The 57,671-nt window shown below is 70.1% G+C and carries 51 protein-coding genes (2 of these 51 only partly in view); 25 read left to right on the top strand and 26 right to left on the bottom strand.

Going from position 1 to position 57,671, the window contains the following annotated elements; all coding sequences use genetic code 11:
• From ABZ803_RS22895 to ABZ803_RS22855, 9 genes are all read right to left on the bottom strand, one after another.
• Positions 1–403, bottom strand: the start of a protein-coding gene (locus tag ABZ803_RS22895) for an alpha/beta fold hydrolase (RefSeq protein WP_357041582.1). 740 nt of this gene lie to the left of the window's left edge; only the first 403 of its 1,143 coding nucleotides appear in the window; the start codon lies at positions 401–403; the stop codon falls past the left edge of the window.
• 93 nt (positions 404–496) lie between these two features.
• On the bottom strand, positions 497–1,720 hold the full coding sequence (locus ABZ803_RS22890) for an MFS transporter (RefSeq protein WP_357041579.1): 1,224 nt from the start codon (positions 1,718–1,720) through the stop codon (positions 497–499).
• 244 nt (positions 1,721–1,964) lie between these two features.
• Positions 1,965–3,317 carry an LLM class flavin-dependent oxidoreductase gene (locus ABZ803_RS22885; protein ID WP_357041576.1) on the bottom strand — a complete coding sequence of 451 codons (1,353 nt, stop codon included), beginning with the start codon at positions 3,315–3,317 and terminating at the stop codon, positions 1,965–1,967.
• Positions 3,314–4,066: an ABC transporter ATP-binding protein gene (locus tag ABZ803_RS22880; RefSeq protein ID WP_357041573.1), complete on the bottom strand. Its 753-nt coding sequence runs from the start codon at positions 4,064–4,066 to the stop codon at positions 3,314–3,316. The genes ABZ803_RS22885 and ABZ803_RS22880 overlap by 4 nt, the downstream gene beginning before the upstream one ends.
• Positions 4,042–4,902 (bottom strand): ABC transporter permease, encoded by an 861-nt coding sequence (locus tag ABZ803_RS22875; RefSeq protein ID WP_357041570.1) that lies wholly within the window; start codon positions 4,900–4,902, stop codon positions 4,042–4,044. The genes ABZ803_RS22880 and ABZ803_RS22875 overlap by 25 nt, the downstream gene beginning before the upstream one ends.
• Positions 4,902–5,993: an ABC transporter substrate-binding protein gene (locus ABZ803_RS22870; RefSeq protein WP_357041567.1), complete on the bottom strand. Its 1,092-nt coding sequence runs from the start codon at positions 5,991–5,993 to the stop codon at positions 4,902–4,904. The genes ABZ803_RS22875 and ABZ803_RS22870 overlap by 1 nt, the downstream gene beginning before the upstream one ends.
• 63 nt (positions 5,994–6,056) lie before the next feature.
• Entirely contained in the window at positions 6,057–7,220 is a 1,164-nt protein-coding gene (locus tag ABZ803_RS22865; protein WP_357041564.1) for an alpha/beta hydrolase, read from the bottom strand.
• A gap of 355 nt (positions 7,221–7,575) precedes the next feature.
• Entirely contained in the window at positions 7,576–8,250 is a 675-nt protein-coding gene (gene bioD / locus ABZ803_RS22860) for a dethiobiotin synthase (RefSeq protein ID WP_357041561.1), read from the bottom strand.
• Entirely contained in the window at positions 8,247–9,395 is a 1,149-nt protein-coding gene (locus tag ABZ803_RS22855; protein WP_357041558.1) for an 8-amino-7-oxononanoate synthase, read from the bottom strand. The genes bioD and ABZ803_RS22855 overlap by 4 nt, the downstream gene beginning before the upstream one ends.
• A 72-nt stretch (positions 9,396–9,467) precedes the next feature.
• Between ABZ803_RS22855 and ABZ803_RS22850 the strand changes: the two genes are divergently transcribed.
• Entirely contained in the window at positions 9,468–9,842 is a 375-nt protein-coding gene (locus tag ABZ803_RS22850) for a hypothetical protein (RefSeq protein ID WP_357041555.1), read from the top strand.
• Here the strand turns inward: ABZ803_RS22850 and ABZ803_RS22845 are convergent.
• Positions 9,829–10,311 (bottom strand): MarR family winged helix-turn-helix transcriptional regulator, encoded by a 483-nt coding sequence (locus ABZ803_RS22845; protein ID WP_357041552.1) that lies wholly within the window; start codon positions 10,309–10,311, stop codon positions 9,829–9,831. The two genes, ABZ803_RS22850 and ABZ803_RS22845, sit on opposite strands and share 14 nt — an antisense overlap.
• 59 nt (positions 10,312–10,370) lie before the next feature.
• Here ABZ803_RS22845 and ABZ803_RS22840 point away from each other — a divergent pair, with 59 nt between their 5' ends.
• Positions 10,371–10,742, top strand: a complete 372-nt coding sequence (locus ABZ803_RS22840; RefSeq protein ID WP_357041549.1) for a cupin domain-containing protein — start codon at positions 10,371–10,373, stop codon at positions 10,740–10,742.
• Positions 10,743–10,746: 4 nt separating this feature from the next.
• On the opposite strand, the gene ABZ803_RS22835 is transcribed toward ABZ803_RS22840, so the two are convergent.
• Positions 10,747–12,027, bottom strand: a complete 1,281-nt coding sequence (locus ABZ803_RS22835) for an adenosylmethionine--8-amino-7-oxononanoate transaminase (protein ID WP_357041547.1) — start codon at positions 12,025–12,027, stop codon at positions 10,747–10,749.
• A gap of 167 nt (positions 12,028–12,194) precedes the next feature.
• On the opposite strand from ABZ803_RS22835, the gene ABZ803_RS22830 reads away from it, so the two are divergent.
• The 3 genes from ABZ803_RS22830 to treY all read left to right on the top strand — a co-directional run bounded on the left by ABZ803_RS22830 (position 12,195) and on the right by treY (position 17,935).
• A complete protein-coding gene (locus ABZ803_RS22830; RefSeq protein ID WP_357041544.1) occupies positions 12,195–13,121 on the top strand; it encodes a helix-turn-helix domain-containing GNAT family N-acetyltransferase in 927 nt (308 codons plus the stop codon).
• Between the two features lie 249 nt (positions 13,122–13,370).
• Positions 13,371–15,491, top strand: coding sequence for a glycogen debranching protein GlgX (gene glgX, locus ABZ803_RS22825; protein ID WP_357041541.1), 2,121 nt, complete (start codon positions 13,371–13,373; stop codon positions 15,489–15,491).
• 35 nt (positions 15,492–15,526) lie between these two features.
• Entirely contained in the window at positions 15,527–17,935 is a 2,409-nt protein-coding gene (treY, locus tag ABZ803_RS22820; protein ID WP_357042005.1) for a malto-oligosyltrehalose synthase, read from the top strand.
• Here treY and ABZ803_RS22815 read toward each other — a convergent pair.
• Both ABZ803_RS22815 and ABZ803_RS22810 read right to left on the bottom strand, forming a co-directional pair.
• Positions 17,921–19,135, bottom strand: a complete 1,215-nt coding sequence (locus ABZ803_RS22815; protein WP_357041538.1) for a DUF2235 domain-containing protein — start codon at positions 19,133–19,135, stop codon at positions 17,921–17,923. The two genes, treY and ABZ803_RS22815, sit on opposite strands and share 15 nt — an antisense overlap.
• Positions 19,136–19,228: 93 nt before the next feature.
• A complete protein-coding gene (locus ABZ803_RS22810) occupies positions 19,229–19,462 on the bottom strand; it encodes a hypothetical protein (protein ID WP_357041535.1) in 234 nt (77 codons plus the stop codon).
• Positions 19,463–19,549: 87 nt separating this feature from the next.
• On the opposite strand from ABZ803_RS22810, the gene ABZ803_RS22805 reads away from it, so the two are divergent.
• Together ABZ803_RS22805 and ilvA are read left to right on the top strand one after the other, a co-directional pair.
• The gene (locus ABZ803_RS22805; protein ID WP_357041532.1) at positions 19,550–19,984 is read left to right on the top strand and encodes a nitroreductase family deazaflavin-dependent oxidoreductase; all 435 of its coding nucleotides are present in this window, start codon (positions 19,550–19,552) and stop codon (positions 19,982–19,984) included.
• Positions 19,985–20,060: 76 nt separating this feature from the next.
• Positions 20,061–21,416 carry a threonine ammonia-lyase IlvA gene (ilvA, locus tag ABZ803_RS22800; RefSeq protein WP_357041529.1) on the top strand — a complete coding sequence of 452 codons (1,356 nt, stop codon included), beginning with the start codon at positions 20,061–20,063 and terminating at the stop codon, positions 21,414–21,416.
• 403 nt (positions 21,417–21,819) lie between these two features.
• On the opposite strand, the gene ABZ803_RS22795 is transcribed toward ilvA, so the two are convergent.
• Together ABZ803_RS22795 and treZ are read right to left on the bottom strand one after the other, a co-directional pair.
• Positions 21,820–23,070 (bottom strand): serine hydrolase domain-containing protein, encoded by a 1,251-nt coding sequence (locus tag ABZ803_RS22795; protein ID WP_357041526.1) that lies wholly within the window; start codon positions 23,068–23,070, stop codon positions 21,820–21,822.
• A gap of 109 nt (positions 23,071–23,179) precedes the next feature.
• The gene (gene treZ, locus ABZ803_RS22790; RefSeq protein ID WP_357041523.1) at positions 23,180–24,922 is read right to left on the bottom strand and encodes a malto-oligosyltrehalose trehalohydrolase; all 1,743 of its coding nucleotides are present in this window, start codon (positions 24,920–24,922) and stop codon (positions 23,180–23,182) included.
• A 200-nt stretch (positions 24,923–25,122) separates the two neighbouring features.
• Between treZ and ABZ803_RS22785 the strand changes: the two genes are divergently transcribed.
• Complete coding sequence (locus ABZ803_RS22785) at positions 25,123–25,740, top strand: class I SAM-dependent methyltransferase (RefSeq protein WP_040865979.1); 618 nt, start codon at positions 25,123–25,125, stop codon at positions 25,738–25,740.
• 3 nt (positions 25,741–25,743) lie between these two features.
• Here ABZ803_RS22785 and ABZ803_RS22780 read toward each other — a convergent pair whose 3' ends face one another.
• Positions 25,744–26,145, bottom strand: a complete 402-nt coding sequence (locus tag ABZ803_RS22780; RefSeq protein WP_357041519.1) for a hypothetical protein — start codon at positions 26,143–26,145, stop codon at positions 25,744–25,746.
• A 158-nt stretch (positions 26,146–26,303) separates the two neighbouring features.
• Here ABZ803_RS22780 and ABZ803_RS22775 point away from each other — a divergent pair, with 158 nt between their 5' ends.
• Both ABZ803_RS22775 and ABZ803_RS22770 read left to right on the top strand, forming a co-directional pair.
• Complete coding sequence (locus tag ABZ803_RS22775; RefSeq protein WP_357041517.1) at positions 26,304–26,876, top strand: TetR/AcrR family transcriptional regulator; 573 nt, start codon at positions 26,304–26,306, stop codon at positions 26,874–26,876.
• 71 nt (positions 26,877–26,947) lie between these two features.
• A complete protein-coding gene (locus ABZ803_RS22770) occupies positions 26,948–28,147 on the top strand; it encodes a Cmx/CmrA family chloramphenicol efflux MFS transporter (RefSeq protein ID WP_357041514.1) in 1,200 nt (399 codons plus the stop codon).
• 204 nt (positions 28,148–28,351) lie between these two features.
• On the opposite strand, the gene dnaE is transcribed toward ABZ803_RS22770, so the two are convergent.
• Positions 28,352–31,900, bottom strand: a complete 3,549-nt coding sequence (dnaE, locus tag ABZ803_RS22765; RefSeq protein ID WP_357041511.1) for a DNA polymerase III subunit alpha — start codon at positions 31,898–31,900, stop codon at positions 28,352–28,354.
• 318 nt (positions 31,901–32,218) lie between these two features.
• On the opposite strand from dnaE, the gene ABZ803_RS22760 reads away from it, so the two are divergent.
• The 9 genes from ABZ803_RS22760 to ABZ803_RS22720 all read left to right on the top strand — a co-directional run bounded on the left by ABZ803_RS22760 (position 32,219) and on the right by ABZ803_RS22720 (position 42,125).
• Positions 32,219–32,656, top strand: a complete 438-nt coding sequence (locus ABZ803_RS22760; RefSeq protein ID WP_357041508.1) for a hypothetical protein — start codon at positions 32,219–32,221, stop codon at positions 32,654–32,656.
• Between the two features lie 264 nt (positions 32,657–32,920).
• Positions 32,921–34,117, top strand: coding sequence for a histidine kinase (locus ABZ803_RS22755; RefSeq protein ID WP_040865970.1), 1,197 nt, complete (start codon positions 32,921–32,923; stop codon positions 34,115–34,117).
• A 241-nt stretch (positions 34,118–34,358) separates the two neighbouring features.
• Positions 34,359–35,156, top strand: a complete 798-nt coding sequence (locus ABZ803_RS22750; RefSeq protein WP_357041505.1) for a LytTR family DNA-binding domain-containing protein — start codon at positions 34,359–34,361, stop codon at positions 35,154–35,156.
• On the top strand, positions 35,153–35,518 hold the full coding sequence (locus ABZ803_RS22745; protein ID WP_357041502.1) for a hypothetical protein: 366 nt from the start codon (positions 35,153–35,155) through the stop codon (positions 35,516–35,518). Before ABZ803_RS22750 ends, ABZ803_RS22745 begins: the two co-directional genes overlap by 4 nt.
• A 78-nt stretch (positions 35,519–35,596) precedes the next feature.
• Positions 35,597–37,351, top strand: coding sequence for a cation acetate symporter (locus ABZ803_RS22740; RefSeq protein WP_357041500.1), 1,755 nt, complete (start codon positions 35,597–35,599; stop codon positions 37,349–37,351).
• Between the two features lie 158 nt (positions 37,352–37,509).
• Positions 37,510–37,866: a DUF485 domain-containing protein gene (locus ABZ803_RS22735; protein WP_357041497.1), complete on the top strand. Its 357-nt coding sequence runs from the start codon at positions 37,510–37,512 to the stop codon at positions 37,864–37,866.
• The gene (locus ABZ803_RS22730) at positions 37,863–39,500 is read left to right on the top strand and encodes a cation acetate symporter (protein ID WP_357041494.1); all 1,638 of its coding nucleotides are present in this window, start codon (positions 37,863–37,865) and stop codon (positions 39,498–39,500) included. The genes ABZ803_RS22735 and ABZ803_RS22730 overlap by 4 nt, the downstream gene beginning before the upstream one ends.
• A gap of 51 nt (positions 39,501–39,551) precedes the next feature.
• Positions 39,552–41,489: an acetate--CoA ligase gene (gene acs, locus ABZ803_RS22725; protein WP_357041491.1), complete on the top strand. Its 1,938-nt coding sequence runs from the start codon at positions 39,552–39,554 to the stop codon at positions 41,487–41,489.
• Between the two features lie 204 nt (positions 41,490–41,693).
• Positions 41,694–42,125 (top strand): Rieske (2Fe-2S) protein, encoded by a 432-nt coding sequence (locus tag ABZ803_RS22720; RefSeq protein ID WP_357041488.1) that lies wholly within the window; start codon positions 41,694–41,696, stop codon positions 42,123–42,125.
• A 15-nt stretch (positions 42,126–42,140) separates the two neighbouring features.
• On the opposite strand, the gene ABZ803_RS22715 is transcribed toward ABZ803_RS22720, so the two are convergent.
• The 3 genes from ABZ803_RS22715 to ABZ803_RS22705 all read right to left on the bottom strand — a co-directional run bounded on the left by ABZ803_RS22715 (position 42,141) and on the right by ABZ803_RS22705 (position 44,297).
• A complete protein-coding gene (locus tag ABZ803_RS22715; RefSeq protein WP_062977404.1) occupies positions 42,141–42,608 on the bottom strand; it encodes a VOC family protein in 468 nt (155 codons plus the stop codon).
• Positions 42,609–42,690: 82 nt separating this feature from the next.
• Positions 42,691–43,410: a hypothetical protein gene (locus ABZ803_RS22710; RefSeq protein ID WP_357041484.1), complete on the bottom strand. Its 720-nt coding sequence runs from the start codon at positions 43,408–43,410 to the stop codon at positions 42,691–42,693.
• Positions 43,407–44,297: a hypothetical protein gene (locus ABZ803_RS22705; protein ID WP_357042002.1), complete on the bottom strand. Its 891-nt coding sequence runs from the start codon at positions 44,295–44,297 to the stop codon at positions 43,407–43,409. The genes ABZ803_RS22710 and ABZ803_RS22705 overlap by 4 nt, the downstream gene beginning before the upstream one ends.
• A gap of 213 nt (positions 44,298–44,510) precedes the next feature.
• Here ABZ803_RS22705 and lspA point away from each other — a divergent pair, with 213 nt between their 5' ends.
• The 3 genes from lspA to ABZ803_RS22690 are packed head-to-tail and all read left to right on the top strand — an operon-like array spanning position 44,511 to position 46,688.
• The gene (gene lspA, locus ABZ803_RS22700) at positions 44,511–45,107 is read left to right on the top strand and encodes a signal peptidase II (protein WP_245660147.1); all 597 of its coding nucleotides are present in this window, start codon (positions 44,511–44,513) and stop codon (positions 45,105–45,107) included.
• A complete protein-coding gene (locus ABZ803_RS22695; protein WP_040865953.1) occupies positions 45,104–46,030 on the top strand; it encodes an RluA family pseudouridine synthase in 927 nt (308 codons plus the stop codon). The genes lspA and ABZ803_RS22695 overlap by 4 nt, the downstream gene beginning before the upstream one ends.
• Positions 46,023–46,688, top strand: a complete 666-nt coding sequence (locus ABZ803_RS22690; RefSeq protein ID WP_357041480.1) for a hypothetical protein — start codon at positions 46,023–46,025, stop codon at positions 46,686–46,688. Before ABZ803_RS22695 ends, ABZ803_RS22690 begins: the two co-directional genes overlap by 8 nt.
• Positions 46,689–46,700: 12 nt before the next feature.
• On the opposite strand, the gene ABZ803_RS22685 is transcribed toward ABZ803_RS22690, so the two are convergent.
• Together ABZ803_RS22685 and ABZ803_RS22680 are read right to left on the bottom strand one after the other, a co-directional pair.
• Entirely contained in the window at positions 46,701–47,519 is an 819-nt protein-coding gene (locus ABZ803_RS22685) for a PhzF family phenazine biosynthesis protein (protein WP_357041477.1), read from the bottom strand.
• Between the two features lie 81 nt (positions 47,520–47,600).
• Entirely contained in the window at positions 47,601–50,024 is a 2,424-nt protein-coding gene (locus ABZ803_RS22680) for an HAD-IC family P-type ATPase (RefSeq protein WP_357041474.1), read from the bottom strand.
• A gap of 35 nt (positions 50,025–50,059) precedes the next feature.
• Between ABZ803_RS22680 and rarD the strand changes: the two genes are divergently transcribed.
• Both rarD and ABZ803_RS22670 read left to right on the top strand, forming a co-directional pair.
• On the top strand, positions 50,060–50,977 hold the full coding sequence (gene rarD, locus ABZ803_RS22675; protein ID WP_357041471.1) for an EamA family transporter RarD: 918 nt from the start codon (positions 50,060–50,062) through the stop codon (positions 50,975–50,977).
• A 110-nt stretch (positions 50,978–51,087) separates the two neighbouring features.
• Entirely contained in the window at positions 51,088–51,594 is a 507-nt protein-coding gene (locus tag ABZ803_RS22670) for a PaaI family thioesterase (protein WP_357041468.1), read from the top strand.
• Between the two features lie 124 nt (positions 51,595–51,718).
• Here ABZ803_RS22670 and ABZ803_RS22665 read toward each other — a convergent pair whose 3' ends face one another.
• Entirely contained in the window at positions 51,719–52,219 is a 501-nt protein-coding gene (locus ABZ803_RS22665; RefSeq protein WP_040865962.1) for a hypothetical protein, read from the bottom strand.
• Positions 52,220–52,413: 194 nt separating this feature from the next.
• The gene (locus tag ABZ803_RS22660) at positions 52,414–53,814 is read right to left on the bottom strand and encodes a DNA polymerase IV (RefSeq protein WP_357041999.1); all 1,401 of its coding nucleotides are present in this window, start codon (positions 53,812–53,814) and stop codon (positions 52,414–52,416) included.
• A 332-nt stretch (positions 53,815–54,146) separates the two neighbouring features.
• Here ABZ803_RS22660 and ABZ803_RS22655 point away from each other — a divergent pair, with 332 nt between their 5' ends.
• Positions 54,147–55,034 carry a UTP--glucose-1-phosphate uridylyltransferase gene (locus tag ABZ803_RS22655; RefSeq protein WP_357041465.1) on the top strand — a complete coding sequence of 296 codons (888 nt, stop codon included), beginning with the start codon at positions 54,147–54,149 and terminating at the stop codon, positions 55,032–55,034.
• Between the two features lie 119 nt (positions 55,035–55,153).
• On the opposite strand, the gene ABZ803_RS22650 is transcribed toward ABZ803_RS22655, so the two are convergent.
• Entirely contained in the window at positions 55,154–55,774 is a 621-nt protein-coding gene (locus ABZ803_RS22650) for an NlpC/P60 family protein (protein WP_357041996.1), read from the bottom strand.
• Between the two features lie 321 nt (positions 55,775–56,095).
• Positions 56,096–57,671 carry the 3' portion of an isoleucine--tRNA ligase gene (ileS, locus tag ABZ803_RS22645; protein WP_357041462.1) on the bottom strand. Its footprint extends 1,559 nt past the window's final position, so 1,576 of the gene's 3,135 nt are visible here — the last part of the coding sequence; its start codon lies off the right edge, out of view — the gene reads right to left on this strand; it ends in the stop codon at positions 56,096–56,098.

The raw sequence follows: 57,671 nt of genomic DNA, 5'->3' as shown, positions 1-57,671 counted from the left end.
CGGGAGCCAGCACCGCGTACCCGTCGGCCAGAATCCGATCGAAGTAGGCGGAATTCCGCGCGGACTGCGGGCGGCGCGACGGCGCGCAGGCATCGCCGATGCCCGCCGTCCCATGCGCCCACACCACCAGCGGCCACCCGCCCTGCGGCGGCAGTCCCGCGGGCAGATACAGCGCACCGGACGCCTGAGCGGGCATTCCGTGCTGATCGGTCGTGGTGTAGACGACCCCCAACGACACCGCAGCCGCGGCGAACGACCAGGCGGGATCGAGCAGTTCGATGCTGCTCGGCCGCCCGGTTTCGGGACCTTCCGCCGTCGCCGATGGCATCGCGACAGCGGCCGCGACGCAGATGCTCATCGCGGCGGCGGCAAGACCGTTCCGCCGAAGCAACCATGGGGACACGCCGCAGAACCATACCGACGCAGGCCGGGCAGCATCCCGATCGACACTCGCCAGTAGTGACAAATCCGCCGACCGGAGGTCGAAGCCCGCCGGCTAACCCGCCGACCGTCGCGGGCGTGTCGGCGGCCCCGCCGCGCCGGGGAACCAGCGGTGCATCGTGTACGCGCCCGCCGCGGCGGTGACCGCGAGCGCGACGGCCGCCCCGCCGAGGACGGTGAGGGCGCTGATCGCGCCGACCGCCAGCGGACCGGCGAACATGCCGATGTCGTGGGTGAGCCGCCAGGCGCCGAGGAATTCCGCGCGCTGCCCGTCGGGCGCGACGTCGGCGCCGACGGTCATGATCAGCCCGTTGCTCATTCCGTTGCCGAGCCCGAGCAGCACGGCGGCGCCGCCGAGACCCAGGACCGAGGAGGTGAACGGCAGCGCGCCGAAACCGAGGGCGAACAGGATCATCGACGGCACGCCGGTTGCGCGCCTGCCGTAGCGATCCAGCCACACGCCCGCCGGATAGGACATCGCCACGTCCACCGCGCCCGCGACGCCGAACACCAAGCTGGTCGCCGACGCGCTCGAGCCGATATGCGCCGCCCACAGCGGCAGCAGCGCCAGCCGGGCGGCTCGTGCCGCACCGACCAGCAACGCCGCGATGCCCAGTGTGCCGAGGGTTCTGCGGTGCTCGACCACGACCGCTCCCAGCGAATGCCGCGCCCCCGCCCCGCCCGCCGTCTCGGGTGATCGGATCGCCGCCATAGCCGCGCCGGAGATCACCGTGGTCACCAGTTGCAACCACAGCCCGCCGTTCGGGCCGAGCGAGTGCACCACGGCCGCACCGAGGAACGGCCCGCAGAAGAAGCCCAGCCGCATGGAACCGGCGAGTGTCGACATCGCACGCCCGAGGTCGCCCGCGGGCACCACGGCCACGAGGTAGGTCTGACGCGCCAGGCCCCACACCGCGCCCGCCGCGCCGCCCAGCAGCATCCCGAGCGCGAGCACCCCGACGTTCGGCGCGACGATCGCCGCGAAGACCCCGACCGCCCCGAGCACCGACCCCACCGCCAACGCGCCGCGTTCCCCGATCCGGGCGACCACCCGTCCCGCAGGCAGGTCGGTGAGCACCATGCCCAATCCGGACAGCGCGACGATGACCCCCGCCAGTCCGGCCGAAGCACCCAGGTCCAGCGCGCGCAGCGCGTACATCGGTGCCGCCGCGCCGGACCCGACGCCGTACACCACCATCGGCACGAACACGGTCCAGGTCAACGACCGCAACCGCATCGGCACCGCGACCTCGCCGACCAGGACGGACCGCTCACTCATCGCCGTGCCCCCGATCGGCGGGAACCGCCCCGCTGCTGCGAGGCCCCGCGCCGACCGGTCGTATGTCGCTCGCAACCGAACCTCGAAACAAGCCCGCAGCGGGTGCGTGCCGCGGATCGGATACCTTCGGCGAAGTCGACGCCGTCGGCTCGGAGCGTTGCAACACGTCCACCGGACACCCGGTGCAGGGTCACCACGCGACGCACCGATAGCTCAGTGGGACAATACTTTTCGTCCGCGTCGATCACCGCGTGAGCGCGGGCCGGCGGGCGAAGCGGCTGTCGGGGCGGGGCAAGCCGAAGTGGTCGCGCAAGGTGGTGCCGGTGTACTCGGTGCGGAACAGCCCGCGCTCCTGGAGGATCGGCACGACCGTTTCGGCGAAGACTTCCAATCCGCCCGGGTAGTACGGCGGCATCACATTGAAGCCGTCGGCGGCGCCGTTGCGGAACCATTCCTCGATGGTGTCGGCGACCTGTTCGGGGGTTCCGGCGAACACCCGGTGGCCGCGCGCACCGGCGAGGCGGTGCAGCAGGCCGCGCACGGTCGGGCGTTCGCGCTGCACGATGCCCGCGACGACCTGCAACCGGCTCTGGCCGTTGTCGGTCACATCGCCCGCCGCGTCGAACAAGTCGACCGGGATCGGCTCGTCCAGCGGCAGGTGCCGCAGGCTGATCCCGACGATGCCCTCCAGCTGCGCCAACCCGTATTCCGGCACGGTGAGCTCGTTGAACTCCCGTTCCAATCGCTTGGCCGCGGCCTCGGTGTCGGCGATGAACGGGCTGATCCCGGGCAGGACCTTGACGTGCTCGGGATCGCGCCCGAAACCGCGGGCCCGTTCCTTGATGTCGGCGTAGAACGCCTGCGCGTCGCCGAGCCGCTGATGCGCGGTGAAGATCGCCTCGGCGTACTTGCCCGCGAACGCCCGGCCGTCGTTCGACGCGCCCGCCTGCACCAGCACCGGGTAGCCCTGCGGGGTGCGCGGCGCGTTGAACGGCCCGCGCACCCGCAGGTATTCGCCCTCGAAGTCGATCGGATGGATCTTGTCCGGGTCGGCGTACACGCCGGAAGCCCGGTCGTCGACGATGGCGTCGTCCTCCCAGCTGTCCCACAGCGCGACCACAGCGTCCACGAATTCCCGTGCCCGCGCGTACCGTTCGGCGTGGTCGGGATGCTTGTCCAGGCCGAAGTTCGCCGCGGCGAGATCGGTTCCGGTGGTGACGATGTTCCAGCCCGCGCGGCCGCCGGAGATGTGATCCAGCGTGGAGAACAGCCTGGCCAGGTTGTAGGGCTCGTAGTACGTGGTCGAGGCGGTGGCGATGAGGCCGAGATGCGACGTGGCCGTGGCGATCGCGGTGAGCAGGGTGATCGGCTCCAGGCCGGAGGCCGCGTTGTGCCGAACATTGGTGCGCAGCGCGGGGCCGTCGGCGAAGAACACCGCGTCCAGCTTCGCCGCTTCGGCGGTGCGTCCGATCTCTTGGTAGTAGGCGACGTCGTAGATCCGCTCGGGGCTGCTCCACGGATGGCGCCAGGCGGCCTCGTGGTGGCCGGAGGGGTAGATGAAGGCGTTGAGGCTGAGTTGGCGCGGTGCGGTCGTCATGAGGCTTTCTTCTCGTCGGTAGGTGTGTTCGCGACGTCGACGCCCAGGCTGGCCAGCAGCAGGGATCGGTGTCGCAGGAACGCGGGATCGCCGTGGCGGCGTGGACGTTCCAGGTCGATGCGCTGGTCCACCGCGATGCGCCCGTCGTCGAGCACCAGGACGCGGTCGGCGAGCAGCACCGCCTCGTCCACGTCGTGGGTGACCAGCAGGACGGCGGGCCGATGTTTCGCGCACAGGTCTTGCAGCAGCGCGTGCATCTTGATCCGGGTGAGCGCGTCCAGCGCGCCGAACGGCTCGTCCGCCAGCAGGAGTTCGGGTTCGCGCACCAGCGAACGCGCCAGGGCCACGCGCTGTTGCTCGCCGCCGGACAGCTCCTTGGGCCAGGCTCCCTCCCGGCCGGCGAGCCCGACTTCGGCCAGCGCCGCGCGGCCGCGACCGGCCGCGTCCGGACCACCGAGACCGAGGGTCACGTTGTCCAGCACGCGCGCCCAGGGCAGCAACCGGGAGTCCTGGAACACCACGGAACGCTCGGTGGGCACGCTCAGCTCGCCGGATCCCGGCACGTCGTAGTCCAATTCGGCCAGCGCCCGCAGCAGGGTGCTCTTGCCCGACCCGCTGCGGCCGAGCAGTGCGACGAACTCGCCGCGGGCGATGTCGATATCGAGGTCGCGCAGCACCACGCGGTCGCCGAAGCCACGGCGCAGCCGCCGGGCGCGCACGACGTTCAGTCCGCGAGTGTCTGCCGCCATGACAGCGCCTTCCTTTCCGCCGCCCGCACCAGGATGTCGCCGAACAAGCCGAGCAGGCCGTAGATCACCAGGCCGACGACGATGATGTCGATCTGGCCGTAGGTGCGGGCCTGGGTCATCAGATAGCCGATGCCGCTGGTGGCGTTGACCTGTTCCACCACGACCAGCGCCAGCCACGAGATCGTGACGGCCAGCCGCAGGCCGGTGAAGAAGCCGGGCAGCGATCCGGGCAGCGCGATCCGCCGGACGAATCCCCACCGCGACAGCCCCACCGTCTGGGCGAGTTCCACGTACCTGGCGTCGACGCTGCGCAGGTGCGCGTGGGTGTTCAGATAGATCGGGATCGCCACGCTGGTGGTGATAACCACCAGCTTCATCTCCTCGCCGATGCCGAACCACACGATGAACAGCGGGATCAGCGCCAGGGTGGGAATGGCGCGCTTGATCTGGATCGGCCCGTCCACCAACGCTTCACCGACGCGGCTCAGCCCGGCCAGCAGCGCCAGCACCAGGCCGATCGCCACGCCGAGCCCGAGCCCGATCGCGGCGCGCTGCACGGAGGTCAGCAGATTGCTCTGCAGACGGCCGTCGGCGATCAGGTCACCGGCGGTCCCGGCGACCGTCCACGGTGCGGGCAGGGTTTCCGGATCCACTGTGCCCGTGGCGGAACCGGCCACCCACGCGGCGACAAGCAGCGCGGGTCCCACCGCGATACCGAACGGGATCGGGCGGCCCGGCCCTAGGCGCGGCCGGGCCGGTTTGCGTTTCGCCAGTATCGGCTGCGCGGAGCGGCCGAGGCCGATGCGGCGCAGCACCGCGACGTCCAGAGTGGCCATCAGCGCGCCTTCGGTTCGAACGACGCGCCGCTCTCGCTGACCGCCTGGGTGATCGCGGCGTCGAAGCGCAGGTCGAAACCGTCGGCCGCCCGCACCTTCTTGGGCAGTTCGCCCGCCTTGGCGATGGCGTCGATGGTGGACTGCTGGCGGTCGACGAGCTGCTGGTCCAGATGCGGGAAGACATAGGTGCCCAGCGAGTCCACGATGCGCCGGGCGTCGTCGGCGCTCACCTTCTGGTTCTCCACGTAGTACCGGCGCGCCCACTCCTCCGGGTGGGTGTTGGCCCACTGGTAGGCCCGGACGAACGCACCGACCAACGCGCGGGTGGCGGCCGCCTTCGCCGGATCCCGCACGACGGCGCGACGGGCATACAGGTAGGCGAGGCCGCCGTAGATGCCCGCGGTCTCGGAGTCGGGGACCAGCGAGGCGCCCGGTGTGCGCAGGAATCGGGTGACGTTCGGCTCGATCAGTGGCGCGACATCGACCTGGCCGGTGCGCACGGCATCGGGGAACTCGGCCAGCTGCAGCCGGATCAGCTGCACGTCGGAGGTGGTGAGCCCGGCCTTGTCGATGGCGCGCAGCACGGCGGCCTGCTGGGCCGTGCCCTCGGCGTAGGCGATCTTCCTGCCCTTCAGATCGGTGAGCTTCGACACCGACTTGCCCGGCGCCACCGCGAGTTTCAAGGCGGTGGTGCTGGTCTGGTAGGACGCGACGATCGGCACGTCCTGCCCCGCCACCAGTGCGTGGATCGGCGGGACGTCGCCGACCTGCGCGACGTCGGCGGCGCCCGCGCGGAACGCCTCCAGGATGGCGGGGCCGCCGACGAAGTTGGCGAACTCCACCTTGAACGGAAGCTTGTCGAGTTCTCCGGAGATGCGCAGGACGGACTGCAGGCGCTCGGACTGGTCGGCGACCACGAGGGTGGTCCCGGCGGGAATCTCGGTGGGCAGTGGTCCGTCGGCGGTGGGACCGACCGGCTCGTCGTCCTTCGCGCAGCCGGTGAGTCCGAGTGTCGCAACGGTTGCCACGGCGAGCAATGCGGCGGTCGTGCGGCCGCGGCGGCCGGACCGGAACGTACTTGGTCGGAACATAGGCGAATTACAGCAAGGGGAAACCGGCCGGGATACGGTTTGTCTCAGCCTGGTTCGAACCCCTCAGCGCGGCGGCGCGGCCACCATCGTGGACCGGACCTGCTGCTGGTAGCGCTGCAGGAACGGCAGAATCTGCTGCTCGATCACCGTGTTGTATTCCCGCGGGCGCTGCATCGGGTTGGCGTGCCCGGTGTTTCGCGCGAGCACCACCAGCAGCGTGCCGTCCACGCCGCCGGATTGTTCGATCAGCGCCCGGTGGGAGTACTCGACGTCGACCACGCGGTCGGCGCGCGCGTCGCGCGGCCGGATGAAGACGATGGCGGGTCGCGGCTTGTCGGCCACGGGCTGGGCCAGCGTGCGCAAGTCGTCGGTCGCGCCACCGGCCACGATCGCGGTGAACTGGGATTCGATCAGGCCGTTGCTCGCGGCGTCGCGCGAGACGATCTTGTCCCGCATCACTTCCGCCAATACCTCGCCGAGCTTGCCGAACTCGAGCCCGAGCGGCCCGTCACCGCGGTCGAGGAAACGGTCCCGGCGGGCATAGGTCTCGACGGCCAGCCGCAGGGCACGGCTTTCGCGGGCGCCGGGCAACCAGCCCATCCAGCGCAGCATGTCCTCCCCGCGACCGCGGCTCTCCGGACGGACCGCGTTCAAGTCCACCGGCGTGCAGTCCAGGATGACCCCGGCCAGCCTGCGGTCGCTGTCGCGGTGGATGTGCTCGGCGACCTCGAGGGCGATCACGCCACCCATGCTGTGGCCGACGAGCACGACGTTGCGCAGGCCGGACAGTTCGGCGGCGCGCACGATGAGGTCGGCGATCACCTTGGTGTCGATGCCCTGGTTGTCGTAGCGGATCGCCCACACCATGCCCATCCGGCGCAGCGCGGGCAGCGCGGCGGCGGTGTCGGTGGCGTCGAGCCCGCCGAGCCCGACCAGGTCCACCACGACGGTGTCCCAGTTCTGCGAGTCCACCGGCGGGGCGACGGGCAGGATGGCGGGCTCGGTGCGCGCCAGTCGCGCTTGTTCCGGCGCGACATCGTACTTCCAGTACTGCGCGAACACCACGAGTCCGGCCAGCAGCAGTGCGGTCACCCGAAGCAGCGTCACCTTGGTACGGCGCAACGTCTTCCACCCGTGCCCCAGGCTCGTGTCCCGCAGCCGAGCTCGGCGTCGCGCGTCGTCCCAGTCGGAGACGGTGGACGGGTGCCGGGCGTCCATCGGCGACATCCATCCCACTGTAGGCACGGGTGCGGAGGGTCGCCACGAACCCGCTACCGCTCAGCGTGCCACCGCGGGCACGGCCGCCGGTTTGCCCGACGAGACGCACCGACCGGGTCCTTGTCTTCGGGCGTGACGGCTTCCGGCCACTGCGCCGTACGCTGACTTCGACATCGGTGCCGCCCCCGGGGTCGTGCAGCGAGCAGGCGATGGTTTTGCTCAGCGGTCGCCGCAGGGTCGACGGGTTCGCACGAGATGATCTGCCTCACTGTTCCTACGGGACCAGCCGTGCGAACGACCGTGCGCGGTGGTCTTGCCGGTGCCGGCGGGTTCGTCGGAGGTATGTCACAACCGGTCCGGCTCGTCAGCGGAAAGGCGACCAGGCGGGATCGAACCACCCCGCGGCGGCGGCGGTGAATCGCGCGCGCTGCCAGCCGCCCGCGCCTTCGGGCACCGAGCCCACCAGGTCGACGCCGGTGACGCGGGGCAGATCGGTGCGGTTGCACTCGGCGGCGAGGTCCGGTTCGGCGGGCCAGGAGCCGATCACCAGGCCCGCGCACCGCACGCCCGCCGATCGCAGTGCGCGGGTGGTCAGTTCGGTGTGGTTGAGCGTGCCCAGCCCGGCGGCGGTGACCAGCAGGACGGGTGCGCCGAGTTTCTGGGCGAGGTCGAGCAAGGTGAAATCGCCCAGGCGCACCAGCAGTCCGCCCGCGCCCTCGACCAGGACCAGGTCGGCGTCCGCCAGGCAGTCGACGGCGGCGGCGGTGTCGGCGAGCGTCAGCTCCGGCAGCCCGGCGCGGCGGGCGGCGGTATCGGGCGCCAACGGGTCCGGGTAGCGGGCGAGTTCGACCGTCCTGGTGACGCCGGACAGTCGCTCGATCTCCGCGAGGTCACCCGGTTCGCCTGCCGCGACACCGGTCTGGCCCGGCTTGCACACCGCCACCGAACGACCGCTTGCCCGCGCCACGGCGGCGACGGCCGCGGTGACGACGGTCTTGCCGACGTCGGTGGAGGTTCCGGTGATCAGCAGGACGGTCACGCGGGCACCGCCTCACGCGCCTCCGCCAGCACCTCGCCGAGCACCGCCGCGATGGCGTCGAGTTCGGCCGCGGTGAGGTTCGCCCGCGCGGTAAGGCGCAGTCGCGATGTACCTTCCGGAACCGTCGGCGGACGGAAGCAACCCACGTCGAGCCCGCGCGCCCGGCAGGCCTGAGCGGCGTCGAAGGCCACCTGCGCCGGGCCGAGCACGACCGACACCACCGCCGACGGCGGCGTGGGCACCCCGGCGATCCGGGCGATGTCGGCGGCGCGGGCCAGCACCCGATCGGACAGCTCCGGTTCGGAGCGCAGCAGGCGCAGCGCGGCCCGCGCGGCGCCGACGGCGGCGGGCGCCAGACCGGTATCGAAGATGAACGTGCGCGCGGCATCGATGAGGTGGGCGCGCACCCGCGCGCTGGCCAGCACCACACCGCCCTGCGCGGCAAGGGATTTCGACAGCGTGGCGGTGATCACCAGGTCCGGCGCACCGGCCAGCCCGCTCTCGTGCACCAGCCCGCGTCCGCCCGCGCCGCGCACGCCGAGGCCGTGCGCCTCGTCCACCACGAGCACCGCCGCGTTGGCCCTGGTCACCCGGTGCAGTTCGGTCAGTGGCGCGAGATCGCCGTCGGCGCTGAACACCGAATCGGTGAGGACCAGCGCGCGTTCCTCGGTGCGCTCCCTCAGCAGCCGGTCCACCGCCGCGACGTCGCGATGCGGCGCGATCTCCACCCGGGCCCGCGACAGCCTGCACGCGTCCACCAGCGAGGCGTGACTACCGGCGTCGGAGATCACGAGCGAGCCGCGCCCGGCGAGCGCGGTGACCGCGCCCAGGTTGGCCGCGTACCCGGAGGCGAACACGAGTCCCGCTTCGGCGCCGACGAATTCGGCCAGCTCCGTCTCCAGCAGTTCGTGCTCCGCGGTGGTGCCGGTGACCAGGCGCGACCCGGTCGCCCCCGCGCCCCAGCGGCGCACCGCGTCGATGGCGCCTTCGATCACCTCGGGATGGCGGACCAGGCCCAGATAGTCGTTGGAGGCGAGGTCGATCGACGGCGCCTGTGCGGCGCGCGGACGCAGCTCGCGGCGCAGTCCCGCGGCCACGCGCGCGGACTCGCGTTCGTCCAACCAGCTCAGCGGATCGGTAGTCACAGCTCCGCAGCATACTTGAACGCTGTTCAGGACGCCCGCCCACCGCCCGCTGGTACCGTTGAGCCAACGTTGGTGGTTGTCACCGGCCTGCGGTGGCGAAGTTTCACCGGGGAGGAACACGGCCGGATGCCGCGGTGGGCGATAGTCGTCGAGGAAACAACGGGCTCGGGCGAGCAGAAGCGCTGGTCACCCCGGATTCTCACCGAAGTGGTCGGCACGCGCGCGCAGGCATTGGCGAAGCTGGCCGGCGTGCTGCCCACCTACACTCCCGAACATCCCAAACTGCGCGGCCGCCGCATCGTCCTGCGCGACGGCGACACCTACTTGCTGATGGTTCGTGGCTGGTCGGACGATTACCACTGCATCTTCCGGGTGTGGGAGATGGTCTCGGACAGCGATCGTCCGGAGAACCCCGGCACCCCGCACGACCGGCTCACGGACCGGTGAACCAATTCGGCGTATCGAGCCGGAACACTTCGCCGGGCGTCAGCATGCGCAGATCGCGTTCCAACTCGGCCAGCCGGTGCGCGCCGAGCAAGTTCGCCCAGCGGTCGTGGATCCGGTCGAAGGCGCACGCCGATCGGGTCAAGACATCCTCGGCGCGTTCGGTCAGCGTGTAGACCTTGCGGCGCGCGTCGGTCGGATCGTGCCCACGGCGCAGGTAGCCCTGCCGCTCGAGCGTCTCGATGTGCTTGCCGGCGGCTTGTTTCGAGACGCCGAGCGCGCGCCCGAGGTCCGCGGCCGTGCAACCGTAGGGCCCGCCCGCGCGGCCGACCGCCTGGAAGACGAAGCCGTGCATCGGCCGCAACTCGGCGTGCCCGTGCTCGGCCAGTTCGGCGTGCACCTCATCGACCACGGCGCGGAAGCCGAGCAGCATGCGCAGCGGCAACTCGTAGCCACCCGCGTCACTTGACATGATGGACAACCTCGTTGACTATATAGACAACCATGTTGTCTATCTTAGGTGGTAGCCCGATGACCGTCATCCGACACTCCGACACCCGCCGCACCGAAACCCCGGGCGGCGTCATGACCACACTCGCCTCGCCCACCCAGGGCGGCTCCGGGCTCGCGCTGTGGCGGGTCGAGGTACCCGCGGACACGGCCGGACCGCTGCACTTCATCGACGCCGAACAGATCTGGACCGTCCTGGCCGGACGCATCGACATCGCGCTCGACGGCACGGAACTCACTGCCGCCGAGGGCGATACCGTGATCCTCCCGGCGAACGTCCTGCGGCAGGTGCGCACCGGGAACGGCTTCACCGCCATCGTCACCGCACCGGCGGGCGCCCGGGCCGGAACACCGGACGGCGACGGCACGATCGTCCCGCCGTGGATCGCCTGACCGGTCACCGAGCGGTTTGCACGGCCACCGCGGCGCGCATCCCGGCGGTGATCGTCGCGATGTCGCCGGAGGTGCTGATGAACGGCGGCATGGTGTACACCAGGTTGCGGAACGGACGCAGCCACAACCCGGCGGCCACCGCCGCGTCGGTCGCGGCGCGCATGTCCACCGGACGGTCCAGCTCGATCACACCGATCGCGCCGAGCACCCGCGCCTCCACCACACCGGGCAGGCCGCGCACCGGAGCCAGGCCCGCCGCCAGTTCCGCCTCGATCCGGGCCACCTCGCCGCGCCAGTCGCGCGAGCGCAGCAACTCGATCGACGCGACGGCGACCGCGCAGGCCAGCGGGTTGCCCATAAAGGTGGGACCGTGCATGAGCCCGCCGTGCGCCGCGCTGATCGTCTCGGCGATCCGCGTGGTGCACAGCGCGGCGGCGAGGGTGAGATAGCCGCCGGTCAGCGCCTTGCCGACGCACATCACATCCGGGCTCACCCCGGCCACGTCGGCCGCGAACAGCGTGCCGGTGCGGCCGAATCCGGTCGCGATCTCGTCGAAGACCAGCAGCACTCCGTGTTCGTCGCACAGCCTGCGCAGGTCGGTGAGATAGCCGGGGTGATGCCAGCGCATCCCGCCCGCACCCTGGACGAGCGGCTCCACGACGACCGCCGCGAGTTCACCCGCGTGCGCGGCGATCAGGCGCTCCAGTTCCGCCGCGTACTGCGGCCGGTACTCACTCGGTGGCACCGGCGCGAACACCTGGTTCACCAGGACGTCGGTCCACAGCGAGTGCATGCCACCGTCGGGGTCGCACACGCTCATCGGCGTGAACGTGTCGCCGTGGTACCCGCCGCGCCAGGTGAGCAGCCGCCGCTTCTCCGGCTTGCCCAGCGAGCGCCAGTACTGCAGGCACATCTTCACGGCGACCTCGACCGACACCGACCCGGAGTCGCACAGGAACACTTTCTCCAGCCCGGCCGGTGTCGATTCGACCAGCAGTTCGGCCAGCCGGGCCGCGGGCTCGTGGGTGAGCCCGCCGAACATCACGTGGCTCATCCGCCGCGACTGGTCGACCAGCGCGGCGTCGAGCACCGGATGCCGGTAACCGTGGATGGCGGCCCACCAGGAACTCATGCCGTCGACCAGCTCGCGGCCGTCGGCCAAGGTCAGCCTGGTGCCCGCGGCGGCGGTCACCACCAGCGGTTCGGTCGTCGCCGGGAAACCACCGTAGGGATGCCAGACGTGTTCGGCGTCGAGTGCGGTGATCTCGTCGGGGGTCAGTGCCACAGGAATCCTCGCGTCACGGCCCCGGCCGTCCGGGGCGGCTTGAACGCCGTTCAAGTTAGCACCCGAGCTGGTTGGCCCCCTCGGGCAGGTCGGCGGAGTCCGGCCGTTTCCCGACCCCGTGGGCCGCCCCGAGATATTCTTTGACTCAGTCAAAGATTGGAGCAGACGTGACCGCCGCCGACATCGCCGCCGTCCGCGAGTTCAACCGCCACTACACCCGGGTGATCGGCGTACTGGGCGAGGGACTGCACGACAGCCGGTACTCGCTGACCGAGGCGCGAATCCTGTTCGAACTGGCGGCATCCGACGCGACCGAAGTGGTCGCGCTGCGGCGCGCGCTCGACCTCGACGCCGGCTACCTCAGCCGCATCCTGGCCCGGTTCGAACAGTCCGGTCTCGTGCGGCGCAATCGCTCCGGCACCGACGGCCGCCGCCAAGAGGTGCGGCTGACCGACCGGGGCAGGGAGGTCTTCGCGACGCTCGATCAACGCTCCAGCGACGAAGTCGGCGCGCTGCTCGACGGGCAACCGCGAGCCAATCGGGTCCGGCTGATCACGGCGATGCGAACCATCCAGCGGATTCTGGACCGGCCCGCCGCCGCGCCCGCCTTCTCGCTGCGAGCCCCACGCTCCGGCGATTACGGCTGGGTCATCCAGCGCCATGCGGAGCTCTACGCGAACGAATACGGCTGGGACGCGACCTACGAGGAACTGATCGTGCGCATCGTGGCCGATTACCTGGCTTCCCGCGACGAGCGGCGCGAGCGCGCCTGGATAGCGGAAGCGGACGGTCACCCGGTGGGCAGCGTCTTCTGCGTTCGCGAGGACGACAGCACCGCGCGGCTGCGATTACTGCTGGTGGAGCCCACCGCCCGCGGCCTCGGCGTCGGTTCGGCGCTCGTCGGCGAGTGCCTGCGCTTCGCCACCGCGGCCGGCTACCGCGAGATCGTGCTGTGGACCAACGACGTGCTCACGGCGGCGCGGCGCGTCTACCAACGGGCGGGCTTCGAGCTCGTCGACCAGACCCCGCACCACAGCTGGGGTCACGACCTGGTCGGCCAGACCTGGCGGCGGGCGCTCACCCCCGGAGATTGACGCGCCAACACCGCGGGGGCCATACCCTCTCCGCTCGCCCCCTGCCCGACACGCTCGAGGGGCAACCGGGACGGTTACCCGGCCGTGTCCGGCCTTCCCGCGACGGGCCGCACCCGGCGGTGTCGCGCGCGTCGCGGCACTTCTCGGCTACCGCCGCCGCTGGCCGGAAAACGCCTTCGACCTCCCCTGATCCGGTCGGCCGGAACCACCCGCACTGCGAAATGCCCCGCTGGCGCTACTGTCGTTGCCATGGCTCAGCCCGACGCAGCGCCCGGCGACGCGACCCCACTGGGTGTCTGGCCCGGCACCGCCTATCCCCTCGGGGCCACCTACGACGGCGCGGGCACCAATTTCTCGGTGTTCTCGGAGGTTGCCGACGCGGTCGAACTCTGTCTGATCGACGGGGACGGCGCCGAGACGCGGATCGCGCTCGACGAGGTCGACGGCTATGTCTGGCATGCCTACCTTCCCGCGATCGATCCCGGTCAGCGCTACGGATTCCGGGTGCACGGCCCCTACGACCCCGACCGCGGCTTGCGCTGCGACCCGAGCAAGTTGCTGCTCGATCCCTACGGCAAGGCGTTCGACGGCGACTTCGACGATGACCCCTCGCTCTACACCTACGGACTGGACTCGCTCGGCCACACCATGACCGGCGTGGTGATCAACCCGTACTTCGACTGGGGCGCCGACCGCGCGCCCAACCGCCCCTATCACGAGACCGTGATCTACGAGGCGCACGTCAAAGGCATGACGATGACCCATCCCGACGTGCCGGAGGAATTGCGCGGCACCTACTCGGGCATCGCGCACCCCGCGATCGTGGATCACTTGAAGGGGTTGGGCGTCACCGCGATCGAGCTGATGCCGGTGCACCAGTTCCTGCACGACCGTGTGCTGTTGGACCAGGGACTGCGCAATTACTGGGGCTACAACAGCTTCGGCTACCTCGCGCCGCACAACGGGTACGCCGCGATGGACCGCGCCGGGTCGGCGGTCACCGAGTTCAAGGCGATGGTGCGCGCACTGCACGCCGAGGGCATCGAGGTGATCCTCGACGTGGTCTACAACCACACCGCCGAGGGCAACCATCGCGGTCCGACGATCGGCTTCCGCGGCATCGACAACGCCGCCTACTACCGGCTGGTCGACGACGATCCCTCGCACTACATGGATTACACGGGCACCGGCAACAGCCTCAACGTGCGCCACCCGCACACCTTGCAGCTGATCATGGACTCGCTGCGCTACTGGGTCCTGGAGATGCACGTCGACGGCTTCCGCTTCGATCTGGCCGCGACGCTGGCGCGGGAGCTGCACGACGTGGATCGGCTCTCGACGTTCTTCGACCTGGTGCAGCAGGATCCGGTGGTGAGCCAGGTCAAGCTCATCGCCGAACCGTGGGATGTCGGCGAGGGCGGCTACCAGGTCGGCAATTTCCCCGGCCTGTGGACGGAATGGAACGGCAAGTTCCGCGACACCGTGCGCGACTACTGGCGCGGCGAACCGGCGACGCTGGGCGAGTTCGCCTCTCGGCTCACCGGCTCCTCGGACCTCTACGAGGCCACCGGCCGCAGGCCGAGCGCGAGCATCAACTTCGTCACCGCGCACGACGGATTCACGTTGCACGACCTGGTGTCCTACAACGAGAAACACAACGAGGCCAACGGCGAGGACAACCGGGACGGCGAGAGCTGGAACCGTTCGTGGAACTGCGGCGCCGAAGGGCCGACCGACGATCCGGGCATCCTCGCCCTGCGCGCCAGGCAGAGCCGCAACCTGCTCGCTACGCTGATGCTCAGCCAGGGTGTGCCGATGCTCGCGCACGGCGACGAGATGGGCCGCACCCAGCACGGCAACAACAACGTCTACTGCCAGGACTCGCCGCTGGCCTGGATGGACTGGTCGCTGCGGGAGGAGAACGCCGAGCTGCTCGAATTCACCCGCGCGGTGATCGCGTTGCGCACCGAGCACCCGGTCTTCCGGCGCCGCCGCTTCCTGGCGGGCGGCCCGACCCGTTCGGCGGGCGGCGCCCGCGACATCGCCTGGCTCACCCCCTCCGGTGAGGAGATGACCGAAGCGGACTGGGACAGCGGATTCGGCAAATCGCTGGCGGTCTACCTCAACGGCGCGGCGATTCCCGAGCCCGGCCCCCGCGGCGAACGGATCACCGATGACTCGTTCCTGCTGTGTTTCAACGCCCACGACGAGGCTATCGACTTCGTGCTACCCCGCACCGGCGACGGCGGGGAATGGTCGGTGGCATTGGATTGCTCGACGCCGACCGGCCTGGCCGACGCCGGATACCCCGGTGGCGCGACCGTCACCGTCGAAGCTCGCTGTCTCCTCGTCCTCCGCCAGGCCTCCTGACCAGAATGCTGATGAACCCACCCGATTCCACCGAGATGCACGTGACCGACCCGGTATCGCTGCGCCGCAAGCCCGCCCGCCAGACGACGATCCGCAGCGCCTACCGGCTCCAGCTACGACCGGACGCGCTGACCTTCGCCGAAGCGCGCGCCATCGCGGAATACCTCCAGCAGCTGGGCATTTCGCATCTCTACCTCTCACCGATCCTGACCGCCACGCACGGCTCGACGCACGGTTACGACGTCACGGATCCGACCACGGTCTCCGCCGCCCTCGGCGGGCCGACGGGGCTCAAAGCCCTCGCCGACGAAGTGCGCAGCCGGGGGATGGGACTGATCGTGGACCTGGTGCCCAATCACGTCGGAGTGGCCGATCCGCGACAGAACGCCTGGTGGTGGGACGTCCTGCGGAACGGTCAAGAGTCCAGGTTCGCGCCGTACTTCGACATCGACTGGAGTCCCGGCAACGGCGCGGGCGGGCGGCTGGCGCTTCCGGTGTTGCAGAGCGAGAACGATCCGGCCGCGTTGACCGTGGACCGATCCGGCGCCGAACCCATGCTCGCGCTGCACGATCTGCGTTTCCCGATCGCGCCGGGCACCGACGGCGACAACGCCCTGCGCATCCACGACAAGCAGCACTACCGCCTGGTGAGCTGGAAAGCCGGGCTGTGCACCTACCGGCGGTTCTTCGCGGTCAGCAGCCTGGCCGCGATCCGGCAGGAGAACTCGGAAGTCTTCGAGGTCACCCACCGGGAACTCGCCGCGTGGTGCGAGCACGACCTGATCGACGGCGTGCGCATCGACCATCCGGACGGTCTGGCCGATCCGGCAGGCTATCTGACCCGGCTGCGCAGGCTGATCGGCCCGCACCGGTTGCTGCTGGTGGAGAAGATCCTGGCCAACCGCGAACCGTTGGACGCGACGCTGCCGATCGACGGCACCACCGGCTACGAGGCGCTGGCCGATTTCGGCGGCGTGCTGATCGATCCGCGCGGGGAACACGCGCTCACCGAACTCTCGCGCCGGGTCGCCGGGCACGGCAGCGACCGGGCCTGGATCGGCGAGACCGAGCACCGGATCAAGCGAGCGGTCGCGGAAACCATTCTGACGCCGGAGATCCGGCGGCTGGTCGCCGCCATCAAACAGGATGCGAACGCCGAGAGCTTCGACACCATGGCGCTGACCAACGCCACCATCGAAGTGCTGGCGTTCATGCCGGTGTACCGGGCCGACTACGCGCCGCTGGCCGGGATGGCGGGCGCGGTGATCGCCGAGGTGGAGAAGCGCAACAGCGAGCTCACCGCGCCGCTGGCGGTCCTGGTCGCGGCGCTGGCCGCCGACGGGGCCGCGGCGGTGCGCTTCAGCCAGGTCTGCGGCGCGGTGACCGCGAAGGCGGTCGAGGACACCATGTTCTACCAGGCCGCGCGGCTGGTCTCGTTGCAGGAGGTCGGCGGCAATCCGGCGCGTTTCGGTCACTCGCTCAACGAATTCCACCTGTCCAATAGCCAGCGCGCGCAGCTGTGGCCCGCGACCTTGACCACACTGTCCACGCACGACACCAAACGCGGCGAGGACGTGCGCGCCCGTATCGGCGTCCTGTCCCAGGCCGCGGAGACCTGGGCGCGCAATGTCGACTCCTGGCTGGAGACCGCTCCGGCGCCGGACGGCGCGACGGCGCTGTTCCTGCTACAGAACATGTTCGGGGTGTGGCCCGCGGACGGCAGACCCGCCGCCTCGGTGCCCGGCCTGCGCGAACGCCTGCACGCGTTCGCCGAGAAAGCCATCAGGGAGGCGAACACCAAGACCTCCTGGGAGGAGCCGGACGCCGAGTTCGAGTCCGCCGTGCACGCGTGGCTGGACGTGGTGATCGACGGGCCGGTGGGCTCCGAACTCGGTGACCTGGTGCACGAGCTGGCCCCGCACGCCTGGTCGGACTCGCTGTCGCAGAAACTGCTGCAACTGTGCGGGCCGGGCATCCCGGACGTCTACCAGGGCTGTGAGCTGTGGGAGGACTCCCTCGTCGACCCGGACAACCGCAGGCCGGTGGACTTCGCCGCCCGTGCGGGCATGCTCCAGTCGCTCACCGGCACACCGGCGCTGGACACCACCGGCGCGGCGAAGATGTGGATCGTCGCCTACGCGCTGTGGTTGCGCCGCGAACGTCCCGATTGCTTCGTCGGCGGCACGTACCGGCCGCTGTTCGCCACCGGCGACCACGCGGCCAAGGTGGTGTCGTATGCCCGCGGCCGCACCGGCGAGCCGCCCGAGGTCATCGTCGCCGCCACCAGGCACAGCGTGAGCCTGGCCGAGACCGGGTGGGGCGATACGTTCCTCGACCTGCCCGCGGGCAGCTGGACCGACCGGTTGACCGGCCACACCTTCCAGGGCCGGGCCAGGCTGGAGAAGATGTTCGGCAGGCTGCCCGTCGCGCTACTGGTGCGCTGAGAGCTCGAGCGGGGGCGGCGCGTCGGGCACCGCGGGAACCCGCTCGAGTTCCTTCGCGAAATCGCCACGCACCTGCTCGAAGGTCTTCTCCGGGATCACACCGCCCAGCTCTTCGCGCCAGCGCCGCAGATTCGCGGGCTGGTAGTCCAGCGCGTCCTGCGTGCTGACCGACAGCCGGACGCCCTGATCGGTGGGCGTGGCGATCCGCCGCCAGGAATCCCAGTGGAAGCGGCGGCTGCGCGGATTGCGCAGGGTGCGCACCAGATTCAGGACGCGGTAGCCGATGCTCAGCGAATCGTGCAGCCGCATGTGATCGCCCTTGGTGGTGTCGCAGCGCTTGGACAGCGCGTCGAGCCGATCCCGGTCGAAGGCCAGCCCGACCGACTCCGCCTCCCGGACCATCCACTGCAACGTCGCGTCGGACAGGCCGCATTCGGCGTAGCCGCCGCCGATATCGGTGTGCACGCCGGGGAACCACACCTGCTTGACCCGCTCGAAACCGCGCCGGTACTTCACGGTCGGTTCGACCGGCACCTCCCACAGGGACGGCTCGAAGTTGCGCCGCCGTTCATCGATGGCCAGCGCCTGGCGGGCACAGTGCACGTGGCGGGAGAGCTTGACGTCGTGGAAGCGGTGCCGCAGCGAGGTGACGCCGGGGACGCCCAGCGCGCCGACGGTGTCGAACACGCCGAGGAAGTCGATCTTCGCTCTCCTGCAATTCTTCCGGCGGAACTCCTGCCATTCCTCCGGCTCGGCCGGATCCGGGTCCTCGGGCGTCGGCGCGGGCGGGCGCTGCCGATAGATGCGCAAGGCGTCCGGGTACCTGCCCGCGATCATCGCCTCCGGGGTCATGATCCCGATCCGGCTGATCAGACCGGCCAGGCTGCGCGCGGTGAAGGCGCCGCGACTGAAGCCGAAGATGTAGATCTCATCGCCCTTTTCCCAGTTCAGGGCGAGATGCCAGTAGGCGGACGACAGGTTGGCCTCGAGTCCGAGTCCGAAGGCGCCGCCCAGGAGGCGATCGCTGAGGAAGCCGCGGGCGCCCGGGCCGGAGACGTAGGTGACCCACTGCTGGATCGTCTCCCCCGCCGGGCCCGGCGCGTCGAAGCGGATCGTCTGCGCGATCTTGACGATGTTCGACACCGTACTGCTCGATTCGGCCTTCCAGGTGCCGTCGCAACATACAACGAGACGTTTCATGCGCTGATCCTCCCGCTGCTGTCCCACCGAAACCCGCGTATTCCACTACTCGAATTCATCGCGTGGGACGGGAAAGCGTTAATGCGGGGTGCGCTACGGCGTGTCGCCGGGCCGCTCGCCCAGACCCGCGAGCGCCATGCCGATCAGCCACCGCGCCGCCGCGAGCGCTGCCGCCGCCAGCACCGCGATCTGCGGCGAGCCCGTGATCAGGACCAGGACGAGGCAGGTCGCCAGCCCGACGACGAGTGCATCGAGCTTGTAGGCCGGCCACGCGCTACCGGCGATGTCGATCGTGGTGCCGCGCGCCGAAGAGTGAACGACCGCCATCTCCTCAGGGTAGTCGGAACAAGAAGTTCGGGCCAGCGAACTTTTGTCGCAGGGAACACACCGATCGGCCGCGGTGTTGCGGCAGACATGCCACTGACAGGTGAATACGAACCGAGCACATCCGACTGGGCCCGCGAGCAAGCCGAGAAGTACGAGAACTCCGGCGGCACCGAGGGCGCGACCTTGCAGGGCAAGCCCATCATCCTGCTCACCACCAAGGGCGCGAAGAGCGGAAAGCTGCGCAAGACGCCGCTGATGCGAGTCGAGCACAACGGCGAGTACGCCGTGGTCGCCTCCTTGGGCGGCGCGCCGAAGCACCCCGTCTGGTACCACAACATCAAGGCCGAACCGCACGTGGAGTTGCGTGACGGCGCGGTCAACAAGGACTACACCGCGCGCGAGGTCTTCGGCGAAGAGAAGGCGCAGTGGTGGGAGCGCGCGGTCGAGGTGTGGCCGGACTATGCGAACTACCAGACCAAGACCGACCGTCAGATCCCCGTCTTCGTCCTCACGCCCAGGTAGTTTCCTACGCAGGTGACCAGCGTGTCACGGCCACCCGCCGCAGCTCACCGGCGCGACGGGTGGCACCATGATTGGGGTGTCCAATCCGCTTGATGTCCTCGACGCATTGTCCGCTTCTCGCCCCGCGCTCACCGCGGACGAGATCGATGCTGCCGCCAAGCGAATTGCCGACGTCATCGATCCGACCCCCCTCCAGCACAGCGAGCGGCTGTCCAAGCTCACCGGGGCGACCGTCTATCTGAAACGCGAAGACCTCAGCGCGGTTCGCTCCTACAAGCTGCGCGGCGCCTACAACCTGGTGATCCAGCTGACCGAGGCCGAACGCGCCGCGGGCGTGGTCGCGGCCAGCGCGGGCAACCACGCCCAAGGCGTCGCGTTCGCCTGTCAGACGATGGGGATCAAGGGCCGCATCTACGTCCCGACCACGACACCGAAGCAGAAGCGCGACCGCATCCGGGTGCACGGCGGCGAGTTCGTCGAGCTGATCGCGGTCGGCGAGACCTACGACGCCGCCGCCGCGGCCGCCGCGGCCGACGTGGAGCGCACCGGCGCGACCATGGTTCCGCCGTTCGACGACGCGCGCACCGCCGCCGGTCAGGGCACCATCGCAGCGGAGATCCTGGAGCAATTGGACGGAACGCCGGACCTGGTGATCGTGCCGGTGGGTGGCGGCGGCTGCCTGGCCGGTATCGGCACCTATCTGCGGGCGCGTTCCCCGCGCACCGCCATCCTGGGCGTCGAGCCCGCGGGCGCGGCCTCCATGACGGCGGCCCTGGTGGCGGGCGGTCCGGTCACCCTGCCGGAGATCGACCCCTTCGTGGACGGCGCCGCGGTGCGCCGGGTCGGCGCCGTGCCGTATGCCGCGGTGGCCGGATTCGGCGGGCGAGTGGTCTCGCACGCCTCGCTGCCGCTGCTGACCGTCACCGAATCGCCCAGGGGCGCGGGCGCTTTCCAGATGATGCAGGTCGACGAGGGCGCGATCTGCACGACCATGCTCGATCTGTATCAGAACGAGGGCATCATCGCCGAGCCCGCGGGCGCGCTCACCACGACGGCGCTGGCGGAGATCAGCGTGGAGCCCGGGTCGACGGTGGTGTGCCTGGTGTCCGGTGGCAACAACGATGTGTCCCGGTACGGCGAGATCATCGAGCGCTCGCTGGTGCACAGCGGCCTCAAGCACTACTTCCTGGTGGATTTTCCGCAGGAGCCCGGCGCGCTGCGCCGTTTCCTCAACGAGGTGCTCGGCCCCGAGGACGACATCACCCTGTTCGAGTACGTCAAGCGCAACAACCGGGAGACGGGCGCGGCGCTGGTCGGCATCGAACTCGGTGCCCCGGACGGCCTGGGGCCGCTGCTGGAGCGGATGCACCATTCCCCGATCCAGTGCGAGCGCCTCGAGCCCGATTCCCCGGCCTACCGCTACCTGACCTGAGCGAATTGTCCGCGGTTCGAGCCGACCCGAGCGGGATGTCCGGCGGGTCGACCCGGCCTGAGCCCCATCCTCGGCGGGTCGACTCCACCTCAGCCGCATCCCCGAGGGGTCGAGCCCACCTCAGCCGCATCCTCGACGGGTCGAGCCCACCCCAGCCGGACCGCCGCCGAGTCAGGCCGCCTCAGCCGGACCGCCGCCGGATCAGGCCACCTTGCGGACCGCCCTGAGTCAGGCCACCTTGGGCGGACCGCCGCCGGATCAGGCCACCTTGGGCGGACCACCGCAGGGTCAGGCCGCCTTACGGACCGCCGCCGGATCAGGCCACCTTGGGCGGACCGCCCTGGGTCAGGCCGCCTTACGGACCGCCGCCGAGTCAGGCCACCTTGGGCGGACCGCCGCAGGGTCAGGCCGCCTTGGGCGTTTCCACCGCTGGTATCCGGCGGCGGGAAGCGCGCAGGCAGTTCATCATGAGCGGCAACAGCCAGAATGCCGCCGTCTGGTCGTAGCTGAGCTGCGCGGCGGACAACCGGTTGTGCACGAAGCCGACCGACAGGCCGAGCCGGGGTTCGGCCCAGCCGAAGGAACCGCCGAGGCCGATGTGCCCGAATCCGGCGTGGGCGCCCGGCACGGGCAGCGAGTGGTAGCCCAGCCGCCACATCATCGGCAGGTAGAACAGCGCGCGGTCGGGCTGATAGGTCTCGACCCGGCGCAGCGCCTTGATGGTGCGGCGGCCGAGGTACCTGCCGCCCGCCACGGTGCCGTCGCCGGCGAGCGCGCCGTACATCGTGGCCAGCGCCGGCGCGGTGCACACACCGTTGCCCGCGCCGAGTTCGGTCTCCAGGATCGGCGGGCTCGCGCCCTCGAGAATGGCTTCCAGACCGGGCAGGAACAGGCAGCGGGTTGCGGCCCCGAGCGCGCCGGGAATCCGGTGGCTACGGCCGAGAACCGCGGCCCCCAGCGGCCTTCCGAGCATGCTCAGCTGCGTGCCCGCCAGCGGCGCGTAGGTGATCGCCGCGTCGGCCGGTGGCTTGCCCAGATGCAGGCCGTCGATGCCGAGCGGCTCGGCGACCTCCGTCTGGAACAGTTGGGCCAGGCTCGTGCCGGTGATCGCGCGGGCCAAGCCGCCGACCAGCCAGCCGAAGGTGAGCGCGTGGTAGGTGGGCACGCCGAGCAGGCGGTCGGGCTTCGCCGCGGCCAGGCGCTGCTCCATCAGCTCGTGATCCAGCACGTCGGCCAGTCCGCCGGTGGCGAGCGGGGCCAGCGCGGACAGTCCCGCCCGGTGGGTGAGCAGCTGGCGGACGGTGATCTTGCGCTTGCCGTTGGCGCCGAATTCCGGCCAGTACTCCGCGACGGGGGCGGAATAGTCGAGCAGCCCGCGGTCGGCGAGACGATGCACGACGGTGGCGGCGATCCCCTTGGTGGCCGAGAAGATGATCGTGCCGGTGTCTCTGGTCCACGGAGCGTCACCGGCGGAACCGATCCAGATGTCGATCAGCGGCTCTCCGTGCCGGTGCAGCGTGAACGCCGCACCCGCACCCCGGCGAGTGCCGAACGCCCGTGCGAAAGCACGCACGAACGGTGCGAATTCGGCGGCGGCGCTGCCACCCATCCCCGGGGGAAGAACCGCGAGGTCCCCGGAAGCGACGTTGCTCATCTCTCCACGGTAATGGCATGGGACGATTCCGGCAAAGTGCCTGTCTCGGACAGTTGCCCGCCCGTAATCCGAAACCGCCCGAAAGGCGGCCCGGAGCTGGGATTCCACGCTATCGGCGCGGGCCGGGCAGCGCGGTTTCCAGCAGGGTGAAGGAGTGGCCGGGAACGGTTGTGGCGGAAGGGCCGATCGTCGGGGATTCCCAGGACAGCAGCGGGATGCCCGCGATCGGGATCGCGACCTGGTCCTCGCCGAGGTTGCACATCAGGGCCAGCGTGCCCCGGCGCACGACGATCCATCGCGCGGCCTCGTCGTAGTCCACCGAAACGTGGGTCAGCCAGGGGTCGCTGAGCTCCGGCCGGTCGCGGCGCAGGGCGAGCAGGGCGCGATAGCAGGACAGCAGCCGGGCGTGCTCCGGCTCGTCGGCTTCGGTCCAGTCCAGCTTGGAGCGCAGGAACGTCTTCACGTCCTGCGGGTCGGGCACCTCGCCTGCGGGCCAGCCGTGTGCGGCGAACTCCTTCTTGCGCCCGGATGCGGTGGCGGCGGCGATTTCCGGGTCGGTGTGCGAGGTGAAGAACTGGAACGGCGTGCGCGCCCCCCACTCCTCCCCCATGAACAGCATCGGCGTGAACGGCCCGCACAGGACGAGGGCGGCTTTGATCGCGAGCTGGCCGTCGGTCAGGTAGGCGCTGGGGCGGTCACCGAGCGCCCGGTTGCCGATCTGATCGTGGTCGCAGGTGTAGCCCAGCAGGGCGCTGCCCGGGATCAGGCCGCGATCGATCGGCCTGCCGTGCGTGCGGCCCCGGAAGCTGGAATACGTTGCGGCGTGGAAGAACCCGTGCTTCAAGGTGCGGGCCAGGCAGCGCAGCGAGCCGAAGTCGGCGTAATAGCCCTGCCGCTCACCGGAGACGGCGGTGTGCACGGCGTGGTGCAGGTCGTCGTTCCACTGCGCGGTCAGGCCGTAGCCGCCTGCCGCACGCGGGGTGATCAGCTTCGGGTCGTTGAGATCGCTCTCCGCGATCAGCGTCAGCGGCCTGCGCACGTGGGTGGCCAGCCGCTCGACGGCGACCGACAGCTCGGCCAGCAGGTGGGTGGCCGTGCGGTCGACCAGGGCGTGCACCGCGTCCACGCGCAGCGCGTCGATGTGGAAATCGCGCAACCAGCGCACCGCGTTGTCGAGGATGTATCCGCGCACGTGGTCGGACTGCGGGCCGTCGAGGTTGAGACTCTGCCCCCAGGTGTTGCGGCCCTCGGTCAGGTAGGGCGCGAAGCGCGGCAGGTAGTTGCCGGACGGGCCGAGATGGTTGTAGACGACGTCCAGGCAGACCGCCAGTCCCCGCAAATGGCAGGCGTCGACGAAGCGCTGGAGGCCGTCGGGGCCGCCGTAGCTCTCCTGCACCGCGTACCAGAGCACGCCGTCGTAGCCCCAGTTGTGCGTGCCGTCGAAGGCGTTCACCGGCATCACTTCGACCACGGTGACGCCGAGTGCGACGAGATGGTCCAGCCGGTCGATCGCGGCATCGAAGGTGCCCTCGGGGGTGAACGTTCCGATGTGCAGTTCGTAGTAGACCGCCCCGGCGTGCGGCCGCCCGGTCCAGTCCGCGTCCGTCCACCCCGCCGGATCGAGGGTGTGCAGCGCCGAGCGGGCGTGCACCCCGTCGGGCTGGCGCGGCGAGCGGGGATCGGGCAGCACGGTCGGGTCGTCATCGAGCAAGAAGCCGTACCTGGCTCCGCTCGCGGCCGGAATATCGGTGCGCCACCACCCGTCCGGCGACCGCGTCATCGAGTGGACGACACCCTCCAGATCCAATCGCACCGCCTCCGGCCGCGGCGCCCACACCTCGAACAAAGTCACCGCGCCAGCATCGCACGGGCACACCCGGCCCGCCGGATACGGACACCGGCCTCGGGCGCAGCGGCACCTGCGGCTCGGGCTTGCCCGCCAACCGGCCGAAGTCGCTTCACTCGGTCCGCGCGACCACGCTGACCGGGCGGGCACCGGGTTGTGGCCGTAAGGCCCTGGCCCGGACGGGCGATGCCTGCAAGAGTGGAGGTGTGGGTGTCTATGCGGAGCACGTGGTTCCCCGGATCGTCAACCTGGCCTGTGGGATGCGGGACCTGGATCCGCTGCGCGAGCGGGCCTGCGCCGATCTGCACGGGCAGGTCGTGGAAGTCGGTTTCGGTTCGGGATTGAACGTGCCGTTCTACCCGGCGACGGTGGCGTCGGTGCGTGCGGTCGAGCCCGCCGATCTGGGCTGGCGGCTGGCGAGCGACCGCGTCACCGCCGCCACCGTGCCGATCGAGCGGGCCGGGCTGGACGGGCAGGCGCTGCCCTTCCCGGACGACACCTTCGACTGCGCGCTGTCGACCTGGACGATGTGCACCATTCCCGACATCGCCGCCGCGCTCGCCGAGGTGCGCCGGGTGCTCGTCCCCGGTGGGACCCTGCATTTCGTCGAACACGGGCTGGCGCCGGACGAGAAGGTGCGGGCGTGGCAGAACCGGCTGAACCCGGTCCAGAAACGACTGTTCGGCGGCTGCCACCTGAACCGCGATATCCGCGGTCTGGTGACAGACGCCGGTTTCGAGATCCGCGACGCCGAGTCGTTCTACGGGGAGCACGCTCCCCGCTTCCTGGTCGCCCAGACGCTCGGTGTCGCGGTGTCGCCCTGACGGTCAGACGATGCGGACCGACAAGGTATAGGTCGCGTTGCCGCGACTCGGCTCCACCGAGATGGTGTAGTAGCCGCTGCGCGGCAGGGTGATCCGGCTCCAGGTCTCCTCGAGGCACAGGACGCTTCCGTCGGGGGCGGCGGTGGTGAACCGCGCGTTGCCCTCGACCGAGGTGAGTTCCGTGATCAGCGTCTGCCCGGCCCGGGCCTCGAACGCGTAGGTGTCGGCGTCGCCGCGAACCACCGCGCCGTCGATGGACGCGTGGTCGCTCCCCGGCGCGAACTCGATCTCATACACCGACCCCGCGTTCGCGGCGCCCGCGCCGACCGCCGCGACGGCGAACGCGGTCGCGAGCACGGTGGCGCCGAGTACGAGCAGGCGCAGGCTCCGGAGTATGGCTTGCATGACGATCCTCTTTCCTGGGAGTGGACGACTTGCCGAGAACTGTCCGCCACCCCGCCAATCGAATGCTTAACAGGCGCTTGGACATCGGAACACCGCAGGTCGGAGCCTCGCCAGAATATACTGTAACGATCTGTTCAAAACCATGCTAGCGTGAACCCATGCCACGCCCCAGGTTGTTCGACGAGGACCGCGCGCTGGACGCGGCGATGCACGCGTTCTGGCGCACGGGGTACGAAGCGACCTCCACCGAAGACCTGTGCGCCGCGACCGGGCTGGGCCGCAGCAGCATCTACAACACCTTCACCAGCAAACGCGACCTGTTCGAGCGCGCCCTGCGCCGCTACATGACGACCAAGAACGCAGCGACATTCGACCTGCTCGACAGCCGGACGGAGGTGCGCGCGAAGGTCCACGCACTGCTGTGGCAAATCGTCGAGGCTCCCGAGGAAGACCCGCTCGGCTGCCTCGTGGTCAATTCGACGATCGAGTTGGCCCCGCGCGACCCCGAACTGGCCGCCGTACTCGCCGCCGACCAGGAGCGACGGCTCGCCGTGCTGACCGACGCGTTCGAAGCGGCCAGACGCGCGGGCGAGATCGCACCGGACAAGAAGCCGTCCGCCCTGGCCCACTTCGTGATCGCCACCATCGGCGGCATGCGAGTAGCCGCACGCGGCGGCGCGGATCGCGAGACACTGGCCGCCATCGCGACTACCGCGCTCGACGCGCTCTGAACCTTCCACCCTGGCGACGGCTTTGCCGTGCCCTCATTTTGGATAGATCAGTACAATATAAGGAGGTACCGATGCCCGTGGCGATCTACGTCCTGGGTTTGTCGATCTTCGCCCAGGGCACCTCGGAGCTGATGCTCGCGGGCCTGCTCACCGAGATGGCCGCAGACCTGGGCGTCTCCGTGCCGCGCGCGGGCCTGCTCATCTCGGGGTTCGCCTTGGGCATGCTGGTTGGCGCGCCGGTGCTGGCCGTGGCGACGCTGCGCTGGTCGCGGCGCACCGCACTGCTCGCCTTTCTCGCGGTGTTCGTCGGCAGCCACGTGGTCGGGGCGCTGACCTCGGACTACTGGGTGCTGTTCGGGACGCGGGTGGTCGGCGCGTTCGTCTACGCCGGATTCTGGGCGGTCGCGGCGACGACGGCGATCGGACTGGTTCCCGCCGGCGCGCGCGGCAAGGCGATGAGCATTGTCGCGGGCGGGCTCACCCTGGCCATCATCATCGGGCTCCCGGCGGGCACCGTGATCGGGCAGCAACTGGGTTGGCGGGCGGCGTTCTGGGCGGTGGCGCTGCTGTCGGCGGCGGCCGGGATCGGCGTGCTGGCGAAGATCCCCGGCGGACGGACCGGCGCGCCGCCCCGAATCCGCACCGAACTGCGCACCATGACGCGCCCCGCGCTCTGGCTGTCCTACGCCACCACCGCCCTCGCCATCGCCGCCCTGATGGTCACCTTCGCCTACCTCGGCGCTCTGCTGTCGCGCGTCACCGGTCTGGCGGACGGCTGGATCCCGGTGGTACTCGGCGTCTACGGGCTCGGCGCGTTCCTCGGCATCGCCGTCGGTGGGCGCACCGCCGACACTCGCCCGCTCACCAGCCTGTACGTCGGCATCACCGGCGGCGTGCTCACCTCGGCCCTACTCGCCCTCACGATGGAACATCCCGCGCCCGTCGTGCTGTCGTCATTCCTGTTGGGGGCCTTCGGGTTCGGCATCAACCCGACCTTGAACAGCCGCGTCTTCACCCTCGCGGGCGACGCGCCCACCCTCGCGGGAGCCACGAACATCTCCTCGTTCAACGTCGGCATCACCGCGGGCCCCTGGCTCGGCGGTCTCGCCATCGGCGCGGGCCTCGACTACCCGGCGGTGGCCTGGATCGGCGTGCTTCTCGGCGTGGCCGCACTCGCCGTCGTGGCGTGCAGCCACGCATTGCACCGCAAGGAGCTCGTGCGAGCTGCCGCCGACCCGACACCAGCCCCGCTACTGGCCGACATGGTCTGACAGTTCCTTCGCAAAGGCAGCAGCCCTGCCCCGGCCCCGTGCAGCCGGATGCAGGGCCGCTGCTGCGGTCGGTGGGGCCTGTTCAGCCCGGCCGTCGACATCCCCGCCACGGACGCAAGCGCCGGCAGCACCGAAACGACATACCGTCATCCATTGCGGAGCCCGAGCAAAGGATCGACCCGGCGATTCCCCGGAACCCGGCGCTCAGCCTGCCAAGCAGCCCGGGCCGAGCAGCGCCTTGAGGTCGCCCATCAGTGCCGAGGACGGTGAGACTCGCAGGCGTTCGTCGAGTTTCAGCAGCGTGGTCTTGTCTCGGGCGCCGACGTGCCGGATATGCACATCCGAGGTGCCGGGGTGCCTGGACAAGACCCGCTTGAGTTCGCCGATCTTGTCCGGCGTGCACATCCGGGTGGTGACGGTGACCGCGAGCGGCTTCGCGACGCCGACCGCCGACAGGTCGGGCACGGCGAGATCGTTGGCGATCAGCGAGATCCGGTCGTCGCGGACCGAGACGCGCGCCTTGACCAGCACCACGGCGTCCTCCACGACGTCCATCCCGTACACCGAGTACGACTGCGGGAAGAACAGCACCTCGATGCCACCGGTGAGGTCTTCCAGCTGCGCGGAGGCCCAGGCCAGGCCGTTCTTGTTGATGCGCCGGTTCACCGAGGCCAGGATGCCGCCGACGGTCACCTGGGTGCCGTCCTTGATGTCGCCCTCCAGGATGGCGGGGATCTGCGTGTCGGCCTGCGCCGCGAGCACGTGCTCGACGCCGTTGAGCGGATGCCCGGAGACGTACAGGCCGAGCATCTCCCGCTCCAGGGCGAGCCGGTGCTTGGACTCCCACTCCTCGTCGGGGACCTTCACGTTGAACACCGAGGTCACCGACTCGTCCGCGTCCAGGCCGCCGAACAGGTCGAATTGACCGATCGCCTCGGCCTTCTTGGTGGCCATCACGGCGTCGATGGCATCGGAGTGGATCAGCATCAGGCCCTTGCGCGGATGCCCGAGGGAGTCGAAACCGCCTGCCTTGATCAGCGATTCGGTGACCTTCTTGCTCGCGGCGATGGCGTCGATCTTGTTCAGGTAGTCGGAGAAATCGGTGAACTTCGATTTCTCCTTGCGCGCCTGGATGATCGAGGAGACGACGTTCGCGCCGACGTTGCGCACCGCGCCGAGACCGAAGCGGATGTCCTTGCCGACGGAGGCGAAGTTCTGCTCGGACTCGTTGACATCCGGCGGCAGCACGGTGATGCCGAGGCGGCGGCAGTCGGAGAGGTAGACCGCGGCCTTGTCCTTGTCGTCGCCCACAGAGGTGAGCAGGCCCGCCATGTACTCGGCCGGGTAGTTGGCCTTGAGGTAGGCGGTCCAGAACGAGACCAGGCCGTAACCGGCGGCGTGCGACTTGTTGAACGCGTAGCCGGCGAACGGAAGGATGGTGTCCCACAGCGCCTTCACCGCAGCCTCGGAGAAGCCGTTCGTGGTCATGCCCTCGTGGAAGCCCTTGTACTCGGCCTCGAGCACCTCGAGCTTCTTCTTACCCATGGCCTTGCGCAGCGCGTCGGCCTTGCCCATCGAATAGGAGGCGACCTTCTGCGCGATGAACATGATCTGCTCTTGGTAGACGATCAGGCCATAGGTCTCGGCGAGGATGTCCTTGAGCGGTTCCTCCAGCTCGGGGTGGATCGGCTTGATCGGCTGCCGCCCGTTCTTGCGGTCGGCGTAGTCGTTGTGCGCGTTCATGCCCATCGGGCCGGGGCGGTAGAGCGCGAGCACGGCGACGATGTCGTTGAAGCCGGTGGGCTGCATGCGGCGCAGCAGGTCGCGCATGGGACCGCCGTCGAGCTGGAAGACGCCGAGCGTGTCGCCGCGCGAAAGCAATTCGTAGGTCGCCGGGTCGTCCAGCGGCAGGTTGTCCATGTCCAGGTCGATGCCGCGGTTGGCCTTGATGTTGTCCAGCGCGTCACCGATGACGGTGAGGTTGCGCAGACCGAGGAAGTCCATCTTCAGCAGGCCGATGGCCTCGCAGGACGGATAGTCCCAGCCGGTGATGATCGCGCCGTCCTGGGGCCGCTTCCACACCGGGATGGCGTCCATCAACGGTTCGGAGGACATGATCACCGCGCAGGCGTGCACACCGGCGTTGCGGATCAGGCCCTCGAGTCCGCGCGCGGTCTCGTAGATCTTGGCCACGTCCGGGTTGTTGCCGATGAGTTCACGGACCTCGGCGGCCTCTTTGTACCGCTCGTGATCGGGGTCCATGATGCCCGACAGCGGGATGTCCTTGGCCATGATCGGCGGCGGCAGCGCCTTGGAGATCTGGTCGGCGATGGCGAAGCCGGGCTGGCCGAACTGGACCCGCGCCGAGTCCTTGATCGCGGCTTTGGTTTTAATCGTGCCGAAGGTGATCACCTGGGCGACCCGGTCGGTGCCCCACTTCTCGGTCGCGTAGCGGACCATCTCACCGCGACGGCGATCGTCGAAGTCGATATCGATATCGGGCGCGGACGGGCGCTCCGGGTTGAGGAACCGCTCGAACAGCAGGCCGTGCGGCAGCGGGTCGATATTGGTGATGCCGAGCGCGTAGGCCACCAGCGAACCGGCCGCCGAACCACGGCCGGGGCCGACCCGGATGCCGACCTCCCGCGCGTGCTTGACGAGGTCGCCGACGACGAGGAAGTAGGCGGGGAAGCCCTTCTGCTTGATGACGTCCAGTTCGAAATAGGCACGGCTGTAGTACTCGTCGGGCACGCCGTCCGGGAACCGGCGCGCCAGGCCGCGGTCGACCTCTTTGCGCAGCCAGGAATCCTGGTCCTCGCCCTCGGGCACCGGGAAGATCGGCATGCGGTCCTTGAAGGCCCACACGTCGTCGTAGGACTGGACCCGCTCGCCGATCAGCACCGTGTTGTCGCACGCGCCGGGCACCTCGGCGTCCCACAGCGCGCGCATCTCTTCGGCGGACTTCAGGTAGTAGCCGTCACCGTCGAACTTGAACCGCGTGGGATCCGACAGCGTCTTGCCGGTCTGCACGCACAGCAGCGCCTCGTGGTTGGCGGACTGGTCCTTGGTGACGTAGTGGCAGTCGTTCGTGGCCAGCGCCGGGATGCCCAGCTGCTTGCCGACGTTCAGCAACCCCTCGCGGACCCGGCGCTCGATGGACAGGCCGTGGTCCATGATCTCGAGGAAGAAATTCTCCTTCCCGAAGATCTCCTGCCACTTGGCCGCGGCCTCGAGCGCCTCGCGTTCGTGCCCGAGGCGCAGGCGGGTCTGCACCTCGCCGGAGGGGCAGCCGGTCGTCGCGATGATGCCTTCGGCGTACTGGGCGATGATCTCCGCGTCCATGCGCGCCCACTTGCCGAGCTGGCCCTCGATGGAGGCCAGCGAGGACAGTTTGAACAGGTTGCGCAGGCCGGTCGCGTTCTCGGCGACCATGGTCATGTGCGTGTAGGCGCCCGAGCCGGAGACGTCGTCGCCCTTCTGGCTCGGATCGCCCCACTGCACGCGCTTGGTGTCGAACCGGGAGGCGGGCGCGATGTAGGCCTCGATGCCGATGATCGGCTTGATGTCGTGCTTCTTGGCCGAGTTGTAGAACTCCGAGGCGCCGTACATGTTGCCGTGGTCGGTCATCCCGACCGCGTTCATCCCCAGCCGTTTCGCCTCGCTGAACAGTGGCGAGATCTTGGCCGCACCATCGAGCATGGAGTACTCGGTGTGGTTGTGCAGATGGACGAACGATCCGGACGAGGCGGCCAAGACGGTCCTTCCTCCCAAGGTCTCGACGGGGGTTGGCTGGACCGATTCTAGGCGTGCCCACCGACTGCTTCGGACCGGCGCGCTGGCGCCACTCGGGCGTCCGGCGTGTCGGTGGGGAAGATCACCGGCGCGTCCTGGGGACTCGCCGTGCGAGTGGCCGATTTCCGCGAGTGTCGGGATCTTGCCGAATTCGGGAACACCCGAACGGCGGCCGCGGCCCGGCGGTAATCTCTGCTTCCCTCCCCACGACGATGCCGGCGCTTCTCGGGGACGGGCCAGCACGGCAGACCGGATTTTCCCGAAATCGTGGAGGTGTCGATGAATTCGACGACAGCGCTCTTGATGGTCCCCGCTACGGCGATGGCGGCACTGGCCGCGACGGCCGCGCCCGCCGCGGCCGCGCCCGCCGCGTTCGCCACCGTGTACACCCTGGCCCAGGGGCCGTGCGTGGGGCAGGTGGAGATGTCGGTCAACGGCAACGCCTACCCCAACCAGGCGGCCTTCACCGTCGGCGCGACGCTGGTCGGCGCCGGGCCGTGCACGCTGCCGGTCACGCTGAACTACCGCAACGTCGACACCGGCCAGGAAGGTACGTTCCAAGTGGTCGCGCAGGGCCCCGGCTACTGGGGCAACAGCGGCCACTCCGCGCTGTTCCTTCCTGGCATCGGCAAGTTCACCGCGACGGTCACCATCGGCGCGGCGCACTTCCCCGAACCCGGCACCATCGAGTTCACGGTCCCGCAGTACCAGGGCTGAACTCCCGTAGACCGGACCGGACCGGCCCGGACCGCGCCGCGGCACCGGTGAGATCGGCCCAGCCGCCGCGGGGCGACGCGCTGTTGCCCGAGCGATCGTCCCGCAGGCGCTGCCGGGCCGTGCGCGCCGGGTGGTTGCCGCACCCGGGCGCCTTCCGGCGCTGTGATCACCTGACGCTCACTCGGCCCCGGACGGCCACCCTTCCACGCACGATTGCGGCCGACGCGATAATCAGCCCATGCAGTCCGTGCGCCGATGCCCGCCATGACCACCGCACTCGCCGTCGCTGCGGCGGCGGCGCTGATCGCCGGGGCGCTGCTGATCTGGTCGCGCACCCGCAGAGTGGTGACCACCCCCGCGGAGCGGGCGGTGCATTCGGCGTTGCACACCGCGTCGCTGGCGGCGGTCCCGCTGCGGCGCGGGTTGACCGAGCAGTCCGCGCGGGAGGCGGCGCCGCACCTGCGCGCACTCACCGGCGCCGAGGCGCTCGCGCTGGCCGACCCCGACGGCACATTGCTCGCCTGGGACGGCCCGCACGCCGAACTGGCCGAGTACTTCGGCGAAGCCGCCGTGCGCGCCGTCGCGGGCGAGCGCCCGGTGCTCGTCGCCGGACCGGGACGCGGCGAACACGCGGGACGCACGCTGATCGCGCAACCGCTGCTGGTCGAATCCAACGGCGTGGCCGGTGTACTGGGAGTCGTGAGCGCCGGGCAGCCGGGACCGGGGCGGCTGGGTGCGGTCGCCGAGGTGGCCCGGTACGCCTGCGGGCAGCTCGAACTGGCCGAACTGGACGCGTCGCGGGCCCGACTGGACCGCGCCGAGGTGCGCGCGCTGCGGGCCCAGATCAGCCCGCACTTCATCTACAACGCGCTGAACACCATCGCCTCGTTCGTCCGCACCGACCCGGCGCGGGCCCGCGAGCTGATCCTCGAGTTCGCCGACTTCACCAGGTACTCCTTCCGCGCCGCCGGCGAATTCACGGTGCTGTCCGACGAGTTGCGCAACATCGAGCGGTACCTCGCGCTGGAACGCGCCCGTTTCGGCGACGCGCTACAGGTCCGGCTGCGGATAGCGCCCGAGGTGCTCGGCGTGGTGCTGCCCTTCCTCGCGCTGCAACCGCTGGTGGAGAACGCGGTGCGGCACGGGCTGGCGGGCACCGCGCACGGTGGCACCGTCAGCATCGTCGCCACCGACGCGGGCACCGACTGCGTGATCAGCGTCGAGGACGACGGCGTCGGCATGGACCCGGATCTGCTGCGCTCCGGCGCGCTGGACGCCGTCGACACCGGGACGGGCCCGGCGGCCTCCGGTGAGGCCGCGCACGTCGGGCTGGCCAATGTCGACGACCGGTTGCGCGCGGCCTTCGGCGACGACTACGGCCTGGTCGTGGAAACCGCGCCCGGCGCGGGCACGAAGGTCAGCCTCCGAGTCCCCAAGTTCCGCGCTGGCATCCGGGCATAAGACCGGCACACGACACCGACGACCGACCGGCGCGCCACCCCCGCATCGCTGAGAGCATCGGCTCGACGCGCCGCTGCGGAAACGCCAGGCCACCCGAGGGCGACGCCGCCGAAGTGCGGGCGGGCGTCGGTCGACTCCAGCGGGCCGACCGCGGCCTCGAGGTGCCGCCGAGAGCCGTGGGAGCGTCCCGCCGACGGCACCCGTCGGCGGCCTCGCAGGGGAGCCTTACGATGGTGCGATTGTGACCCGCGTTACCGGCAAACCGGCGGGCGCGCTGCGCGTGCTCGCCGTGGACGACGAGAAACCCGCTCTGGACGAGCTGGTGTATCTGCTGCGCGCGCGGACCGAGATCGGCGACATCCACGCGGCAGGCGACGCCACCAGCGCACTGCGGGTGCTGCGCGCCCATCCGATCGACGCGGTGTTCCTGGACATCAACATGCCGGGACTGGACGGCATGGAGCTGGCGGGCATCCTCTCGGAGTTCGCCGCCGCGCCCGCCGTGGTCTTCGTGACCGCCCACGACGACCGGGCGATCGCGGCGTTCGACCTGGGCGCGGTGGACTATCTACTCAAGCCGCTGCGGGAGGACCGGCTCGCGGAGGCGGTGCGGCGGATCGCCGCAGCGCGCAGCGCGCCGCACCCGCCCGCCGCCGAAGCCCGCACCGACCCGAACGAGGTCATTCCCGTGGAACTGGGCGGAGTGACCACGCTGGTACCGCGATCGAGCGTGAGCTGGGTGGAAGCCGACGGTGACTACGCCCGGCTGCACACCAGCGCCGGATCGCATCTGGTGCGGATTCCGTTGTCGGCGCTGGAGACTCGCTGGCACGACGCGGGATTCCTCCGGGTGCACCGGTCGTACCTGGTGGCGCTGCGGCTGGTCACCGGACTGCGCAGCGTGGGTTCGGGGACCGTGGTGTGCCTGCGGGCCGAGGGCGACGCGCAAGCGGTCGAACTGCCGGTCAGCCGAAGACAGGTTCGTGAGCTGAAACAACGGCTGGTGCACCGGCCCCGGCAGCACTGGGGCAACCAGTGACCGGGCCGCAGCGTCCGGTCCGCAGGCGCGTCGTGCTCTCCGAGCGACGTGGCGCCCGGCGGGTGCGCACGCGGGTGGAGGTCGCCGAGCAAACCGAGTTCGGCGAAGCGCTCATCGGAGGCCTGATCCGCGCCCAACTCGGGCTCGCGCTACGCGTGGGCCTGGTGAGCATCGCGCTGCTGTGCGCGCTGCCGATACTGTTCCGGACCGGCTCGATCGGCTCCACGGCGGTGCTGGGCATCCGGTTGCCGTGGCTGCTGCTCGGCGGAGCCGTCTACCCGCTGCTGTTCCTGCTCGGCCGCACCTATGTGCGCTTGGCCGAACGCAACGAACAGGACTTCCTCGAACTGGCCGAGGACTGATGGTGCGCCCTCCACCATGAACAAGTCGATCACGTCCGCATCGCCCGCCGAACCGATGCGCCGACTACGGAGCGCTCCATGACCTCGGGTACGGCGCCTGCGCTCACCGTGGCCGCGCTGGTCCTCGCGGCACTGGCGACCGTCGCTATCGGCGCGTACGGCGTGCGGCTCGCGCGCACCACCTCCGACTTCCTCGTCGCGTCGCGCAGCGTGGGACCGCGCTGGAACGCCGCCGCGATCTCCGGTGAATACCTCTCGGCCGCCTCATTTCTCGGCGTGGCGGGGTTGATCGCGAAATACGGCGCGGACGCGCTGTGGTACCCGGTGGGCTTCACCGCCGGATACCTGGCGCTGCTGCTGTTCGTCGCCGCTCCGCTGCGCCGCTCCGGCGCGTACACGGTGCCCGACTTCGCCGAATTCCGGCTCGGCTCATTGCGTCTGCGCAGGCTCGCGGCCACCGTGGTGGTGCTCATCTGCGCGGTGTATCTCATTCCGCAGTTCCAAGGGGCCGGGCTGACCCTGCACATCCTGCTCGGCGTGCCGGACTGGGTGGGCGCGGTGGCGGTGGGCGCGATCGTGCTCGCCAACGTGGTCGGCGGCGGGATGCGCTCGATCACCCTGGTCCAGGCGTTCCAGTACTGGCTGAAGCTGACCGCGGTGGCCCTTCCCGCGCTGGTGCTGCTCGGGCACTTCCTCGCCGACGAGCGGGAACTGGGCGCGCCCGCCCCGCCGGTGGTGTCCGAGCGCACGACCGTCGACGTGACCACCGACGTGGTGGTGCGGGTCGGTGCGCCGCAGCAGGTTTCGATCACGGGAACACTCGACGACCGCGCGGTCGACGGTCCGGTACCGCTGGCGCCGGGCACCCACGAGCTGTCCGCGGGCACGCGGCTGGTGCTGGAAGCCGGGGCCGCCGTGCCGGTGGTCGCGGGCGCGCCCGCCGACGGCGCGGGCTGGCTGGCGCCGGGTGGCGGCTTGGGTGGACCGCATCCGGCCTACCAGGTCTATTCGCTGATCCTCGCGACCTTCCTCGGCACCATGGGACTGCCGCACGTGCTGGTGCGCTTCTACACCAACCCCGATGGGCGGGCCGCGCGCGCGACGGCGCTCGCGGTGATCGGCCTGGTCGGGCTGTTCTACCTGTTCCCCGTCCTGCTGGGCGTCTTCGCCCGGCTGTACGTGCCGCAACTGCTGATCACCGGGACCTCCGACGCCGCGGTGGTGCTGCTGCCCGGCTCGGTGGTCGCCGGACTACCGGGGCAGCTGCTCGCGGCGCTGGCCGCGGCGGGCGCGATCGCCGCGTTCCTGTCCACCTCGTCGGGACTGCTGGTGAGCATCGCGGGCGTGCTCAGCACCGACATGCTGCGCGGGCGAATCCGGGACTTCCGCGCGGCGGCGCTGGTCGCGGGCTCGGTTCCGCTGGCCCTGTCGCTGACCGTCGTGTCGCTGGACCTGTCGCGCACCGTCGGCCTGGCCTTCGCGGTGGCCGCCTCCACGCTGTGCCCGCTGCTGGTGCTGGGCATCTGGTGGCGCGGGCTGACCGCGGCGGGCGCGGCGGCCGGCCTGATCGCGGGCGGGCTCGCCGCGGGGACCGCGACCGCCGTCTCGGTCACCGGCGGATTCTCCGACGCGGTGGCGGGCGGCTGGCCTGCGGCGCTGCTCGGCTATCCGGCGGCGATCAGCGTGCCGTTGGCGTTCGCCACCATGGTGCTGGTCAGCTCGTTCACCCGCGGACTCGGCGCGAAGACGGTGAGCCGGATCTTCGTCCGGATGCACGCGCCGGAGCGCCTGGGCATGGGCGCCGACCGCGAGCGCAGCCTGCGCTCGGACTGACCGAGGCCACGAGCGGCCGACCGTTCATCGCGTCACATCGACCGCTCAGCGCAGATTCGGGCACCTTCACAGAGTGACCCACGCCACAGCCTACTGGTGAGTCGCGGGCCTGGCTTACCGTCCTCGAGAAGTAAGCCACGTCACTTGGTAGGACACTCATGACCAGTACCGAACTCGACGACACCGCCCCGCGGCGAGCGCCGAGCGCAGCAGAATTCGCCGAAGTGCAGGCGAGCCCCCAATTCCAGGAACTGCGAGCGCGCCTGCGCCGCTTCGTATTTCCGATGACCGCGTTGTTCCTGCTCTGGTACCTCGGTTACGTCCTGCTCGGCGCCTACGCCCACGACTTCATGAGCCGCCCGGTGTTCGGCGACGTCAACGTCGGATTGCTGCTCGGCCTCGGCCAATTCGTATCCACCTTCGCCATCACCGCGCTGTACGTCCGGTTCGCCAACCGAGAACTGGATCCGCGCGCGGCGACCATCCGCGGCTACCTCGAGGGAGACCGAGCGTGAACACTGTGCACACCTACGCCGCCGCCGCGACGGTCGGCAACCCGGTCGCCAATATCGCCATCTTCGGCGTCTTCGTCGTGTTCACGATGATCGTGGTGATCCGCGCCAGCCGCAACAACGCCACCGCCGCCGACTACTTCACCGGCGGGCGCGGCTTCTCCGGCCCGCAGAACGGCGTCGCCATCGCGGGCGACTACCTGTCGGCCGCGAGCTTCCTCGGCATCGCCGGCGCCATCGCGGTCTACGGCTACGACGGATTCCTCTATTCCATCGGATTCCTGGTCGCTTGGCTGGTCGCGCTGCTGCTGGTTGCCGAAATGCTCCGCAACACAGGCAAATTCACCATGGCCGACGTGCTGAGCTTCCGGCTGAAGGAAGGCCCGGTGCGCACCGCCGCCGCGCTGTCCACGCTCACCGTGTCGCTGTTCTACCTGCTCGCGCAGATGGCGGGCGCGGGCGGCCTGGTCGCACTGCTGCTGGACATCTCCGACAAGACCGGGCAGTCCATCGTGATCGCCGTGGTCGGCGTGCTGATGATCGTCTACGTGCTGGTCGGCGGGATGAAGGGCACCACGTGGGTGCAGATCATCAAGGCGGTGCTGCTGATCGTGGGCGCGGCGCTGATGACCGTCATGGTGTTCGCGAAGTTCGGTTTCGACTTCTCCGACATCCTGGGCTCCGCGCAGGAAGCGGTCTCCGGCTCGGCGAACAAGGCCGTCGCCGCGCGCGACGTGCTCGCTCCCGGCGCGCAGTACGGCGGCAGCGAGACCTCGAAGCTCAACTTCCTCTCCCTCGGCCTGGCATTGGTGCTCGGCACCGCGGGCCTGCCGCATGTGCTGATGCGCTTCTACACCGTGCCCACCGCCAAAGAGGCACGGCGCTCGGTGGTCTGGGCGATCGGCCTGATCGGCGCGTTCTACCTGTTCACCCTGGTGCTCGGCTACGGCGCGGCGGCGATCGTCGGCCCGGACCGGATCCTCGCGGCCGCGGGCGGGCAGAATTCGGCGGCGCCGCTGCTGGCCTTCGAACTCGGCGGCGTGGTGCTGCTCGGCGTGATCTCCGCGGTCGCCTTCGCCACCATCCTCGCGGTGGTCGCGGGCCTGACCATCACGGCGTCGGCCTCGTTCGCCCACGACATCTACGCCAACGTCATCAAGCGCGGAAAAGCCGGTGAGCGCGAACAGGTCCGGGTGTCCCGCATCACCGCGGTGGTGATCGGCGTGCTGGCCATCGCCCTGGGCATCCTGGCCAACGGGCAGAACGTCGCCTTCCTGGTGGCGCTGGCGTTCGCGGTGGCGGCCTCGGCGAATCTGCCGACCATCCTGTTCTCGCTGTTCTGGCGGCGGTTCAACACCACCGGTGCGCTGTTCAGCATGTACGGCGGCCTGATCTCGACGATCGTGCTGATCGTATTCTCCCCCGCGGTCTCCGGCAGCAAGACCGCCATGCTCCCCGGATCCGATTTCGACTGGTTCCCGCTGTCCAACCCGGGCATCGTCTCCATCCCGTTGGCGTTCGCGCTCGGCGTCATCGGCACCTTGGTCGGCGGCAGGTCCGAGGATCCGGCCAAGGCTGCGGAGATGGAGGTCCGCTCGCTCACCGGCGTCGGCGCGGAGAAGGCGGTGGTGCACTGATCACTTCCCGGCCTTCTTCGTCCCCCTTGCTCTTTCGTTAGGAGATCTCGCGTGACCAGCGCAACCACCGATGACCGCGACCCCACCACCGCCTACCCGCCGAGCGCGGAGTTCGCCGCTGAGGCGAACGCCGACGCGGGGTTCTACCAGCGGGCGGCGGCCGATCGGGAAGCTTTCTGGGCCGAGCAGGCCGGGCGGTTGCACTGGCACCAACCCTTCACCCAAGTGCTGGACTGGACCGACGCGCCGGTAGCGAAATGGTTCGTCGGCGGAAAACTCAACGTCGCCTACAACTGCGTGGACCGCCACGTCCTCGACGGCCACGGCGACCAGATCGCCATCCACTGGGAAGGCGAACCCGGCGACACCCGCACCCTCACCTACCAGCAACTGCTCCACGAGGTATCCCGCGCCGCCAACACCCTCACCGACCTCGGACTCACCCCAGGCGACCGCGTCGCGATCTACATGCCCATGGTCCCCGAAGCCATCATCGCCATGCTCGCCTGCGCCCGCCTCGGACTCACCCACTCGGTCGTCTTCGCCGGATTCTCCCCCACCGCCCTGCGCCAACGCGTCGACGACGCCGCCGCCCGCCTGATCATCACTACCGACGGACAATGGCGCCGCGGCACACCCGCCCCCCTCAAAGCCGCCGTCGACGAAGCACTCGGCAACGACCCCACCACCGTCGAACACGTCCTGGTCGTACGCCGCACCGGCATCGAGGTCCCCTGGACCGAAGGCCGCGACCTGTGGTGGCACGACACCGTCACCACCGCCTCCCCCCACCACCACGCCCAACCCTTCGACGCCGAACACCCCCTGTTCATCCTCTACACCTCCGGCACCACCGGAAAACCCAAAGGCATCCTGCACACCACCGGTGGCTACCTCACCCAAACCGCCTACACCCACCACACCGTCTTCGACCACAAACCCGGACAAGACATCTACTGGTGCACCGCCGACATCGGCTGGGTCACCGGCCACAGCTACATCGTCTACGGCCCGCTGGCCAACCGCACCACTCAAATCGTCTACGAAGGCACACCCAACTCCCCCACCGAACACCGCCACTTCGAAATCATCGAAAAATACGGCGTCACCATCTACTACACGGCGCCCACGCTGGTGCGCACGTTCATGAAGTGGGGCAGGCAGATTCCGGATGCCCATGATCTGTCGTCGTTGCGGTTGCTCGGCTCGGTGGGTGAACCCATCAACCCCGAAGCGTGGCGTTGGTACCGCGAGGTCATCGGCGCAAATCGCACCCCCATCGTCGACACCTGGTGGCAGACCGAGACCGGCGCCATCATGATCTCCCCGCTGCCCGGCGTCACCGCCGCCAAACCCGGCGCGGCCATGACTCCGCTGCCGGGAATCTCGGCGCGCGTGGTGGACGAGGACGGCGGCGAACTCGCCTCCGACAGCACGGGATTGCTGGTACTGGATCAGCCGTGGCCGTCGATGCTGCGCGGCATCTGGGGCGACCCCCAACGCTTCCGCGAAACCTACTGGCAACGCTTCGCCGAACAAGGCTGGTACTTCGCCGGCGACGGCGCCAAACTCGACACCGACGGCGACCTGTGGATCCTCGGCCGCGTCGACGACGTCATGAACGTCTCCGGCCACCGAATCTCCACCGCCGAAGTCGAATCCGCCCTCGTCGCACACCACACCATCGCCGAAGCCGCCGTCGTCGGCGCCACCGACCCCACCACCGGCCAAGGCATCGTCGCCTTCGTCATCCTCACCGCCGAAGCCCAACCCACCCCCACCCTCGTCGACGACCTCAAAACCGAAGTCGCCCGCGAGATCAGCCCCATCGCCAAACCCCGCGAAATCCACATCGTCCCCGAACTCCCCAAAACCCGCAGCGGCAAAATCATGCGCCGCCTCCTGCGCGACATCGCCGAAGGACGCCAACTCGGCGACACCTCCACCCTCGTCGACCCGAAGGTGTTCGAATCGATCGCCCGCGGGTAACCCACAGAGCGGCGGACCCGGCCATAAAGCAGATGAGGGGGTCCGGGTCCGCCGCTCGCCCTCCTGGTCCGCCGTCTCCCGGCGACACGCCGGGCGGCGACCTCTGAGCACACCGGATTGAACCGCAGCGCCGCCCTATTCCGTTGACGAGGCGAAAGCGGCACCGGCGCGACGCCGTGCCGCGCCTTCGGAACGGAACCCGACATGACACTCGACGAACAATTCCGCACCCGGCGCAGTGTGGTCGCCGCCGGGGCGGGCATCGCCGCCGCGGCGGCTATCACCGCCTGCGCCTCCTCCGGCAAGAGCGAACCCCCACCCGCGCCCGGCGACCGGCCCGCCGATGCGGACCGGCAGGCGAACACGCTGGCCAAGACGGCCGACATCCCTGTCGGCGGCGGCGTGATCGCCGGTGACACCGTGGTGACCCAGCCTAGCGCGGGCACCTTCGTCGGGCTGTCGGCGGTGTGCACGCACGCGGGATGCAAGGTCGCGGCGGTGTCCGGCGGCACCGTCAACTGCGCCTGTCACGGCAGCAAGTTCGCGTTGGACGGCTCGGTGGTCAACGGCCCGGCCACCAAACCTCTCGCACCGCGCGCCGTCCGGGTCTCGGGTGATTCGGTGGTCGCCGGGTGAGCCGGTCGGCCGGGTTCAGGAACCGCCGAACATCTCCGCCATCCGACGGTCCATCTCGTCGGGCGGCACGTCCTCCACATGGGTGGCCACCGTCCACCGGTGCCCCCACGGGTCTTCGAAGGCGCCGCTGCGATCCCCGTAGAACTGACTGGTCATCGGCGTGAGTTCGGTGGCGCCCGCGGCCAGCGCCGCGGCGAAGGCGGCGTCGGCGTCCTCGACGTACACGTACAGGTTCACGGGGGTGCCGCCGACCGTCTTCGGGTCGAGGAAGTCCATATCCGGCGCCGGATCGCCGAGCATGACGACGGAATCGCCGAACATCAGCTCGCAATGGGCGATCTTGCCGTCCGGACCGGGCATCCGCATACGTTCGGTGGCGCCGAAAATGTTCTTGTAGAAATCGATCGCCGCCGCCGCGCCGTCGATGGCCAGCCCGGGCGAGACCACCGGATAACCATCGGGAACGGGTTTGACATCAGACATGGAGAACCTCCGGTCGAGGCGTTGTGTCGGACCATGTCGAGCCTATTCCGGCGATCCGCGCAATTGGCCGAATCGTCGGAAATCAGGGACCCGCGGAGCCTTGCAGCCGACGCACCTGGGCCGCGGTGAGCGCGCTGAGCACGGCGGGGTCCACCGCCTCCGGCGCGGTCACCGCCACCTGGAGCAACGTGCTTCCCACCTGCACGATCGCGACCGACGAGCCGAGGGCGAGCCCCTCGCTGGTGGCGCGCACCTGGAAGGCGCCCGCCGCGTCGCCGACCGGTGGCTGGGCGAGCCCGCCGATCCGGTAGTCCACCGCGATATCGGTGGCGTCGTCGCCGGAATAGCGCGTGCACCGGCGCAGCGTCTCCTGCACGGCCGAAAACGCGGCCGGGAGCGAATCGACCGGATAACTCGCCGCGTCGATATCGATGCTGGAGAAATTCGGCCCGGCGTATTGCGTTGACGCCTGAGCCAGTGCGCCGGAGTATTGCGCGCCGAGCGGAGTGAGTACCTTCGCGCATTCCGCCGGATTCGTCGCCGAGGTACCGGTCGAGGCGGTCCCAGGGGCAGCGCGCGGCGGCAGCGCGGTGAAACCGGACGGCAGGTCGGCGTCGCCGAGGAGCCGGGCGCCCAGCCGTGCGGAATCGGTCTCGGGCGCGGCGGTCACCGGGACCGCGGCCACGGTGTGCCCCAGCGGGGGCAGCTCGTGCGCCTTCGGCTCGGCGGTCTCGGCGGACCCGCAGCCCACGACGAGCGCGACGGACGCCACCGCGAACGGCAGGGCGCGCCCACGGGTCATTCGGTCCACGACACCTGCGTATCGATCGTCTGGCGCAGCGTGCTGTCGCTGTGCGGATCGCGGTAGGCCTGGTGCCCGCCGACGGTGATGGATCCGGCCACCGGCAGCGGCAATCCGAGATCCACCGTGATGGTGCCCGCGCCCTCCATGACGTAGTCCCGGATGTCCAGCGTGCCCGCGTTGTTCGGCAGGTTCCACACCGGCGACTTGGGCTTCTGGGTGACGTGCAGTTCGATGGTGAGCCGGTCCCCGTCGCGTTTGCTCAGCGTCGCGGTGGTCACCTGGTCGAGCAGGACGCCGCTGCTCACTTCCTGGCGCACCGTCCACACCGCGCCCTCGCCGACGGGCTCGTCGGGGAACGCGATCGACCGGTACACAGCCTGGTAGAACGCCTGCTCGAGGGCGGCGCGCGCGGTGTTCGACGCGTCGGGGGCCGGCTCCAGCCGCAGCGCGGTGATCGTGCCCAGATCGCTGAGGTCGAAGCCCGCGTGCGAGCCACCGATCTTGGTGAGCGCTTTGGCCATCGTCGGGTCCGGTGAGGTGACCGTGCCGAGGGTCAGATCGATGCCGTCCGCGGTGGTCTGCGCGGTCATCGGAATGGTCAGCGCCGGGGTGGAGAAGTCGCGCTTGGGCTGTTCATCGATCTGCTGTTCGATGTGATGGGCGGTATAGAGCGTGACCCGCTGCACGGTGCCGGCCGGATACTCCGGCCGCAGCAGCGAACGCGGTTGCGCACCGGCCGATTCGACCGTGGCCACCGCGGCGGCGATCGGCACGGTCACTTCCTTGCCGATTCCCAGCGGCTCCGTTCCGTCGGCCTCACCGCTCGACTCCGCGCCGTCGCCGCAACCGACGCCGAAGGCCGAAAGCCCGACCGCGAGCACCATGAGCAACACGCCCGAGCGTGCGCTCCGGGCGGAGCCCGGGCTCCGATGAAGGCGGGGGGAAGACAACACCGTCACGAGCAACAGCGTACGACCGCTTCCTGAGTGTCAGCTGGGACATCCGAGTGTGCGCCGGTCGGCGCGCCACGCGCCGTCCGCCCGGCGCGGGGCGGGCAATCGGACGCGCGCACCGGGCCCGATCGGGCTCGAGAGATGATGGTCGGCGTGAGTGACGACGGGCCGCCCGAGGAAAACCCAGCAAACACCGCCGATCCGACGACCGAGCCTGCTCCACCGCAGCGTCTGCGGACGCTGCTCGTTCTCGCCGCGGTGGTGCTGGGCCTGGATCTGCTCACCAAGACCATCGCGGTCGCGAAACTGACGCCGGGCGACCCGGTGTCGATCGTCGGTGACGTCGCGCGCCTGAGCCTGGTGCGCAATCCGGGCGCGGCGTTCTCCATGGCCACCGGCATGACCTGGCTGCTCACCCTGGTCGCCGCCGCCGTCGTCGTCGGAGTGGTGCGCATCGGCCGCACCTTGCGCTCGCTGGGGTGGGCGATCGGTCTGGGCATGGTGCTCGGCGGGGCGCTCGGCAACCTGATGGACCGGCTGTTCCGCGCGCCTGGCCCGCTGCAGGGCCACGTGGTGGACTTCGTCGCGATCGGCTGGTGGCCGGTGTTCAACGTCGCGGACTCGGCCATCGTCTGCGGCGCGATCCTGCTGGTCGCGCTCACCGTGTTCGGCTTCGAACCCAACGGCACCCGGGTCGGCCACGGCAAGCCCGGCGACGCGAGCGAGGGCAGCGCAGCATGAGGGAGACCAGGACCATGCCCGTCCCCGACGGGCTCGACGGCATGCGCGTCGACGCGGGCCTGGCCCGCCTGCTCGGCCTGTCCCGCACCGCGGTGGCCGCGCTCGCCGAGGAGGGCTCGGTGCAGCTCGACGGCGTCGCCGCGGGCAAGTCCGACCGGCTCACCGCGGGCGCCTGGCTCGAGGTGATCTTCCCGGAGCCGAAGCGAGAATTGACCATCGAGGCCGAACCGGTGGAGGGGATGAAGATCCTCTACGCCGACGACGACATCGTCGCGGTGGACAAGCCGGTCGGCGTGGCCGCGCACACCGGTGTCGGCTGGAGCGGGCCGACCGTCGTGGGCGGGCTCGCCGCGGCCGGATACCGCATCTCCACCTCGGGCGCGCACGAACGGCAGGGCATCGTGCACCGCTTGGACGTCGGCACCTCCGGAGTAATGGTGGTCGCGCAGTCCGAGCACGCGTACACGATGCTCAAGCGCGCGTTCAAGCAGCGCACGGTCGACAAGCGCTACCACGCCGTGGTGCAGGGCCATCCGGACCCGAGCAGCGGCACGATCGACGCCCCGATCGGCCGGGCCCGCGGCAACGACTGGAAATTCGCCGTCACCGCCGACGGACGGCCCAGCGTCACCCACTACGACACCGTCGAGGCGTTCCATTCGGCCAGCCTGCTGGACATCCATCTGGAGACCGGCCGAACCCACCAGATCCGGGTGCACTTCTCCGCGATCCGCCACCCGTGCTGCGGCGATCTCACCTACGGCGCGGACCCGCGCCTGGCCGAGCGGCTCGGCCTGCAACGCCAGTGGCTGCACGCCCGATCGCTGGGCTTCCAGCATCCCGCCGACGGCCGCTACCTGGAGATCACCAGCGAGTACCCGGACGACCTGAAACACGCGCTGGACGTCCTGCGCGATGTCTGACCGCCGGCTGCCGCCGCGGCGCGGTATCTTCCTCGCCGCGGCGGTGGTCGCGCTGATGACGCTGATCTACGCGCTGGGCGCACTGCATCCGCCGTATCGCACCGCGCCGGCCACCGACCGGCTCGGCCCCGACCGGGGCGAGCAGGTCACGGATTACCTCGACCGGTCCCGTGCTTCGCTGGAGGCGGGCGGCGACGAACCGCGCTGGGCGCTGGTGTCGTTCACCGAACCGCTGGCCCCCGAGCAGATTCCGGCGCACAGCGGCGGATTGCGGATCTCCCAGGTGCTCTACCGGGTGCCGGTCCCGCGCGTGCAGACGCCCTTGGTAACCGTGCCCGTCCCGGAAGGTGCGGCCGCGGCGGTGGATTCGGCGCAGGACGCGGCCTGGCTGCTCCCCCGCCCCGCCGACGACCGTTCCGCCCGCGTGGTGGAGTACTCCGCCGCCCGACTCCGGGACGGCTGCGGCTGCGTCGTCGGACTCGTCGTCCGGGGGTCCCCGGCGCAGTTGCGGGACCTGGCCGGACGCAACGGCATCCGCGCGGTCCAGGCGCTTCCCGCCGACGCGGTGGCGGGCAGCTTCGCGGTGGTTGCGCTGCTGCCCGATTACCGCGATGTCGTCCTGCCCGGCCCCGACGACGGACCGGTTCCGCGACCGTGAGCGGCCGGGCGCTCAGTCCGGCAGGGTGACGACGCCGTCGAGGTAGCGGCGGCAGCGCCCGAACAGCAGCACCCGGTCGTCCGCCAGTTCGCAGCGCAGGCTTCCGCCGCGGCGGGAGAGCTGCCTGGCGTGCAGTTCGGTGCGGCCGAGCCGCTCGCTCCACAGCGGAACGAGCTGGGCGTGGGCGGATCCGGTCACCGGATCCTCCGGAACGCCCACGCCGGGGCCGAAGAAACGGGAGACGAAATCGACCGAGTCGCCGGGCGCGGTGACGATCGCGGCGCGCGGCAGGGCGGGGAACGCCGACAGCACCGGCGCGGCGTCGCGCACCTCCTGTTCGGTCGCGACGACGATCACCTCGTCGGCGCCGGAATACGCGGCCACCGGACGCACCCCGAGCGCCGCGACGAGCGCCGGATCGGGCCGCACCGGGAGGCTCGGCACCACCGGCAGGTCGAGGACGTACTCGTCGTCGTCGGTGCGGTCGACGTGCAGCCAGCCGCTGCGCGTGTAGAAACTCACCCGGTCCTCGCCGGGATGCAGGTCGGCAAGGATCTGCGCGGCGCTGGCCAGGGTGGCGTGCCCGCACAGCGCGACCTCCACCCTCGGGGTGAACCACCGCAGGTGGAAAGCGGGCCACTCACCCGGCGGCATGCCCGCCTCGGGAGGTAATTGCGATGTATAGAACGCGGTCTCGGCGAGATTGTTCTCCTCCGCCAGCTGTTGCAGCAACGCATCCGGGAGCCACGACGGGAGCGGCATCACCGCGGCCGGGTTGCCCGAGAACGGTGCGTCGGCGAACGCGTCGATCTGGTGCAGCAGTACCTCCATAGTCTCCAGAAGGTACTCCAACTCTGAATGGCCGCTTCGCACAAGGCTTCTCGTGGCGCGGCTAGTCAGGCGTCCAGTCTGTCAGGCGGCTCCGCCGGGTGAACTCGGCAGCAGTTGCCGCTTGTCGCCGAGCAGCACCGCGCTCACCCACCACGCGGCCTCGACCAGCACGATGCCCACCACGCCGCAGGCCACCGCCGCACCGGTGAGCGCGAGGTTGGAGGGGTCGAGTTTGAAGAACTCGCGGGTGAACGGAACGGTGAACAAGAAGACGTACGCCGCCACCGACGCCGCGATCAGGACGACCTTCCACCAGACGTACGGACGCGCCACGATGGCCAGCACCCACACCGCGATCATGATCAGGGTGATGAGGGCGGTGGTGCCCGCCTGGACCTTCTGCTCCTCACTCGCGTCCGGCCCGGCATACGCGATCAGGTAGGACACGAAGGTGGCCGCGCCGATCACCGCGCCCGACGGGATGGCCAGTCGCATGACTCGTCCGACGAAGCCCGTGCGGGCGCGCTCGTTGTTGGGCGCGAGCGAGAGGATGAACGCCGGGATGCCGATGGTGAACCAGGCCGCGATCGTGACGTGGCGCGGCAGGAACGGGTAGCCGATGGGCTCGTAGTCGAAGATCTGGGACCCGACACCGGCGATCCCGACCAAGAAGGCGAGCAGGACGGAATAGACGGTCTTGGTGAGGAACAGATTCGAGACGCGTTCGATGTTGCCGATCACCCGGCGTCCCTCCCCGACCACATAGGGCAAGGTGGCGAACTTGTTGTCCAGCAGGACGATCTGCGCGACCGCTCTGGTCGCGGGGCTGCCCGACCCCATGGCCACGCCGATATCCGAATCCTTCAACGCGAGAACGTCGTTGACGCCGTCACCGGTCATCGCCACGGTGTGCCCGCGCGACTGTAAGGCGGACACCATGGCCCGCTTCTGGTCCGGACGGACCCGGCCGAAGGTGGTGTTGCGGTCCAGCACGCCGGCCAGCCCGTCGCGATCCTCCGGCAGTTCCCGCGCATCGATCGGGTGATCGCCGCCGGGCAGGTCGAGCGAGGAGGCCACCGCGCCGACCGACACGGCGTTGTCGCCGGAGATGACCTTGATCGAGACATCCTGGCTCGCGAAGTACTCGAGTGTGTCGCGGGCGTCGGGCCGGACCTTCTGCTCCAGCACGACCAGGGCGGCGGGCCGCACGACGCCGGGAGCGTCCGCCGCGTCCACCGCGCGGTCGCCGCGGGCCAGCAACAGCACGCGCAGACCGGAGGCGCCCAGTTCCTCGGCCACCCGCGCGTCCGCGGAGTCCGGGTCCAGCAGCACGTCCGGCGCGCCGAGCAGCCAGTCGCCGTGCTCGCCGTAGGAGCAGCCGCTCCATTTCTTGGCCGAGGAGAACGGCGCGACGGCGGTGCGCTGCCAGCCGGGACCGTCCGGCAAGGCCTCGACGATGGCCTGGACGCTCGCGTTCGGGCGCGGATCGTCGGCGGCGAGCGCGGCCAGCGCGGCGCGTACCTCGGCGTCGTCGAAGGTGTCCAGGGTCTTCAGATCCGACAGCCGCATGCCGTTCTCGGTCAGCGTGCCGGTCTTGTCCGCGCACACCACGTCCACCCGGGCCAGGCCCTCGATCGCGGGCAACTCCTGGACCAGGCACTGGCGCCTGCCCAGCCGCACCACGCCGACCGCGAACGCTATCGAGGTCATCAGCACCAGCCCCTCGGGCACCATCGGCACCAGCGCGGCCACCATCCCGGTGAGCGCCGGACGCCAGGACTCCTTGCTCGAGACGAGCTGGTTGTAGATGCTCAGCAGGCCCGCCGGGATCAGCAGGTAGGTGATGAACTTCAGGATCTTGTCGATACCGCTGCGCAGCTCGGAGTGCACCAGGGTGAACTTGCTCGCCTCCTCCGCCAGCCGCGCCGCGTAGGCGTCCCGGCCGACCTTGGTGGCGCGGTACGCGCCGGACCCGGACACCACGTAGCTGCCCGACATCACCGTGGCGCCGACCGCCTTGTCGACCGGATCGGCCTCGCCGGTGAGCAACGACTCGTCCACCTCGAGCTGCGCGGACTCCTCGACCGTGCCGTCCACCACGATCTGGTCGCCGGGCCCGAGTTCGATCAGGTCGTCGAGCACCACGTCGTGCGGCGCGATCTCGACCGCCGTGCCGTCCCGGCGGACGGTCGGCTTGGCCTGGCTGACGATGGCCAGCTCGTCGAGCGTGCGCTTGGCGCGGATCTCCTGGATGATGCCGACCGCGCTGTTGGCGACGATCAGCAGGCCGAACATGCCGTCGATGATCGATCCGGTGGCCAGCACCAGGACGAAAAGGACCCCGAGGATCGCGTTGATCCGGGTGAAGACGTTCGCGCGCACGATATCGCGGACCGAGCGGCTCGCCCGATCGGGGACGTCGTTGGTCAGCCCGTCGCGGCGACGTTGCTCGACCTCGGCCGCGGTCAGTCCGGTGGCGCCCGAAGCCTGCACGGTAATCGACATGACCGCAAGGCTACGGGACAACTACGTTCGTCCTCGTGCGGCGAAGCAGGTCCATCCCCGGTGCAGCGTTCGGAGCGAGCGCGTACTTCTTGTGGGGACTTTTCCCCGCGTTCTTCGGATTGCTGGCGTTCGCCAGTCCGGGTGAGGTGGTGGCGCAGCGGATCGTCTGGACGCTGGTCGTCGTGCTCGGGGTGCTCGCCATGAGCGGCCGGATACGCGAGCTGCGCGGCATCGGCGGCCGCGTCTGGCGCCTGGCCGCCGTCGCGTCCGCCGCGATCGCGCTCAACTGGGGCGTGTACGTCTACGGCGTCACCTCGGGGCACGTCGTGGAATGCGCGCTCGGCTACTTCATCAACCCGCTGGTGACCGTCGCGTTCGGGGTGGTGATCTTCCGCGAACGGCTGACCGGCGCCCAGTGGGCCGCCCTGGCGCTCGGCGCGGGCGCGGTGGCCGTGCTCACCGTCGACTACGGCAGGCCGCCGGTCATCGCCCTGGCCCTGGCCTGTTCGTTCGCCACCTACGGCCTGGTGAAGAAGGTGATCCCGCTGGACGCGCTGCGCGGCATCGCCGCCGAGGGCATCGTCGCCGCGCCCTTCGCGCTGGCGTTCGCCGTCGCCCTGGCGATCACCGGGCACAGCGAATTCGCCTCCGGGCCCGCCCACACCGCGCTGATGGCGGCCACCGGACCGGTCACCCTGGTCCCGCTGCTGCTGTTCGCCGTCGCGGCTCAGCGCGTCGCGCTGTCCACCATGGGCCTGCTGCAATACCTGACCCCGGCGCTCCAAATGGCCTGGGGCGTCGCCGTCGCACACGAGCCGATGCCCGCCTCGCGATGGGCCGGTTTCGCGCTGATCTGGGCCGCGCTGGCGATCTTCACCACCGAAGCGCTGCTGCGAGCTCGGCGTGCGCGGCGCACATCGCGCGATCTCACAGGCGCAGCACCCCGTCCGTGACCCGAGGCAGCGACCGCCGGGCGCCGAGAAGCGCGTGTTCGTCGGAAACGGTCGCAAAAGTGTCGGATCCGACACTTCTCCGTGTTCGCTCCGCTTTGTAGCGTCGACACATGACCGCGCCCGACCCCCTTCGCTCACGCACCCGTATCTGGCGGACACCCGCCGGGACGGCACCCGACCTGCTCGGCATGACCGGCCGAGAGATCTTGCAGGGAGCGCTCGACGGGCGGATCCCGAACGCGCCGATCCTGAACGCACTCGGCTTCCGCCTGGTTCAGGTCGGTGACGGGATCGTGGTCTTCGAGGGCGAGCCGGGCGATCACCTGCTCGACCCCATCGGCGGGGCGCACGGCGGCTTTGTGACGGCGCTGCTCGAATCGGCCCTCGAATCGGCGGTGATGACGAGATTGCCGGGCGGATCGCGGTCCACCTCGGTTCAGATCGGCATCCACGTGCACCGGCACGTGCGCTCCGACACCCAGCCGCTGCGCTGCGAAGGCACCGCTATCCACGTCGGCCCCACCACCGCGAGCGCGGAGGCCCGCCTGATCGGAGCCGAGGACGGCGAACTGTACGCGCACGCCGCCGCGACCTGCGCGATCCTGCGGATGATCTAGCGACGGTGCCGCACCGGCCCGACGGGGCAGCTCGAACCGCCTGGCGCGCAGCACATTTCACGTAACGACGACGGGCCGGTCACGGGGACGAGTCCCGGCGACCGGCCCGGCCGGTGGTGCGAACTCAGCTGCAGGCCGCCGACTGCTGGCCGAGGTTGGTCAGCATGGTGCAGGCCCACGCCTTCTGGATCTTCCACTTGCCGTTGTCGGCGACGAACGGCACGTCGACGATGTTCTCTTGGCCGTTGAGGATGAACTTGGCCTTCGCGTTCACGCTGTCGCCGAACGAGGTGACGTCGGTGACCTCGATCTTCACATCGGCGCCCGCCGCGGCCTGGGACAGGCGATCCGGCAGCGTCGGATCGGCTTCGGCGCCCTGGACGTTGTCCAGCTTCTCGGAGGCGGGCACCGACGGGTCCAGCGCGCGGGAGAGGGCGGTGTTCAGCTCCGCGGGAGTCGGGACCGGCGGCAGGTTCGCGCTCGCGGTCGCCGACGCCTTGGCGCTGGTCGACGTCTTGGCGGCGGGCTTGCTGTCCTTGTCGTCGCCACCGCAGGCGGTCAGGCCAAGCGCGGCGACGATGGCCAGGCCGGCGATCGCGATGCGTCCAGTCTTACGAAGCTTCAACTGCTCGTCCTTTGCGTTCGAGAGGTCCGTGTCGTGTTCCACCTTGACAGCCGCCACCCGAACCGGCGGCGCTGCACGAGGTCCCAGGCTACCGGCACCGGGCGGCGCCGCCGAAGATCCACACGGACCGACGATGGTCGTCGGCAGCGAACGTACGCGCCCGGCCGGGCGATGTCGAGCCGCGGCCCCGGCCGTCAGAGCAGGCTGCGCAGCGGATCGGCCCGGGTGAGCGCGGCGTCGTCGGCGGCGAAGGTGCGCGCGGGACCCGGACCGGTGGAACGGGTTTCGAAGCGAACGGTCACCACGCCGAGCCCCGCGCCCTGCACCCAGCCGTGGCCGTGCTCGGGATGGGTCACGTCCATGCCGGGATGCCAGACGGCCACGGGCAAGGTGGGCGCGCTGATCCGCGGGGCATCGCCGAGCGCGGCGGAGTGCGCGGGCTCGGCTTCCGGCTGCGCCGTGACGATCTCGGCGGCCGTGCCGCGATCCAGTTCGGGAAACAGCGACTCCTGACGGATCGTCGACAGGCCGCCGTAGCCGACCCCGACGAGACGGATCGGGCCCAGTTCCCGCGGGTCGAGCGCCGACCGTTGCGCGGCGGCGGAGAGGGTGGCCAGGTCCTCGGTGGCATAGGGCAGGGTGAAGGAGCGGGTGACGATGCTCATATCGGACTTCTTCAGTTTGAGCACCACCGTGCGCGCCGCGCGCCCGTCGCCGGTGAGGCGCCGGTGCGCCGCCGCGGCCATGTCCTCGATGGCCGGGCGCAACTGCTCGAGGCTGACGATGTCGGTCTCGTAGGTGGTCTCGGCGCTGATCTGCTTGGCCTCGGTGCGTTCGGCGACCGGACGGTCATCGATGCCGCGCGCCAGCCGGTGCAGCGCGGCGCCCACACTGCCGCCGAGGATCGACATCGCCTCCGACTCCGGCAGGGCGGCGAAAGCGCCCACCGTCTCGATGCCCAGCGAACGCAATCTGCCCTCCGCCACCGGCCCGATGCCCCACAACTTGCGCACCGGCAGCCCCGCCAGCAGACGCGGCTGCTCGACCGGCGAGATCACGCGCACCCCATCGGGTTTGGCCAAGCCGGAGGCGATCTTGGCCAGCTGCTTACCGGTGCCCGCGCCCACCGAGGCGGTCAGCCCGGTTCGCTCGCGCACCACCGCGCGCAACTCCTCGCAGAACGCGTGCACCCGCGCGACCGTCGCGCCCGCCAGCTCGGCGGGCTCGCCGAACGCCTCGTCGTACGACAGCGTCTCCAGCACCGGGATCCGGCTGCGCAGCGCGTCGAAGACCTGCCCGCTGACCACCCCGTAGACCGCCCCGCGCGGCGGCACCACCACCGCGGTGACACCGACCAGCCTGCGCGCCTGATGCATCGGCATCGCCGACCGGGCGCCGAAGACCCGCGCCTCGTAACTGGCTCCGGCGACGACCCCGCGGCCACCGGTTCCGCCGACCAGCACCGGCCTGCCGCGCAACGTCGGCCGGGTCAGCTGTTCGACCGAGGCGAAGAACGCGTCCATATCTATATGCAGAACCCAGCGGCGGGCGACGCTGTCCGCGTCGGCGAACGCCGGAAGTGGCCGCGGGCTCACCGAGCCGTCCCCGCGCGCCGTCCCGATCCCGGTCGACGGCGCGGCCGCGCGCTCGACGCTCGGTTTCTCGGTACGCACGGGTGCAATGTACGCCCGTCCACCGACAGCTCGGGGCGGCGGTGACGCTGTCGGGTGGCTGTGCGCTAGCTACCGGTTACCTGCCGGTATCGCGGCTCGCCTCCCCTCGCCTCCGGATCGCCCTCCCTCCCGCCACACCGGCCTTGATCTGCCCTTTTCCGCGCCGGCCCCGGTACTCGACAGTCCTGAAATAACGGCCGACGTGCCGCGGGGAGGGAACTCGGCGCCCGGTCCGATATGTGATGATCGGACGCATGAATATCCGCAAGGCCGTCATCCCGGCCGCAGGTATCGGCTCCCGTCTGCTTCCGCTGACCAAGGCCATCCCCAAGGAGATGCTGCCGGTCGGCGACAAGCCGGTGATCGAGCACACCGTCCGCGAGCTGGTCGCTTCGGGCATCACCGACATCACCATCGTGGTCAGCGGCGGGAAATCGTTGATCCAGGACCACTTCCGCCCCAACCCGGCGCTGGTGGCCCAGCTGCGCGCGGACGGCAAGACCGCCTTCGCCGACGCGGTCGAGGAGGTCGGCGAACTGTCCCGGCTCGGCCACATCACCTACCTCGACCAGCACGGGCCGTACGGCAACGGCACCCCGGTGCTCAACGCCGCCCGCAATCTCGGCGACGAGCCGATGCTGGTGCTGTGGCCGGACGACGTGTTCGTCGCCGAGGTGCCGCGCGCCCAGCAGCTCATCGACGCCTACGAGGCCACCGGGGCGCCCGTCCTGGCGTTGATGCCGATGGATCCCGCCGAATCGCAGCGCTACGGCGTCCCGGTGGTCGCCGACGACCAGGGCAATGGGCTGCTGCGCATCACCGGACTACGGGAGAAGCCGAAGCCGAAGGACGCGCCGTCGTCGTTCGCCGCGATCGGCGGCTACGTCGTCACCCCCGGCATCATCGACGAACTGCGCAGGCAGACCGAAGCGTGGTACGAGCACCGCACCGGCGAGGTGTACCTCACCGACGCGATCAACGTGCACGCGGCGAACAATCCGGTCTTCGGCCAGGTGATCCGCGGCCGGTGGTACGACACCGGCAACCCGGCCGACTACCTGGTGGCGCAATTCGCCTCGGCGCTGGCGCACCCGCAATACGGACCGTCGCTGCGCGACCTCGCCGAGGGCCTCGACGGCTGACCTCCCGGCCTCGACCACGGCGAGCGACAAGCCGACACGGCCCCGACCACACCGGTGGCCGGGGCCGCGTCATCCCGGGAGCAACCGCGATCGGCGTCGCGTGCTCTCGCCGGGTGCGCTCAGAAGCGGCGGATGGCGTAGATGTCGAATTCGTCGAGCGGGGTGTAGCCCACCGGCACACCCCAGTCATAGGCGTTGAGTACCAGTCCGTTACCCGCGTAGATGCCGACGTGCGAACCGTCCTGGTTCAGCACCACCACGTCGCCGAGCGAGAGCGAGCCCCGCGGCACCGGCGCGCCCGCCTTCGCCTGCTGCCAGGTGGTCCGCGGAATGCTCACGCCGACCTGACGGTACGCCCACTGCACGAGACCCGAGCAGTCCCAGCTGAAGGGGCCGGTCCCGCCCCATTCGTAGGGCTTGCCGATCTGTGTGGTCGCCGCGGCCAGCGCGCCGACGCCGAACACACTGGGCACCGGCAGGAAGCCCGAGCCGCTGGCGGCGCTGCCGGAGTCAGCACCGGGACCGCTGCCCGAGGCCGAACCGGAGGAGGCGCTGCCCGGCCCGCTGCCGGAGGCGCTGCCGGTGTCGGCCCAGACGGGTCCGGCGAGCAGGAGGATCGTGATGGTGGAGAGCAGAAATCCGAGTGCGATGCGGTGCGTCGATTTTCTCGGCACGTACTCGCCCCTTCCATGGGCGCGGATGACTGGCCGCCGATCGGCAGCCTGGCTAATACATGGCATCAGCAGCGGCCGCCGATGTGGGGCCACCGCCACCCGCGCCGGGCGTGTTACCGACGCGGCCGAATTCCAAGTAAGACAAGCCAAAAAGAGAAACTGCCGCCCCGGATACGAGCCGGTCAACAGCAGCGACACCGCAGATTGTGCCTGGGATATCGGCGAATTGTCGGGAATCAGCAAACTCTCAGCATGTGATCTACATCACTGACTTCACCACTGATCCGCGGCGGTGAGGCCCGGAACGACGGGCACGAGAACCGCTCCGCACAGCAGCCGGGGCGGGACCCGATGGGTCCCGCCCCGGCTCGCTCGGTACTCGGCGCGCTATGCCTTGGCGAGCTTCGCGCGCACGCCGCCGACCAGATCGGCGGCCTCCGGACCCGCGTCGCCGAAGGTCAGCGTGGTGGCGAGGATCTCGCCCGCGATCAGGTCACGGTGCGCCTCGGCCCACGCGGCCCGCTCCGCCGGGACCTCCAGCACCACGGTGATGCGGTCGGAGACGTCCAGTCCGGACGACTTCCTGGTCTCCTGGAGATCGCGGATCAGGTCCCGCGCCCAGCCCTCGGCCTCCAGCTCCTCGGTGACCACCGAGTTCAGCACCACCAGACCCGCGTTCCCCGGCAGCGCCGCGGTCGACTCGGGTTCGGCCGCGACAAGGCGCTGGGTGTACTCCTCGGGCAGCAGGGCGATCCCGGCCGCGCGAACCGTGCCGTCCGCGTCCTCGGACCACTCCCCGGCCTTGACCGCCTTGATCACCGTCTGCACGTCCTTGCCGAGCCGCGGACCCGCGGCGCGGGCGTTGACCACCAGCTCGAAGCGGCCGTGCGAGTCCACGTCGGTGGTCAGGTCCACCTTCTTGACGTTGACCTCGTCGGCCACGATGTCGGCGAACGGCGCCAGCCGCTCGGCGTCGGCCGCGGCGATGGTGACCTCGGCCAGCGGCAGCCGCACCCGCAGGTTCTGTGCTTTGCGCAGGCTCAGCACCGTCGAGCACACCACCCGCACCTCGTCCATGGCGGCGACCAGCTCCGGGTCGTCCGGCAGTTCGCCCTCCTTCGGCCAGTCGGCCAGGTGCACCGAGTCGCCGCCGGTCAGTCCGCGCCAGATCACCTCGGTGATCAGCGGCAGCAACGGCGCCGCCAGCCGGGTGACCACCTCGAGCACCGTGTGCAGGGTGTCCACCGCGTCGCGATCCTCGCTCCAGAACCGCGACCGCGACCGCCGCACGTACCAGTTGGTCAGCGCGTCGGCGAACGAGCGCAGTTCCTCGCAGGCGCCCGCGATGTCGTAGACCTCCAGCGCCTCGGTGATGACGTCCCGGGTTCGCGCGAGCTTCGCCAGGATGTAGCGATCGAGCACGTGCGGCGAATCCGTGCGCCACACGCCGGGCTTCGAGGCGTACAGCTGCAGGAAGGTCCACGCGTTCCACAGCGGTCGCAGCGCGTGACTCACGCCCTCGCGGATGCCGCGCTCGGTGACGATGAGGTTGCCTCCGCGCAGGATCGGCGAACTCATCAGGAACCAGCGCATCGCGTCCGAGCCGTCCCGGTCGAACACCTCGTTGACGTCCGGGTAGTTGCCCTTGGACTTGCTCATCTTCAGGCCGTCGTCACCGAGCACGATGCCGTGCGCGGCAACGGTCTTGAACGCCGGGGAATCGAACAGAGCCGTCGACAGCACGTGCAACGTGTAGAACCAGCCGCGGGTCTGCCCGTTGTACTCGACGATGAAATCGCCCGGGAAGTGGCTGTCGAACCACTCCTTGTTCTCGAACGGGTAGTGCACCTGGGCATACGGCATCGAGCCGGACTCGAACCAGCAGTCCAGCACCTCCGGCACCCGGCGCATGGTCGACTTCCCGGTCGGATCGTCGGGATTCGGCCGGGTGAGCTCATCGATC

This window comes from Nocardia sp. NPDC047648 (genome assembly GCF_040642815.1).
Taxonomy (GTDB): Bacteria; Actinomycetota; Actinomycetes; order Mycobacteriales; family Mycobacteriaceae; genus Nocardia; species Nocardia gamkensis.
Note: the sequence above shows the minus strand (reverse complement) of the source record. Positions and strands in the feature narration are given on the sequence as shown.

Bases quoted from the DNA above. Each gene is read 5' to 3' on its own strand.
- ABZ803_RS22710 (WP_357041484.1), bottom strand. From the start codon at position 43,410: ATGACCCGTGGGCGCGCCCTGCCGTTCGCGGTGGCGTCCGTCGCGCTC.
- ABZ803_RS22650 (WP_357041996.1), bottom strand. From the start codon at position 55,774: ATGCCATGTATTAGCCAGGCTGCCGATCGGCGGCCAGTCATCCGCGCC.
- ABZ803_RS22795 (WP_357041526.1), bottom strand. From the start codon at position 23,070: ATGAGCAACGTCGCTTCCGGGGACCTCGCGGTTCTTCCCCCGGGGATG.
- ABZ803_RS22755 (WP_040865970.1), top strand. From the start codon at position 32,921: ATGACCACCGCACTCGCCGTCGCTGCGGCGGCGGCGCTGATCGCCGGG.
- ABZ803_RS22740 (WP_357041500.1), top strand. From the start codon at position 35,597: ATGACCTCGGGTACGGCGCCTGCGCTCACCGTGGCCGCGCTGGTCCTC.
- ABZ803_RS22840 (WP_357041549.1), top strand. From the start codon at position 10,371: ATGACCGTCATCCGACACTCCGACACCCGCCGCACCGAAACCCCGGGC.
- ABZ803_RS22815 (WP_357041538.1), bottom strand. From the start codon at position 19,135: ATGAAACGTCTCGTTGTATGTTGCGACGGCACCTGGAAGGCCGAATCG.
- ABZ803_RS22875 (WP_357041570.1), bottom strand. From the start codon at position 4,902: ATGGCCACTCTGGACGTCGCGGTGCTGCGCCGCATCGGCCTCGGCCGC.
- ABZ803_RS22775 (WP_357041517.1), top strand. From the start codon at position 26,304: ATGCCACGCCCCAGGTTGTTCGACGAGGACCGCGCGCTGGACGCGGCG.
- ABZ803_RS22680 (WP_357041474.1), bottom strand. From the start codon at position 50,024: ATGTCGATTACCGTGCAGGCTTCGGGCGCCACCGGACTGACCGCGGCC.
- ABZ803_RS22715 (WP_062977404.1), bottom strand. From the start codon at position 42,608: ATGTCTGATGTCAAACCCGTTCCCGATGGTTATCCGGTGGTCTCGCCC.
- ABZ803_RS22690 (WP_357041480.1), top strand. From the start codon at position 46,023: ATGTCTGACCGCCGGCTGCCGCCGCGGCGCGGTATCTTCCTCGCCGCG.
- ABZ803_RS22805 (WP_357041532.1), top strand. From the start codon at position 19,550: ATGCCACTGACAGGTGAATACGAACCGAGCACATCCGACTGGGCCCGC.
- glgX (WP_357041541.1), top strand. From the start codon at position 13,371: ATGGCTCAGCCCGACGCAGCGCCCGGCGACGCGACCCCACTGGGTGTC.
- ABZ803_RS22705 (WP_357042002.1), bottom strand. From the start codon at position 44,297: ATGGTGCTCGCGGTCGGGCTTTCGGCCTTCGGCGTCGGTTGCGGCGAC.
- ABZ803_RS22760 (WP_357041508.1), top strand. From the start codon at position 32,219: ATGAATTCGACGACAGCGCTCTTGATGGTCCCCGCTACGGCGATGGCG.
- ABZ803_RS22770 (WP_357041514.1), top strand. From the start codon at position 26,948: ATGCCCGTGGCGATCTACGTCCTGGGTTTGTCGATCTTCGCCCAGGGC.
- ABZ803_RS22685 (WP_357041477.1), bottom strand. From the start codon at position 47,519: ATGGAGGTACTGCTGCACCAGATCGACGCGTTCGCCGACGCACCGTTC.
- ABZ803_RS22695 (WP_040865953.1), top strand. From the start codon at position 45,104: ATGAGGGAGACCAGGACCATGCCCGTCCCCGACGGGCTCGACGGCATG.
- ABZ803_RS22880 (WP_357041573.1), bottom strand. From the start codon at position 4,066: ATGGCGGCAGACACTCGCGGACTGAACGTCGTGCGCGCCCGGCGGCTG.
- ABZ803_RS22865 (WP_357041564.1), bottom strand. From the start codon at position 7,220: ATGTCGCCGATGGACGCCCGGCACCCGTCCACCGTCTCCGACTGGGAC.
- ABZ803_RS22735 (WP_357041497.1), top strand. From the start codon at position 37,510: ATGACCAGTACCGAACTCGACGACACCGCCCCGCGGCGAGCGCCGAGC.
- treY (WP_357042005.1), top strand. From the start codon at position 15,527: ATGCACGTGACCGACCCGGTATCGCTGCGCCGCAAGCCCGCCCGCCAG.
- ABZ803_RS22810 (WP_357041535.1), bottom strand. From the start codon at position 19,462: ATGGCGGTCGTTCACTCTTCGGCGCGCGGCACCACGATCGACATCGCC.
- lspA (WP_245660147.1), top strand. From the start codon at position 44,511: ATGGTCGGCGTGAGTGACGACGGGCCGCCCGAGGAAAACCCAGCAAAC.
- ABZ803_RS22870 (WP_357041567.1), bottom strand. From the start codon at position 5,993: ATGTTCCGACCAAGTACGTTCCGGTCCGGCCGCCGCGGCCGCACGACC.
- ABZ803_RS22780 (WP_357041519.1), bottom strand. From the start codon at position 26,145: ATGCAAGCCATACTCCGGAGCCTGCGCCTGCTCGTACTCGGCGCCACC.
- ABZ803_RS22670 (WP_357041468.1), top strand. From the start codon at position 51,088: ATGACCGCGCCCGACCCCCTTCGCTCACGCACCCGTATCTGGCGGACA.
- ABZ803_RS22845 (WP_357041552.1), bottom strand. From the start codon at position 10,311: ATGTCAAGTGACGCGGGTGGCTACGAGTTGCCGCTGCGCATGCTGCTC.
- ABZ803_RS22655 (WP_357041465.1), top strand. From the start codon at position 54,147: ATGAATATCCGCAAGGCCGTCATCCCGGCCGCAGGTATCGGCTCCCGT.
- ABZ803_RS22890 (WP_357041579.1), bottom strand. From the start codon at position 1,720: ATGAGTGAGCGGTCCGTCCTGGTCGGCGAGGTCGCGGTGCCGATGCGG.
- ABZ803_RS22720 (WP_357041488.1), top strand. From the start codon at position 41,694: ATGACACTCGACGAACAATTCCGCACCCGGCGCAGTGTGGTCGCCGCC.
- ABZ803_RS22885 (WP_357041576.1), bottom strand. From the start codon at position 3,317: ATGACGACCGCACCGCGCCAACTCAGCCTCAACGCCTTCATCTACCCC.